The organism is Ruoffia sp. FAM 26254 (genome assembly GCF_045528545.1).
GTDB classification, from domain to species: domain Bacteria; phylum Bacillota; class Bacilli; order Lactobacillales; family Aerococcaceae; genus Ruoffia; species Ruoffia halotolerans.
The window spans coordinates 1-48,670 of the sequence record NZ_JBGQQY010000014.1 but is presented as its reverse complement, the minus strand read 5'-3'; the positions used below and the strand labels follow the sequence as shown (position 1 = coordinate 48,670).

Here is a 48,670-nt window from a genome sequence, read left to right as displayed (position 1 = left end):
TGAATGAGAATTCCAATGGTTTATTACGCAGAGACGGACTGCCAAAAGGAATGGACTTTAATCAAGTAGACCAAAGCTTTGTGTCATCGATTGCACACAAACGGAACACGATTCCACGGAAATCCTTACACTACCGAACACCGTTGGAAGTATTTTTGAGTTACTTAGATGAAGCAGTTTTGTCTAGCTTAATTTGACAAATCAAATGTTTAAAAAACCAACCCAGTTTTCCAAACATATCCATACAATTCACCCCATCCTAAAATTTAAAAAAGAGAGACATGTCATTCCCTTTGCCTCTCAAAATAAAGCTATCAATTTCATCTCAAAAACTTAACTTTTAACTAAAAAAGCCTTGATACAACCGCTATTAGTAGCATAAAACTACCATAGCCAATTTACTGAAGCAAATCTTTTGCACCCGATTTAATGAGAATAGTCTTAGTATTATAACACTTTTAAAATTGTCATGCATGATCAATCAGAAATGGTTATAAAAAATAATTAATTAATTTCAGATATTGCATATTTATTTTCTATGGAATTGACAAAGAATAAAACGAACGTTTGTTCTTATTTTCTATTGAGCTTAACTAATTGTACTGATATAATAGATTAAGAAAAATATTACTGATTATTCTTTTTTTGTTGACAAAATTCTAAAAACAAAATAGAATGGAGCAAGAGATAGTGTTGGTAACTCTACGGGGTCCAATGCGGAAACCTTCATTCTTAGGAATGGAGGTTTTTTTTATTAAACAATTTAAAACATTGGATGAACAACTCATAATTGTCCATAATAGGAATTTAAGAATTACTGATTATAAAAGAGCAAAACAATTTTTACTGACTAACAACTATTATAATATCATTAATGGTTACAGTAAGTACTTTATGGACAATGAAACTAATATTTATAAAAACAATGCTACTTTCGATGAAATAACACATCTTCACAGATTTGATACAGCAATAAAGCATGCTCTGATGAAGTCGTTAGGTCATGCAGAAGATCATATTAAATATATAACTGCTCATCGTTTTGCCGAAAATTATCCTAATATAAAATACGCCTATTTACAATTAAGTAGTTATACAAAAAATAGAAATTCGAAACTAGATTGGTTAATTCCAAATCTTTGTAATTTAATAAAAAAGAAATCCAGACAAAAAAAGGATAATGCTATAAAACATTATGTAAAAAATTATAATGATGTCCCAATATGGGTTATCGTAAACTTTATGGATTTCGGACAAATTAACACATTATTTTATTGCTTGCCTACATCCTTGCAAAATCAAATAGCAACGAATTGCCTATCTTTTGTTCATGAAAATGGAAATGCTATAAATGGTATCTTCACTCCAGAAATTATGGTTTCTTTTCTTGATAATATGAGACAAATTAGAAATGTATGCGCACATAATAATAAACTCATTGATTTTAAGTGTAAGTCAGATATAAAGTATTACAATGATTTACATGATAATTACAATATCTCAAAAAATAGTTTCAGAAATGATGTATATAACGTTTTTATCATATTGCAATGTTTTGTTAGTCGAAATGAATATGCTTACTTACATAATTCATTTCTAAAACAAATTAAGAATTTGGATAAAAAACTAAATTCTATTTCTATTAATGTCATTCTAAAAAGTTTGGGATTTCCAGAGGATTGGCATGAAAATAACAAATAATTTATTCATTAATACTCTTTTAGTATTCTGAATTTTAAATTTTTTTCATAGGAAAAAAGGGTTGATGACACATAAATGTCATCAACCCTTTTTATAATTATTTTTACAAACGTTATATTAACGCTGTTTCATTGAGTTCATAATTTGTTGAACTTTCTTTTTAGATGGTTTTTGACCCATTTGAGCCATCATTTGAGAAATCATTCTCTCGTCGATCGGTGGATTTTCCTTAAAGTAATCCATCATATACTTTCTTGATAGGAAGAAACCAGCGACAAAACCAATAATTAATGCAATAAATACGATAACTAACCATATCCAAGTTGCCATTTAACTACACCTCTCTTCTAAACTTCATGTAATACAATAATACTAAATAATCATTGTGTTGACTAGAGAAAATTATTCGTTGTCTCTATTATGTAAGCCACGTTCTTTTTGAATCTCTTTAACTTTATTAGGAGTTAAGTCTTCCCCTTCAGGATCAACGACTTTAATTCCCTCAATTTGAGCACCAATGCTATCTCTCATACTTTGAATGTATTCTTTGTGCAGGTTTTTTCTTTCAATCGATTCTTCTTCAGTGATTGTCCCTGCTTTGTTCTTTTTAGACAATTCGTTGATGCGTTTGATCTTATCCTTACTTAACATATAATCACTCCTTTACTACGAACATTTGTTTGCTAAGCGTTATTATAAATGCTATACTAAAAACAATAAAAACGAAAGAGTTGAAATTATGAAATCAATATCAGCAAAGCAATTAAATATACTTGATTGTATATATAAAGCAATTGACTCTAATGGATACCCGCCAACTGTCAGAGAAATTGGAGCAGAAGTTGGATTAGCTTCGACATCTACTGTTCATGGTCATCTTTCTCGATTAGAAGGCAAAGGTTACTTAGTCCGTGACGCGAGTAAGACACGTGCGTTAGAACTGACGCCAATTGCGCTTGAAGCTTTGGGTATTTCAAGAAAGGATATCCCTTTACTTGGTCGCGTTGCTGCCGGTGCGCCTATCTTAGCAATTGAAGAGGCCGTTGATTATTATCCAATTCCACCTAATTTAGAACATTTTGATAGCAATGATTTATTCATGCTCCAAATTGACGGTGAAAGTATGATCAATGCCGGTATCTTCAATGGTGATTTAATTACAGTTCGTCGCCAACCTTCTGCTAATAATGGTGATATCGTTGTCGCTTTGACTGATGATGACGAAGCAACTTGTAAGACTTTTTACAAACAGTCTGATCACTATATTTTACGTCCCGAAAATGACGCTATGGATGACATTATTTTAAACTCAGTCCAAATATTAGGTAAAGTTATTAGCTTATACCGTGAATTTTAGATTTCAAATATATTAATTAAAACGAAATCCGAACACTATAGTAGAGTTCGGATTTTTTTGAATTTTAAAATAAAGAGTAGATATTAGTATTGCATTAAAGCTTTATAGTTATAACCTTCAATTTTTTCTCTACCGTTTAATTCTTTCAATTCAATTAAGAATGCAATTCCTACAACTTCTCCACCTAGTTTTTCAACTAAGTCGATTGTAGCTTTAACCGTACCACCTGTTGCTAATAAATCATCGATAATGATAACTTTTTGACCAGGTGTAATAGCATCTTTATGCATTGTTAATACATCAGTACCATATTCAAGTTCGTATTCGACTTCAATAATTTCACGAGGTAATTTCCCTCTTTTACGAACTGGCGCAAAGCCAATTTCCATTGCGTAAGCTACAGGACATCCGACAATAAAGCCACGTGCTTCAGGTCCAACAGCTACTTCAGCTCCTACTTCTCTTACATAGTCCACAATTTCTTGTGTCGCTTGCGCAAAAGCAGGTCCATTTGCCATTAATGGTGTAATATCACGAAACGTTACGCCTTCCTTTGGATAATCTTCGATTGAAGCAATATAATCATTTAAGTTCATTTAGTTATTTAATTCCCTTCAAAATATTCTTTAATAGCGTCTATCGGCTGATAATTTAATAAAGCCTCTGACTTATATTCACTTTCATATTGAATAAAAGTCTTTAAGTGAGGTAGATCAATTTTATTATTTGTTGCTTCTTTATTAAACTCTAACCGACCATTCTTAATTGTAACAAATTCTGCTTCTAAAAACATCAAAAACATTCCTTTTAATTTAACTGGGTGTATATTTAATGCTTTTGTTATGTTTTCAAATTCTGTTTTGTACATAAATTCTTGCTTGGCAAAGATATATTTGTACAAATCAACGAACTCTTCTCGAGAAGGGATACCTGCCATATATTTCGATTCCTGAACAAATGATCCTAGATAGACTTTCGACCAAGCTTGTGTATTCACTATCTCTTTCAATTGTTGTAATTGAATCGGCGGCTCCATTACGATGAGGTTATTATATTGGGCTAAATTAACTTTTGATGCATTCTCATATAATACAACAGCTGCACCGTTCAATTGCTTGGACATATAATCTGCAATCGGCTGATGGGCGAATAAATATAAAGCTTTATCTATACTTAACAAATCTTTGTGAATCTTGCTTGAGCGGTAATCTAACCACTGAGAGCCATTAACTCCCATATCTTTCACCATTAACTGTGGAAGACGGTTCCCGTTCCATTCATTAATATCTAACTCACCAACTACAGATACCACACTGCCGTTCTCTAAGCTTTCAGCTTGCTCTGCTTTGCCAAAGCCAATGGCTTGTAATTCGACTTTGGTATCCGTTTGGCTTAGGGCAAGTTTAACATGGTTTTTATCTACTCCAATAAATCTAATTGTGTTAATATGAGCATCTTTAACCATAAACTGCGGTTTTGGATTATCCGTACCGAAAGGCCCTAATAAGTTCACTTCATTAATAAAATCAATCGTCATTTCATTCACACTTAACGGCATATCAATGACAATTGGCTCAGGTTCGTTTAGTAATTCAGTGTAGTGTACAAAGCTTTTGTGGATGCTTTGTTTAAAGTCTTCCCAATTCTCTTCATCAATCGTTAATCCAGCTGCTTGACTGTGACCACCGAAGTAAGTTAGGTACTCATTTTGTTTAACGAGTTCTTCGAAGATATTTATCTTAGATACACTTCTTGAACTTCCTTTATATTGTTTTTTCTCTTCTATATATTGAAAGACAATCGCAGGTCTTTGGTATTTTTTAACTAAACGACTTGCAGCAATCCCTAAGACTCCGGCAGGCCAATCTTTATCTGCTTCAATAATAATATTTGGAATCGAGTCATACTGAGCCATACGATTTTCGATTTCTATAGTGATGTTTTCGGTGATAGATTTTCTTTCACGATTCTTTTCATTCACTATTTCTAATAACGATTCCGCTTCAGAAATATCTAATGTTTTCAATAACTCTAAGCCCGGCGTCGGATCTCCTAATCGACCAACTGCATTTAAACGTGGACCAATAATAAAGCCAATCGTCTCACTCGTTAAGTTATCTAAATTAACTTTTTCATTTTGTAATAATAATTGTAAACCAACGCGCATCGAGTCTTTAATTAGAGTCAATCCACTTAATACAATCGTTCGATTTTCATCCGTTAAAGACACCATATCTGCAACCGTACCGATTGCTGCCAATTCAACAGCTTCTGTGGGTACTTCACCTAATAAGGCACTGACCACCTTCAAAGCAACTCCCGCCCCACTTAATTCTGGGAAAGGATATTGACCTGAAGGATGTTTTGGATGAATAATTGAGAATGCATTCGGTAATTCACTTTGCAATTCATGGTGATCGGTAATAATACAATCCACACCTATATCATTCATTGCATCCACAGCTTCAAAACCAGCCACACCATTATCAACAGTAATGATTAATCGAATATCAAATTCGTCAACCAACTTACTCCAACGTGCTTTATTCGGTCCATAACCGTCCTTTAAGCGGTTTGGTAAATAATAATGGACATTGGCTCCAATCGTCTCTAATGTCTCATACATTATCAATGTGCTGGTAATGCCGTCTGCATCATAATCTCCATAGATTAATATGGGTTCAAACTCTTCAATCGCTGTTTGAATACGGTCAATTGTTTTGTCCATCTCAAATAATAAAAATGGATCATGATATAGTTGAGGTTTTTGATTTGTTTTTTCGATTAACTCTTCTGCACTTGTTATACCTCTAATTGAACATAGGCGTAAAAAAGTTGAACTAAAAGTTGTTTCATTATTGTCTAAAATACTTTTGGAAGCGTCTCTATTAATCTCCGGTCTGATTTGCCAATCAAACTGTGCCATATTGAACTTCACGAATATTACACTTCCTCTGTTGTATCAGTAACTACTTCTTCTTTTGACTCTGGTTTTTCATCTGATTCTACAGAAATTGTATTACGTGAAACACGCTCTTGTTCTTCAATCTTACTGCGTAACTCAGCAATTGCTGCATCTTTTTCAATCGCTGTATTTGAGTGATTATGTTTCTCTTTTGTTAATTGTTTTTCTAACTCTTTATTTTTCTTTCTGTTTGATTGAATCGCAGACATTGATGCAATCATTCCAATGATAACACCAACCAAAATACTGAATAATACAACTAAGACAAGCGATACTTCAAATTGAGTGAAAAAGAAATCAATTCCAACAACATTTGTATTTTGTAATGCAAAAACGACTACTAAGATAAGTAACATAATAATCGCTATAACTTTCCATTGTTCTTTCATCTAATTATCCTCCTTGAAATTTAACATTTCTCCTGCTAATTTATCTCCAATGTTTGGAAACACTTTATATAGTATATCAATAATATGATAATAACGGGGACGATTTAACTCTCTTTTACGACGTGATGGTTTTAAATGCTTAGTCACATCTTTCGCTAATTTTTGCGGATCTAATGCAAATGCCTTAATTCGGTCATAATACTCTTTAGAATTTGAATTATAATTAAAAAAATCCGTCTTGACTGGTCCAGGATTAATTGTGGTCACATCAATACCAAACCGCTTTAACTCCAATCTTAAACTATTCGCGTAGCCTATCACAGCAAACTTTGATGCAGAATAGACACTTGAGCTTGGTGTTGCTATTTTTCCAGCTATGGAAGAAATGAATAAAATATGTCCTGGTGTATTTTTTATAATCATCTCTCTGGCTACTAATTGGGACAAATAAATCATCGCATAAGTATTAATTTTAAAGAGTTGATCAATTTCTTTTGCCGTGAAATCTACTGCTTTTTTAAATATACCCATACCACTTGAATTAATCAAATAATCTATATGACCAAAAGCATTGATTGTTTCTTCCACCGTTTCTTCAATTCCCTTTACCTCAGACAAATCTTTTGCTAGCACAAGTGTTTGAGTATCGTATTCTCGTTTTAATGTATCTGCCAATTCAGAGAGTACTTCTTCTCTTCGAGATACTAATACAAGTTTTGCACTTTTTTTAGCCATTTCAAAAGCAATCGCTTTACCAATTCCACTTGAAGCACCCGTCAATAAAACAACCTTGTTTTTCAGAAACATAATCTCACCCTTTCAATTATATTTCAAATTCATTTAAGTCATAAGCAACTTTCGTTTGTTTGAATATAGACCGTGCATCTTTTTCTAATTGTTTTACATCTGCCCCTAAATATCTCGAGCTAATGTGATTTAAATATAATTGCTTAACATTTGATGCTTTAGCAACTTGAGCCGCTTGTTCGACCGTAGAATGGAAATAACGATTGGCCATTTTGTTCTCGCCTTTTGCATGTGTCCCTTCATGAACAAGAACATCAGCATCTTCGGCTAATTTCTTGATGTTTGCATTGGGTCTCGTATCTCCTATGATTGCAATCACTTTGCCTGGTTGGACTTCACCAACAAAATCTTTACCATCCAGTTTAGTACCATCTTCTAAAGTGACTGTTTTTCCATTTTTTAACATCCCAAATATCGGTCCGTTAGGAATATTGTATTCTTTAAGTTTATCAACCAATAACACACCATCGGATTTCGGTTCTTCAATTCTATAGCCAAATGACAGAATATTATGTTGTAGAGGTAAGTATTTAACTTTCCAGCCCTTATTTAATTGAATTTCGCCACCCTTTGGATCTAGTTCAACTATATTTACTTTATAAAGTAAATTTGATTTTGAATATTTTAATGATGCATTAATGTATTGTTCAATACCTGTAGGTCCGTAGATGGTAATAGGTTGGTTATCTCCGCCTTGAAACGAACGACTACTTAAAAATCCTGGTAAGCCGAATATATGATCTCCATGCATATGAGTAATAAATATATTTTTGACCTTACCCGGTTTTAATGTTGTTTTTAATATTTGATGTTGAGTTCCTTCTCCACAGTCAAATAGCCAAGTTTCATTCAATTCATTCAATAGCTTTAACGCTAAAGAACTTACATTACGACTTTTTGATGGAACGCCAGCGCCAGTTCCTAAAAATAATATTTCCATAGTCACTACCTTTCCTTAATACATTATATTTTACTACAATTTTTTGAGAATTTCTTTACATTTATCTTATTAAACATAAAAAGAGTGTTAGTGAGTTAATCTCCCCACCAACACTCCTCAATTAACTAATACTTTTATCTTTGACGATATATTTCTTTAGCAATAAAGACTGATAATTCATGTGCTCCTTCTTCAGTTGGATGCGCACCATCATCTCTTTGCCAACCTGTTTGGTCATTTGAGTAACTTGCCCAATCAATAATATGAACATTACCAAATCGTTGAGCCGCTGCTAATAATTGTTGATTAGCGTCAGACACCCAAGAACGCTTTGTATCGGATGTAACAAAGAAAATATCATGTTCTGGTCCAATCGCTTCAATGTAGTCATTAATTTGACCTGCTGTAAAGGTTCCATTTGATCCCATCATTGTAACAACTGTTGGTTTCAAAAGCCCACTTTGATCTAAACTATTAACAACCGACACACTATTATACAGTTGACGTCCGACTTCACCGTTAATGACCGCTTTCGGGAAGACATTTTGAATTTGTTTTGTAGCCGCTAATAAAGTAGAGTCTCCTACAAAGGTAATGTCTAATCCATTAGCATAGAGCATTTTTTGTTGGCCGAGGCCTTCAATATTGTTAACTACTTTCACATTTTCAGTATCTTCTGTCTGTGTATCTTCGGCTATTTGGGAGTTCGTTTCAATAATCGTTTGCAATTCTTCTGCCGTTTGAGCTCTTTCTTCAGGTGCAGCAAAAATTCCAATCGTACCAATGACGAAAATCACAATATAAGCACCTGTAATCACTTTAACGTTTAAAAGAGTCCCTTTATGAGATCTTAAATATTTTAATTGGTGACGTGTTTTCTTAATATTAAAGTCTTGTCCAAGTGGTAAACTAATAGTCACTTGCTCAAATAATCGGTAACTAATTTCAGCAAGTATCGCGATAATTAAAAACTGAATTGTATAGTTTGCCCATGATGGTAAACCTAAATTTTGCATCATATTAGGAATAATTAAATAAACAGGATAAAACCATAAATAATAAGAGTAACTACGTTTACCAATAAAGGTAAGCAGTGGAAAACTTAATATCTTGTTCCAAATCGTACTTGGGTGAATTGAAACAAGAATAAATAATGCACTTAAAAGCGTGAATAAACTCATCCCAAAGCGATAAGCAAAGGGTTGTGTTCCGTACATAAATTTACACATAAAGAACATCAAGACCATAATTAACGTCCCTATACCATTAAAGATCCAATTAATTTTACCTTTAATTGGCTTCGCAGTAAGATTCATCGGTAATATTAAACCGACAACCCCACCTGCTGTATAAGAGAACGCCCGTGTAAATACACTATAATAAATACGTGTAGGGTCTTCACCGTCTTTATATAAATAACCCATTAAAAATGCTGATACAACAGTAACGATGAGTAACATATTCACCGTTGTTGTTTGTTTCTTATGCCAAGAATATAATAGCAATATTATTACGGGTGTAAGTAATATTAACTGACCTAAAATTCCGACATACCATAAGTGCGTGAAGGCACTTGGGTTTGCAGCTTGAACGAAATAAGACTGTTCATTCAAGATTTGATAATAGTTGTTAAAGAAAGCAAGTCCTGATAAAGCCATATTTCTAAGGTTAAATAAAGACCCTCTTGAAAATAACAAGATAAAAGAACTTGCTGTTATAATCATGGCTAACATTGGGAAAAACAATCGACTTAACCTTTTTTTATAAAAGTTTAAGTAATTTATTTTAATTCCTTTTTGGCTAGCACTAACAAAGTGTCTAAAGTTAAAAAAACCAGCGATTAACAAGAACATATTTACCGCTAAAAATCCACCGGGTAAAATATGCTGGAAAAAATAATACACAATAATTGTGATAATTGATAGCCCTTTAAGACCATCAAAGATATCTAATCTTTTTTTGGACTTAGTTTCTTGTGACATGCTATCACCTAATCCATAAACTCAAACTGGAATGTTGATAACTCAACAATATCTCCTGTCTGAGCTCCAATATCACGAAGAGCTTGATCAATTCCCATACCACGCATTTGTCTTTGGAAACGAGCAATACTTTCATCATGTGCCATATTCGTCATCGCAAATAATTTTTCGATTTGAGCACCCGTAATGCGGTAGAAGCCTTCTTCGACTTGTTCGACTTCGAAAGGCGCTTCTTCTTGCTCTAAAGTATAATAAGCTTCTTCGATTTCAACTTCTTCTTCAAGTGGAATAAATTCTTCGTTTTGAACAAGTGAAGCTGTTTTCTTGATTAGCTGATCTACACCTTTATTTTGCCATGAGCTAATCGGGAAAATTTCTGGAACTTCTAATTCACGTTCGCCGTAATAAGCATTTAATTTTTCTTCAAAAATTTCAAGATTTTCCTCAGAGATTGCTTCGTCCATTTTGTTAGCGACAATCAACATCGGTCTCAGTAATAATCTCTCGTTATACGCTTCTAATTCATCCATAATGTCAGTGAAATCAACAAAAGGATCGCGACCATGCACTGCTCCCATATCGATGACATGTAACATAATTTTTGTTCTTTCAATGTGGCGTAAGAATTGAATTCCTAATCCAACACCTTCAGAAGCTCCTTCAATTAAACCTGGCATATCTGCGACAACAAACTCTTGTTGGTTTGCTAGTTGTACAACACCTAAGTTCGGAACTAATGTTGTAAATTGATAGTCAGCTATCTTTGGTTTTGCATTACTAATTAACGAAAGTAATGTTGATTTACCCACACTTGGGTACCCGATTAAGGCAACATCTGCAAGAACTTTTAGTTCAAGTTCTAATTCTAATTCTTCTCCGGGTTCACCATTTTCTGCAATCGAAGGTGCTGGATTTTTATGCGTTGCAAAACGAATGTTACCACGACCCCCACGTCCTCCTTTAGCAACAGTGAATTTTTGACCATTATCAACTAAATCGGCCATGAACTGACCTGTGGCAGCTGCACGAACAATCGTTCCAGGTGGAACTTTAATAATTAAATCTTCTGCTCCGGCACCGTATTTACTTTTACTCATTCCATTTTCACCATTTTTGGCTTTAAAATGACGGTTATAACGGAAATCCATTAAGGTTCTTAATCCTTCATCTACGATGAAGATAACATCTCCACCTTGACCTCCATCTCCGCCGGCTGGTCCACCATCTGGAACGTATTTCTCTCTACGGAAAGCGACCATTCCATCGCCACCCTTGCCTGCTTTGACTTCTACTTTAGCATGATCTAAAAATGTTGACATTTGACATCACTCCTTTCTTTCTATGTATAATTTTCTAAAACTTACTGTTTAACTCTCTTGGATCAATGAATTTCAATACTTTATCCGTAATAAATTTCATTGTTTTCAATCTGTTTTCTCTTATTGCTTCATTATCGTCATTAACCATATTGTTGTTGAAGTAATCGGCAATTGGATCAGACAATTTAACGAACATATCTAATGCTTTTTCTCGATCCGTAGAGAAATCTGATTTTAACATATCGAATAATCTTTGCTCTGATTCTGTTTGAGCTTTCGTTTCTTCGAATAAGCCATCTGAATTTTCTTTAACGCCTAAATTCACCACACGTGTTAAAGATTCAACTAAATTACGATACTCTTCTGGAGAGTCATTCTTAAGTTTTTGAATGCCTCTAGCAAAATTAACCCCTGCATACACATTCGCATGACGTCCATTAAGCTCTGCTTGAATGATATCATAATCAATCGCTTCTTTCTCAAGAAATTGTTGAATACGTAATTTAATAAAATCAATAAATGAGTCAATTAAATCTTCCTCGGTAACATCCATATCTTTAATCACAACTTTAACAAATTCATGCATATCAAAGTTCCAATCAAACTTCTCACTGATTTCTACCATCCCCATCGCTTGACGGCGAAGTGCATATGGATCGTTTGATCCTGTTGGGATTAATCCGATGTTAAAGTAGTTTAATAGTGTATCAAATTTATCAGCAAATGCAAGCATAGCTCCAGCTAAAGTTCCTGGTAATTCTCCCCCACTACTTGTAGGCATATATTGTTGGCTAATCGTATGTGCAATTTCGTCTGATACTCCAAATTCTTTCGCATAAATTTCACCCATTCGACCTTGTAATTCGTCAAATTCATTAACTACCTGAGTCATTAAATCAAATTTATAAATTTTAGCTGCTTCACTTGCTACAGAACCAGCTTTGGGTTCATTAATTGTTTCAGCTAATTTATTAACAATATGTTCAACGCGTTTTTGCTTTTCTGCTAATGTTCCAAGTTTAAAGTGTTCTTTAACCGACCCTAATTTCTCAGTGAAGTATGCTAAATCATGAGTCATATCTTCTTTATAGAAGAATAAAGCATCTTCTAAACGTGCTTTCAACACTTTTTTATTTCCTTTAATAACATTCTCTATATGATTGTCATCACCATTACGAACTGAGATGAAATAAGGTAATAACCTATCAGTTCCTTCTTCTAAAGCGTAGAAATACCTTTGGTGGTCTCTCATCGCAGTGATTAATACAATTTGTGGGATTTCTAAATACTCGTCCTCGAATTGACCAAAGAAGGCTGTCGGCCATTCAACTAATGCAGTCACTTCATCTAATAAATCTTCAGTCATTGGAATATTCCAATGATTGTCTGAAGAAATTTGTTCGATTTGTTTGATAATAACATCTTTTCTTTCAGATGAATCAACAAGCACAAACTCATCTCTTAATTTTTCTACATAAGTATTAGGAGACGTAATTTCTGTCCTCCCACCTAGGAAACGATGACCAGTTGATGTATTTCCTGCTTCTATATTAATAAAGCTAAATGGAACAACTTCATCATCAAGTAATGATACAATCCAATGTACTGGACGGATAAAACTTTTATTGAATGAATTCCAAGTCATGCTAACTGGGAATGTCATCGCGTTTAATACATCAGCCATATTCGCTAATACCTCTTTAACTGATAAGCCCTCTGTATGTTTATTAACGAAGATATAGTCTTCATCTTTAATTTGTTCAACGAAAATGTCATCGACAGTTAATTTTTGTCCGCGAACAAAGCCTTGTGCTGCTTTACTCCATTCACCTTCTTCGTCCTGAGCAATACGTAATGCAGGTCCTTTAACTTTCTCAGATACGTCTTCTTGACGTTCCGCAATACCTTTAACAATCACAGCTAAGCGTCTTGGTGTTGAATAAGCAACTGCATCATCATAAGTTAATCGGTTATCAGTTAAAAACTGCTCAACTTTATCTTTTAATTGGTCACTTAATTCAGTTAAAAAACGAGCAGGTATTTCTTCCATTCCAACTTCTAATAAATAATCTTTTGTCATGTCAATCGCTCCTTTACGCTTTGTCTTTATTTAATAATGGGAAGCCAAGTTCTTCACGCTCATTAACAAATGCTTGTGCAACAGAGCGAGCCATCTTTCTAATTCTACCTAAGTACCCAGCACGGTCTGACTGAGAGATCACTCCACGTGCATCAAGTAAATTGAATGTGTGCGAACATTTTAAGATGTAATCATAGGCTGGATGTGACAGTCCATTATCAATTAAATTCATTGCTTCTTTTTCAAATGCATTAAATTGAGTGAAAAGCATTTCTGTATTACTTAAATCAAATGAGTAAGTCGAGTGTTCACGTTCAGGTTGTTTAAATATTTCACCATATTTCACTCCCGGAGCCCATTCTAAATCATAAACATTATCCACATCTAGAATATACATGGCTAAACGCTCTAGTCCATATGTTAATTCACTTGTTACTGGGTCTACTTTTAAACCACCTACTTGTTGGAAGTAAGTAAATTGTGTAATTTCCATTCCATCAATCCATACTTCCCATCCTAATCCTGCACAGCCTAATGATGGGTTTTCCCAGTTATCTTCAACAAAACGAATGTCATGCGCAAGTGGGTCAATCCCTAAAGCCACTAAGCTATCTAAGTATAATTCTTGAATATTTGTCGGAGATGGTTTCATCACAACTTGAAATTGATGATGTTGATATAAACGGTTTGGGTTTTCACCATAACGCCCATCAGCTGGACGTCTTGATGGTTCAACATACGCTGCATTCCAAGGCTCAGGTCCGATTGCACGTAAGAAAGTATACGGGCTCATTGTCCCTGCTCCTTTTTCAGTGTCATAACTTTGTAAAATTAAACACCCTTGTTCTGCCCAAAATTGTTGTAATGTTAATATCATTTCTTGAATTGTCTTTGCCATTGATAATTCCTCTTTTCTGTAAAATAAAAAAACTGCCCCTATGATTAGATAAAAATCTAAATCATAGGGACGAAGTAAATTCGCGGTTCCACCCTAATTCAAGCGTTAACTTGCACTTATGTCAAACGATTCAATTAAAAAAACACTTTTAAGGCTGCCTTCGATTTGGTCTAGCTTTCACTCTCCTAGACTCGCTTTACTATCTTATTTAATCACCTTAATACATAGAACATCATACTACAATTCACTCAAATTCTCAATCAGATTTGTGTCGTTTTCTGATGACATCTTGCATGGAAGCACTTAATGTATCCAAATTATTTAAATAACTCTTGCTCTTTAAGTTAATACCGACAAATTCTTTATAAATTTCATCCATTAATCGACGCAATTCTTGAATAGTCTCTTGACTAACTTGAATACTATTAATTTGATGCAAACTAGCTAAATCAAGTCGACTTGCAATAAACATTGCCTTAGGCGCGATATGCATTCGAAATGAATCTTCATGAAAGTGCTTCTGACATAACACTCCTTGTAATTTCATACTGAAATCAAAGGGCTGTACCGTTGTCCCACAGATGCGACATCGATCAAAATGTATGTCAAAACCAAAATATCTTAGTAACTTAATCTCCATGCTGATCGTAATCGCTTCGTAAGAGACATCGCTATTCATTAGTTCCAATGCTTTCTTTAGCATATCATATAATGCTTGATCGGGTGTGTTGTCATTAATCGCTGCATCGACTAATTGAGTCACATAACTTGAATATGCTTGTTTCATATAATCAGTTTGAATTTTCCGGTGAATTTCAATCGTATTCGCTTCTTTTAGAAAAGACAAGCCTTCTTCATTTATGTTGCCAATATAGTGGTTCACTGTGAGTGGTATCAGTTGACTAGTTAAGCGATGATTAGGTTTTTGTAAGCCTCTTACAAAGAACATTTTTGTTCCATAATCTTCTGTAAAAATCTTTACGAGCGCATCATGTTCCAGATGCTTTCTTTGAAACAAAACAATCCCTTCGAACCGTTCATTCAACTAATCACCTCTATCGTTTAATAATTATCTGGTTGATAACCAAAGTCATTCAATTGAGTGCGACGATCGCGCCAATTCTTTTGAACTTTCACCCATAAATCGAGATAAACTTTATCTCCTAATAGAATTTCAATATCTCGACGAGCGCGTTGTCCAATTTTTTTAATCATTGATCCTTGGGCTCCGATAATAATACCTTTTTGAGAACTACGTTCGACAATAATAGCAGCTTGAATCTCAATCTTATCATCTTCGTTACGTTTCATACTCTCAACTTGAACCGCTACTGAATGCGGAATCTCTTCGCGTGTTAATTCTAATATTTTCTCACGAATAAATTCAGCGACAATAAAGTATTCTGGATGATCCATCACTTGGTCAGCTGGATAGTATTGAGGTCCTTCTGGAATAATTTCTTTAATTCCTTTGATTAGTGCATCAACGTTATTACCTTCCGTGGCACTGATTGGATAGATTTCATCAAAATCATGTTCTTGACGGTAAGTGTCAATGATTGGTAATAATTCGTCTGGTGTTACTAAGTCAATCTTATTAATAACTAAGAACACAGGAATGTTTGCTTGTTTCACACGTTCAATCACTAAGCGGTCTCCAGGTCCGATTTTTTCAGAGGCATTCACAACTACTAAGATTCCATCTACCCCTTTAAGTGCGCTGTATGCTGCATTCAACATAAAGTCACCTAACGCATGTTTCGGTTTATGAATTCCCGGTGTATCAATGAAGACAATTTGGCTTTCTTCATCGGTCACAACCCCTTGAATTCGATTACGAGTTGTTTGCGCTTTGTCAGACATAATGGCTACTTTTTGTCCGACGAAACGGTTTAATAAAGTTGATTTCCCTACATTTGGTCTACCAATAATGGTAATAAAACCTGATTTAAATTTGTTATTTTTCATAAACACTCCTTAATTAATAAATATTAACTTCCAAATTTTTGGTATAAATATAATCATTCCAATAACAACCGACATGGTTGCAACCACTAATACTGCACCAGCGGATGCATCTTTTGCTTTTTTCGCTAGTTGATGGTACTCCTTTTGACACGCTAAATCAACTGTATGTTCGATGGAAGTGTTCAATAATTCCATACCGATGACTAAGCCGATGCAAATAACGATACTTAACCACTCTACTAAACTAATATTGAATAAAAAGCCCGCAACAATAACTAAAACTGTAATAATCATATGGATTTTAATATTTCTTTCAATTTTTACAGTCTCCATAATCCCTTGAACTGCATGATAAACAGACTTTGTAAATTTGTTATTGCCCTCGTGAAAAGCCATTTTCTTCTAGCACCTCTTCTTGTAACGAGAACATTTCTTTTTCGTCAGCTTCGGTTTGATGGTCATACCCATTCAAATGTAAGAAGCCATGGACAGCTAAGAATGCTAATTCTCTTTCGACTGAATGTCCATAATCTTCAGCCTGCTCAACAGTTTTTTCAAAAGAAATAATAATATCTCCTAAGTGTTTAGACACATCATTGCCACCTTCAATGTCAGAAAATGAATCAAAGTTGAAGTTCGGTGCCTCATCTACGTCTTCCTCTAAAGCAAAACTTAATACATCCGTTGGGCGATCAATACCACGATACTCTTTATTCAATTCATGAATAATATCATTAGATACGATTGAGATATCGACTTCGATACCTTCGCCTAATCCAAGTTTGTGAGCTGTTTGGGTAATAATGTGGTTTAACATCTCTGTATGTTCTTCAGTTAGTAACCCATCTTCATCTATTAAATCTATAATCATTAGTTGTCCTCCGTTTTTTAATCTGGATACTCCACCCGAGTATGAAATGTACTTGCTATAGTGTGTACAATTGATTTTTTAACTTTTTCTAATTCAGCGACTGTCATATGACACTCTTCAAATTGTCCTTCAGCCAATTTCCCATTAATAATATTATCAACTAAATTTTCAAATGCCGTTTGCGTATGTTCCTTAATTGTTCTAGAAGCGGCTTCAACTGAATCAGCAATCATGATAATCATCGCCTCTTTACTTTGAGGCTTAGGTCCAGGATAGCGGAACTTTTCCTCGTCCACATGATTGTTTGTTTGTTTAGCCTGATGATAAAAATACCTTACTAAAGTGGTTCCGTGATGTTGCATACAAATATCTATAACACTTTCTGGCATATCATATTCTCGTAAGATCTTTTCACCTTCAGTGACATGCCCAATAATAATGGCAGCACTCTCTTCAGCCGTCACCATTGAATGTGGAGACTCCATTCCTTCAGATAAATTCTCAACGAAAAACAATGGATGATTTACCTTTCCAATATCATGGTAATACGATGCAATTCTTACTAATAATGAATCTGCTCCGATAGCATCCGCAGCATTCGCTGAAATATTCGCTACCATCATACTATGGTGATATGAGCCTGGTGCTTTCTCTACAATACTTTTCAATAGCGGATGAGTTAAATTCGCTAGTTGGTTTAAAGTTAATGGTGCTTTACTGCTTAAAAGTTTATGCCAGTATGGTTCAATAAAGAAATAAATACCAAAGGCTATCAGTAAATTAAATAATATAAACGATAATATAACAATTGAAATTTCAGATACTAATGAAACGTTCGTCATCAACACAATCGGCATGGCAAATACAGAATGCAAGACCAATGCATATAAAAAGCCGTACCTTAATGAGTTTTTATTCTTAACTAGTAATTGATAACTTAATGAAATTAGAGAACTAAAGAAATAAAAACTTGTAATCATAAAGGTCACAGTCATACTATCGCCGTCATGAGAAATAAATAATGCAAGTAAATTGAAAAAGCCCATAAAGAATAAGGTTAATCTTATATTGGTTCTTGGTCTTAATAACATTGGGATCACATAGATTGGCAGAAATAACATGGCGTAATCAATCCCATTCAATTGCAATATATACAACACTCTCAAGACAAGAAAACTTACTGTAAAGAGTAAGCCATAACCCAGGATTTGTGTACCCAATTCAATGTCCAATAGCGCATTTTCTTTCTCTTTTACAACATAGTAAACAAGTGCGATTGCATGAATGATAATAACTGCTGCAAAAGCAATTAATAAATCATTGTTAGACTCTCGATCTAGATAACCAAGCAAATCTAATTGTCTGTAAGTCGTTTGGTTAATAATGTGCCCTTCTTGAACGATTATTTGCCCTTGTAAGATATAGCTCGGTTGAACAGCATTCTCTGCTTCTGCACGACGCTTTTCTGTCTCGCTTTCACTATAAACTACGGTTGGTACAACCAATTCTTGCATTAATTCGCTGATAATGCCCTTATTTTCAGAGTTTATATCCAATTCGCTAATATATTGATTCACATCTGATAAAATTTGATTTAAATCAGTCGATTCAATTTCACTACTTAAAACACTCGCAAGTAAATCATTGATTTGTTGTTGCATTTGATTTAAATCTTCATTATTTACTGTTAACAGTCTAGTAATAGAATCCACTGATAACGATTCATCTAATTCTTCGACCGAATCACTCTCACTCGCTAAGATTGCTTGATTATAAATAACAAGCTGTTCCGTGGCTTCTAATTGTCCAAAAGGAACAGATTGTGTCTCAGCTCGTTGACTATCTATCGAGGTGATACCCACCAGACCACTTAATACAGAATCTTCAAGCATCTCATTAATGTCAACAGTTGAGTACTCATTCTCTCTAATAGAATAAATTAAATTAAAAAACTCTTCAGTCTGCTCCACTTGTTGATCAAGAATAGCAGGCTGAAAAACATATGCGTCTGGCACGCTTGAGCGTGCACGTTCCATATTAATCTCAGTCTGTTCAGTATCTTCTATCGTCACAGGAGCTTGAACTGTTTTCTCCGCAACTTGGTTGATGCGAAAGTTATATTGTTCAGGTTGCACATCTGTAAAACCTATAAAAAATATCAACACAGACATAAGCAAAATAATTAGAGGGATGAATAATGTCCCTAAAACCGTCTGTAGTTTCCGTAATTGCTGGTTCATTTTACTCCCCCTCTATATAAAATTAATCTTCAGAATAAGCTCTAATAATATCCGCTACAACTGGATGACGTACAACATCAAATTCATCAAAGTAATTAAATTTAATTTTATTTATTTTATTTAATTTTCTCTCAGCATCAATTAAGCCTGATTTAACACCTTTTGGTAAGTCAATTTGAGTTTGGTCTCCGTTAATAATCATCTTAGAACCAAAGCCAAGTCGTGTTAAGAACATCTTCATTTGTGCAATGGTTGTATTTTGAGCTTCATCTAAGATAACAAAAGCGTCATCTAATGTACGACCACGCATATATGCTAAAGGCGCAATTTCAATAATACCTCTTTCCATCAAACGATTTGTATGTTCCATCCCAAAAATAGCATAAAGTGCATCGTAAACAGGTCTCAGATATGGATCTACTTTTTCTTTCAAGTCGCCTGGTAAAAATCCAAGGCTCTCTCCGGCTTCTACGGCAGGACGAGTTAAGATGATTTTCTTAACACGGCCTTCTCTCATAGCTTGAACTGCTAAAACTACCGCTAAGAAAGTTTTCCCTGTACCTGCTGGCCCGATTCCAAACACCACATCGTGAGTTTCAACTGCTTTGACATATTGTAATTGTCCAAAATTTTTCGCACGAATCGCTGTTCCGTCATATGCTCGACCGATGACTTCTTCAAATAGGTTAATGAAATATTCAATGGTTCCATTTTTTGCCATCTTAACAGCAGTAATGATATCCATCGTTCGAGGGGTAATCCCTCTTTCTAAAAGCTCAACTAAATTCAACATGATTGCTCGTGTCATCTCAACATCATCTTCTTTTCCTGATATTGTTATGACTTCGCCACGATTACTCACCTGAATGTTAAAGTTCTCTTCGAGTAATCGAACATACTTATCATGTGTTCCTAGTATCGCTAATAACCAATCTTGGTTTGATACAATAACTTGTTGTGAAAATGCATCTGCTCCGCTCAAATAATACGCTCCTTTTATCATTGTCTTTAATTAAAATAAGATTACCATAAATACATAAAAAAATGAACTTTAGTACCTAATTATAACAAAATCCTTTAAACATTGCATGGTAGAGCAAAGTTACTTCATTTTTTCATCTTTACATCTAATTTACACAATATTTACAGGAAATTTACACTTCTATCGTATAGTTAGTGATGGAAATAACAAAAATATTGTAGAAGGAGAATGTAATTGAAATCTTTGAAAAAAATGGTCTTGTCTGCTTTACTGGCAACCACTATGTTATCAAGCGTTGGATTTAATGTTCACGCACAAGAAACAACCACAGGTTCAATCACTGAAAATACACATATCGCTAATGAGGAACGTGCGAATGACGAGGCATATTCTGAAGAAGCAATTACGGCAGAAGACGGCTTTGAATTCGATGATGAAGGGAATATTACGGCTGTAACGATTGGTGGAGAAACTGCAGATGTTACTCAAGAAAACCCAGCTAATCCGGAAACACCTGAAAATAATTCACCAAACAGAATTACAACAAACTTAACCGATGACCCTTCGACATCTATGCACTTCCAATGGCATACAACCGATGCAGATGAGAATGCAAAATTATACATTTGGGAAGAGGGGCAATCGATGGATGACGCTATTGAAGTAGATCCTGAAATCATTGAGATTGATGATGCCTTCTATAACCAAATGACAGAAGACGGGCATTACGTTTATGCTATTATGTGGGATGAGGAAGAGAATGAGCCCATAACAGACGATGATGACCCATGGATTGCAACTGAAAATCCTGATGAAGTTGTTGGATACTATACTGATGAAGTATTCTCAGATGACAACCTATTATGGTTAGACAAAGGGTTTGATAATTATTCTTTAGGTTTACCTTACCCTAGCTTTACTGAAACAGCATATAAAGCAACAGTGACTGAATTAAATCCAAACACTGTATATCACTATACAGTTGGAAATAAAGACGGTGAATTATCAGACGAAGCGACATTTACAACAGCAAGCGAATCAAGTGATGATTTCTCATTCATTCACTATACTGACACTCAAAACGCTTTCTCATCAGAAAACCAACGTTCAGAAGCAGATTATTCAAATTCAACCATTCAATCAATGTTAGAAAATCCTAATGCAGAAGATGCCCGCTTTGCACTACACACAGGTGATGTAGTTAATGATGACTGGAACGATACAGAATGGAACTTAACTTTAGATGCATTATTACCATTAAATAATGAAATGCCACATATGTTTATCACCGGTAACCATGATAATGATAACTTCTTAGATCATATTAATACCGACAATGCAGTTGAAGGGATGGATTCTGGTGCAGCTTATTCAACACGTTATAACGGTGTACAATTCATTAACTTAAACACTGAACAAGCAAATGAATCAGACGAAGATGAAGCACCAGCAATCTTAGATAACCAAATGAAGTGGTTTGAAGAAGAGTTACAAAAAGCTCAAGAAGCTAAGGACAACGGAGACATTGACTGGGTATTTGTCAGCTATCACCGCCCTCTATTCTCTTCATCTTATCATTCATTAGAAGATGAAAGTGTCCAATTAATTCGTGATGATTTAATGGCTTTACTAGATGAGTATGATGTAGACTTAGTCTTCAATGGGCACGATCATAACTTAACCGTGACTCATGCACTAACTCATAATGCTGAAACCTTCGGTAACGCAGAAGTAGCCACTGCAGGTGAAACGAATGAAGATGTGACAACGTTCAATAATCCTGAAGGAACGGTCTTCTTCATTCCTAGTACAGCGGGAACTAAGACTTATAATACGATTTATAAGCTTGAAAGTTTTGATTGGATCTTAGAAAACGAAGATATTCATGAAACATACGAAGACTTATTCGGTCATGAAATAACCGAAGAAAATATTAATAGCTTCCGCGAGTTGTTATTAACAGAAGAACAACCTTTCATTTCTTCATTCTATGCAGAAGGTCATTCAAATGCACGTGAATCAAACTTCCAACACTACTCTGTTGTAGACGTAACTTCGGATACTGTCACTTATGAATTATATCAAGTGGTTGGTGAAGATTTAGACAACCGTGAAACGACACTTGTTCATTCTTATGAAATTACAAAATAATTTTCTTTACTAGAAAAATAAAGCTGCGAGTAATATTTCTTTTACTCACAGCTTTTTCTATGGAAAATAAAAACACCCTTTCGGGTGTTTAAAAAGATTAACCTAATAGATTCTTTGTAACTTCTTTTACAAGATTACCATCAGCTTTTCCTTTTAGGTTGGCCATAGCTTTCCCCATAACTTTACCAAAGTCAGACTTAGACGTTGCATTCAGTTCGTCCATTACTTTTCGAACTTCAACTTCAATCTCTTCTTCTGATAATTGTTTAGGTAAGTAACGTTCGACTACTACAATTTCATCGGTTACTTCATCTACTAAATCTTGTCGTCCAGCTTTTTCAAATTCAGCTAAAGAATCTTTACGCTGTTTTAATTCGCGAGAAATAATCGTAATTTCTTGCTCCTCATTTAAAGGTTCAGAATGCTCTAATTGCTCCATTTGTAATGCCGACTTCAACATACGTAATACTTTTAAAGTCTCTTTATCTCTAGCCTTCATCGCTTGCTTGACGTCTTGATTAATTCGTTCAGTTAGTGACATTTCGCCTCACCTATCTGTTATTTAGAATTTTCTTTTACGAGCTGCTTCCGATTTTTTCTTACGTTTAACACTTGGTTTTTCGTAAAATTCACGTTTACGTGCTTCTCTTAAAGTACCTGTTTTTGAAACATCTCGCTTAAAGCGACGAAGAGCGTCTTCTAATGATTCGTTATCACGAACTACTGTTTTAGACATTATGAATCCCCTCCTCCCAAGCTTTTCTGACCTTACTATTTTTTATGCAAAATAATAAAGTTCTTGTAATATTATAATCAAACAACCTTGTCTTTGCAAGGTCTTAATGAAACTTTTTTCATAGAAAGTGTCAATTTATTTCCAAAAATTCGATTAAATATAGGTTTTTTATGCTGTTTATCGCAAAATTTATTAGATAAGATTTTTAATTTAAGTTTTATACTTTACACTTTGAACATAAACCAAATATTTCAAATCGATGTGTGTCAATTTGAACATCATTTAAAGCATCCGTCATTTTGGTTAAATCCATCGGGCATGTTTCTAAAGGTATTGCCATCCCACAATTTGTACAAATGAAATGATGGTGATGGTGATTGTGGTCTAAACAATTCATACGAAAATGTTGTTCTTGGTTATATTCTGTTGCTTCCAGAATACCAGCTTCGACAAAGTCATATACATTACGATACGTAGTGTTGTAACTCATTGTGGGATAATTTTCTGTTAGCTTCTCATGAACTGTTTGCGCACTTAAGTAACGATCATTACACGCAAACAGCGTTAATATTTCTTGTCTTTTTTTAGTGTTTTTAAAGCCGAATTCTTTTAATTTTAAAATTGCTTCATTAATTTTATTTTCTTCTTTTTTTGTTATAACTTCATAAGTCATTACTTGACGTCTCCTTATATAAATATGCTATGATGTAAGAACTTATAGGGGGTCATTTTAACATGAATAATAATAAAGTACTACATTATTATATTTTATCAGATTCAATTGGAGAAACTGCTCAAAAGGTGGCAAAAGCCTCTTTCGCACAGTTTCCTAATGTCAATACAGTATCACATAAATATACATTTATTTCAAACCATGAAACACTTCAATCTATTCTTGAAGATGCAAATGAACATGATGGTTTAGTGTTTATGACAATTGCCGATGCAGAACTTGCTAAATTTGCTGAAAAATATTGCATTAAGACTGGTTTAATTTGTTATAACTTAATTCAACCTTTCACTTTAGAAATTGCTCGTCGATTAGAAACTGAACCATCTGCTATCAGTGGTGCCCAATATGAATTATCAGAAGATTATTTCGATCGCATTCGTGCCATGGAATTCTGTCTAGCTTACGATGATGGTAAAGATCCTAAAGGTTTACGCGAAGCTGAGATTGTTATTCTAGGTATTTCTCGAACTGGTAAAACACCATTAAGTATGTATCTAGGTACTTTAGGCTATAAGGTCGCAAACTTACCTTTAATTCCTGAAAAGGAAGTCACACCGATTCTATACGAAATCGATCCAAAGAAAATCATTGGTTTAACGAATAGTTCTGCTGTAATAAATAAACATCGAGAATCGCGTATGAAGGAATACGGCATAGGTACGGGTTCAAAATATGCTTCTAAAACACGTGTCAATGAAGAGTTGGAATACGCTCATAAAATTTATGAAGAGTTAGGTTGTCCAATTATTAATGTTTCTGATCGTAGCATTGAAGAATCAGCGAGTATCGTCATGGAAGTCATGAATTTACCACAAAGAATCTAATATCAAAATAAACACTAACGCATACTTGGCTCTCAAAGAGCGAAATATACGTTAGTGTTTTTTTAACTTAAAATATCTGTCATTAAATTCGGATTATAAGACTTCGCTTTAAACATAGCGATTTCTTCTTTATATGGGGCAACTTTAACCTTTTCTTTCTCAGGAAGTGGCACCCAAGGTGTTTCTAGAATCTTAGGTATATGACTTAATTGTGGATGATGAACAATTACATTCAATGTGTCAAAGCCAATAGATCCTTCACCAATATTAGCATGTCTATCTTTATGGCTCTTAAAAGGATTTTTTGAATCATTGATATGTAAGACTTTTAACCGATCTAAGCCAATCACTTTATCAAATTCGTTCAAAACTCCATCTAAATCATTCACAAGATCATACCCCGCATCATAAACGTGACATGTATCTAGGGTAACTGATAATTTCTCATTGAAAGTAACGCCATCAATAATAGCGGCTAACTCTTCAAAGTTTCTACCAATCTCTGTCCCCTTACCTGCCATGGTCTCTAAAGCAATCTGAGGTGATTGTTCAGATGTTAACACTCCATTCAAGCCGTTGATAATTTGCTTAATCCCAACTTCAGCACCCGCGCCCACATGTGCACCTGGATGCATCGTAATTTGAGTGGCACCAATAGCTTCTACGCGTTCAATTTCTTCTCGTAAAAATTGCATCGCAAATTCATGGTAGCCTTCCTTCGTTGTATTAGCGAGATTAATAATGTATGGAGCATGAACGGTGAAAAATTCAATACCCTTCCCCTTCATAAACGCCTTCGCTTCTTCAATTCTAAACTCAGAGACTTCTTTACGACGCGTGTTTTGAGGCGCACCAGTGTAAATCATAAAGATATTACTTCCGTAAGATGCTGCTTCTTGAGCAGCACCTAAAAGCATCTCTTTGCCTTTCATTGAAACATGTGATCCGATATACATGATATCTCTCCTTGTTTGTTAAACCTTTAAATTACTTTTTACTTTCTTTAACTGAAATATTTAATTCACGCAATTGGTCATTACTTACTCTACTTGGAGCTTGTGACATTAAGTCTAAGCCGCGTCCTGTTTTAGGGAAGGCAATTACTTCACGAATGTTTGGTTCTTGAGCTAGAATCATAACTAAACGATCTAATCCTAATGCAATTCCGCCGTGTGGTGGGAAGCCATAATCTAACGCGTCTAATAAGAAACCAAATTGACCATATGCTTCTTCTTTAGTGAAACCTAATAAACCAAACATTTGTTCTTGCATTTCACGAGTATGGATACGAATACTTCCTCCTCCAATTTCATAACCATTTAAAACAATGTCATACGCATTTGCTAACGCATCTGCAGGATTGTTTGATAATTCAGAGATATCTGAATTTTGTGGTGATGTGAATGGGTGGTGCATGGCAACATAACGCTTGTTGTCTTCATCATACTCAAGTAATGGCCAGTCTACTACCCAAAGGAAAGCTAATTCAGATGGGTCATATAATTCGTGCTTAGATCCTAAGTGAAGTCTAAGTGCGCCTAATGAGTCTGCTACGACTTTTGTAGAGTCAGCCATAAAGAAGATGATATCTCCTACTTTAGCGTCTAACGCATTGGTTAAGTAGTTGTAGTCTTCTTCTGATGAGAAGAATTTTGCAATTGGACCGTTAAAGCCATCTTCTGAAACTTTTGTCCATGCTAGACCTTTCGCTCCATATGGTTTAACTACGTTATATAATTCGTCTGCAGTTTTACGCGTATAATCGTCTGCATGACCTTTTAAGTTGATTGCTTTTACTTGACCACCGTTATCAACTGCACCTTTGAACACTCCAAAGTCAGTTGTTTTAGCGAAGTCTGAAAGATCCACTAATTTCATTTCGAAACGAATGTCAGGTTTATCTGAACCGTATTGATCCATCGCTTCTTGATAAGTCATTACTGGGAAATCTTCAGTGATTTCAATGCCTCTAGCTGCTTTCGCTACTGCTTTTAACATATCTTCAGTAAATTCTTGAATTTCTGCTTGAGTTAAGAAACTTGTTTCAATATCAACTTGTGTAAATTCTGGTTGACGGTCTCCACGTAAATCTTCATCACGGAAACAACGTACGATTTGGTAATAACGGTCCATTCCCGCACCCATTAATAATTGTTTGAATAATTGTGGTGATTGCGGTAATGCAAAGAAATGACCTGCGTTATTTCGTGTTGGAACTAAATAGTCACGTGCCCCTTCAGGTGTTGACTTAGTTAAGTAAGGTGTTTCAACATCGATAAAGTCCAAATTATTTAAGAATTGACGAATTGTTTGAGTCACTTGGTGACGTAAACGAATGTTGTTGAACATCTTCGGACGACGTAAATCGATGAAACGATTACGTAAACGTACTTCTTCATCAGTTTCAATGCTATCTTCAACATAAATTGGCGGTGTTTTACTTTTAGCAAGAACTGTTAATTCAGTGGCTAATAATTCAAATTCACCTGTTGGAATTTTAGGGTTTACTTGCTCATCTGCACGACGTTTTAAAGTCCCTGTGACTTCAACAACGTATTCACTTCTTAAGTGATCTGCTTCATCCATTTGTTCTGGAATATATTGAGCGTTGAAGACTACTTGACAGAAGCCTTCTCTATCACGTAAGTCAATAAAGATAACGCCACCTAAGTCACGGCGCTTTTGTACCCACCCTTTTAATGTTACCTCTTTATCTACAAATGATTCATTAATTAAACCTGCATAAGTCGTTCTCTTTTTCATTAGTATTTACCTCCAAAATATTTGTCAATGGCTGATGTATCAACAGTTAATTTGCGATACTCGCCCATAAAGTCTGTCATTAAATCATCAAAAGCAACTTCGGTTTGTTTCCCAGTTCCTTGATGTTTTACTTGGACTTTTCCTGTTTCAATCTCTTGTTCTCCAATCGTAATCACAAGCGTTGTATTTAATTTATCAGCTGTCTTAAATTGTGATTTCATGCTTCGATTTAAGTAGTCACGATCAGCAACTAAACCATCTTTTCTAGCTGCATGAACAACTTGTAATGCCATCATATTTGCCTCTTCACCTAAGCTCATCACAAAGATATCTAGGCCTTCAGATTCAGGAATGTCAACGTCTTGATTCTCTAATAGAAGCATTAATCTTTCTAAACCAATACCGAAACCAAAGCCAGGTGTCTTTGGTCCGCCTAATTGTTCGACTAAGCCATCATAGCGTCCACCACCACATACAGTGGACTGTGCCCCAATAGAATCGTCAGTAGCCAGGATTTCAAAGATTGTATCTTGATAATAATCTAGGCCACGAACAATAGTTGGTGTCACAGTGAATGGAATATTCAGCGCATTTAGTAATGCTTGAACTTCATCAAAGTGTTTCTGACTTTCTTCGCCTAGAAAATCTAGAATAACTGGCGCAGACTCAGCTAAAGCTTTGTCTCTCTTATCTTTTGAATCGATAATACGCATTGGGTTATCAGCCAGACGTCTTTGCGAATCTTCACTTAATTGATCTTTAAGGGGTGTAAAGTATTCGATTAAAGCATTACGATAATTCTCACGTTCTTCAGGTTTTCCTAAAGAGTTAATGTGTAGTGATAAATTTGATAAACCTAATTCATCAAATAAATCCATCGCTAATGCAATACCTTCCACATCAGTCGCAGGATTTGTACTACCAAACACTTCGATTCCTAATTGATGGAATTGACGCTGTCTTCCAGCTTGTGGTCTTTCATAACGGAACATAGGCTCCATATAATAAACTTTTAACGGCTGTGGATGTTCAGGTCCATGCAATTTATGCTCGATATAAGCACGGGCAATTGGTGCCGTTCCTTCTGGACGTAAAGCCAGGTGACGGTCCCCTTTATCCATAAAATCATACATTTCTTTAGAAACTATATCTGTCGTATTCCCTACAGATCGTTTAAATAAATCAATCGATTCGAATAAAGGTGTTCTAATTTCTTTAAAGTTATATGAATCTAATACTGCACGAGCAGTATCTTCAACATAATGCCATTTATCAATATTAACTGGCAGAATATCTTCTGTTCCTTTTGGTTTTTTTAACATAATTTACCTCCATAAATATAAAAAAGCCCTACAGCAAGTTGCTATAGGACGTCTTCAACGCGGTACCACCTAAATTTGTAACAATATATATTATTACCTTAGAACTGTAACGTAGTTAACGGAACAACTTTGCATTGTTCATCTCCATAGTGTCTTCAATGGCTCATCTTCTACTTTCAGCGGAATGAGAAGTCTCTGTTATTGAGGCATTTACTTGGCTACTTCAACGATTTTATTAAAATACTCCTTTATTATAGAGTCTAATTAAAATTTAATCAACTAATTTATTAAAGGTTTCAAATTAAATCGTTTCCAAGCAATGTTTCTTCTACTATGATAAAATATATGAGGTAATCAGCAAATGATTTAAAACCAAACTAATGACATATTAATCGGCTTGTCTACTCTTTATATTGAAAATCTATGTTGCCTTAACGGATTTATAACAAACATATTACTATTGAGTGACAAAGGTTAATCGTATTTGAATTTATGTTACACAATTTATATAATAAAATTAATATCTTTAAAATTTTTGTAGGAGTGGGGGGATTTTATCAATACCTTCAATATATTCTTAAAACGACTTTATACTAAAAAGTATTTTCCACCTTTTATTACATTCATTTTAATTTTACTTAGTTCCATTGCTATCTTAAGCTTAACAACGAGTGAATTAATGATGATAGAAAAAGAGTCTGTCGTTTTAAGAAGTCAACCAGCAACAAATAGCCAAGCCATTGATACCATCGATATAAACTCTACTGTGAATGTTATATCCGAACGAAATGGTTGGTTACGAGTGCGTTATAAAGGAACATCTGAAGGTTGGATTCCAAAGTGGTTACTTGATAACGATAATTTAGTAACTGATCAAAATCTTGCCGCTCATTTGCTTGTTGTATCACCAATATATTCTGAGCAAACAACTGATTCACAGCAGTTAGCTGACATTGATGCGGGCACTTATTTAATTGTTAATTTCGAAAGTAATGGCTGGGTGCAAGTTGTCTATGAGAACCAATATGGCTATATTCCAACGAGTTCTGTAGAGTTAATCCATCAAGATGCGATTCCTGAATCAGTACCTGACCCTGAATCAACAGAAGAATCTTTACCAGATGAAATGACGCAAGAAGAATTAGAAGAAGCTGAAAGATTAGTAATCGTACGACAAGAAAACCAAGCCTTCTTATCAGCACCGGATTTATATTCGGACATCATCTATACACCATCTATCAATCAACGCTTTAAACTCATTGATATTACTACTGGTACAGATGAAACTGAGTTCTATTTGGTTGAAGATGAAACTGGTATTAGAGGATACATTGAATCTCGTATCGCTGCCCTTGGAAGCGACTCGTTAAATCATGTCGGCACAACCAATCCTGGTTCCTTAGCCGACGCAACCATAATGATTGACGCAGGTCATGGTGGCGAAGATTCTGGAGCGATTAGCTTAGATAATATTACATATGAAAAAGATGTTACTTTACGGACAGCAGAAATCTTACAGGAGAAATTGGAAGCTGCTGGTGCGACTGTTCTTCAAACTCGTTCAACTGATGAATTCGTTGACTTAGATGAGCGAACAATCCTAAGTAACGAAGCCAATGTCGATGCATTCTTATCACTTCACTATGATTCGTCACCTGTGCCTGATTGGCACGGGACCACGACTTATTATTTCCATGAAGATGACTTTGATTTAGCTGATAATATTAATCAACAACTGGCTCAGTTTGAATTGCCAAACAATAACGTTGTCTTTGGTAATTATCATGTTCTAAGAGAGAATAATCGACCAAGTGTTCTATTAGAGCTCGGATATATGAGTAATAGTACTGATATTGATTATATTCGTTCTCAAGAATATCTTGATCGTATTACTGACTTAATTGTCGCTGGTTTAGAAAATTACTATAATCAGTAATATAAATATAAAAATGACGCTATCACATTCAACGTGATAGCGTCATTTTTATTGATTTATAAACTTCTATTTTTTGAATCTAAGAGAATTGTTACCGGACCATCGTTTATAATTGATACTTTCATATCAGCACCAAACTTTCCGACTTCAACTTTGTAGCCGTACTCTCGCAAAGCTTGGTTAAAATCTTCATACAATGTGTTTGCCATATCAGGCTTCGCTGCATTGGTAAAACTTGGCCGGTTCCCTTTTTTTGTATTACCATATAAGGTAAATTGGCTAATCGATAGAATATCTCCACCAACATCTGATAAAGAAAGGTTAACTTTACTGTCCCCATCTTCAAAAAGTCGCATATTGGCTACTTTTCTAGCTAAGTAAGCAACATCTTCTTGAGTATCCTCATGCGTCACGCCAACTAATAACACGTAGCCTCGGTCTATTTGTCCGAAAATTTCGCCGTCGACTTTAACATGACTCTCTAAACTTCTTTGAATTAAAACTCGCATCATAACAACCTTTCTTTTGAACTATCAATAACTATTGAATAAAGAATATTATCCCGTCACACGTTTTACTTCATAGACATCTGGTATATTTTTCAATTTATTAATTAAATCATCTAACTGCATCGTATTCGAAACAGCCACTTTAAGTGATACTGTAGCGGAACTATTTTTATCTCGTTTCCCGTTAACACTTAGTAAACTTTTCACTGTATGGCTGACAACATGCAGAACATCATTAATTAAGCCGGCTCGATCAAAACCAATAATGAATAATTCTGTGATATATTCTTCGGTTGGTTGGAATTCTTGATCCCATTTAACATCAATTAATCGATCGTTTAATTCCGTTTCTGCTAACAAATTAGGGCAATCTTTACGGTGAACTGAAATCCCTCGTCCACGTGTAATATAACCAATAATTTCATCACCAGGAACTGGATTACAACATTTACTTAAGCGAATCATTAAATTATCGGCACCTTCAACCACAACACCACTCTCATGGACGGTTCTTTGGCGTTGACGATTTGAAGCCTCTTTTGAAATAGTTGTGTCATTATCAAGCATTTCTTCTTCAGCTTTTTCTTGTTTTAAATCTAAGAAGTTAATTATCGTTGACACACTAACCTCACCTAATCCAATGGAAGCAAATAAATCCGTTAAAGTATTGAAGTTAAAGCGCTCTAATAAACTAGCTTCGACTTTTTTATTATTTAATACTTTTAGTGAGTGGCCTGTTTCTTTCAGTTCTTTTTCTAAGATACTTTCGCCAAGTTCACTATTCTCTTCAAGGTCTTGGAGTTTAAAGAACCGTTTAATTCGGTTGCGGGCTTTACTCGTATTAGTAAACTTCAACCAATCACGACTGGGTCCGTTCGAATTTGAATTAGTCAATATGTTAACAATGTCACCATTCTTCAGTTTATAATCTAAGGCGACAATTCGTCCGTTAACTTTAGCACCAATTGTTTTGTTCCCTATTTCGGAGTGAATGTGATAAGCAAAGTCAATCGGACCAGAGCCTGTTGGAAGTTCCATCACTTCTCCGTTTGGTGTAAATACATAGACTTGATCTTTAAATAAATCTTCTTTAACAAAATCCATAAATTCACTGGCATCTTTAGCATCATCTTGTAATTCAACTAAATCACGGAACCATGTCATCTGTTTATTGATACTATCTTCTTCATCAACCTTACTTGTCTTACCTTCTTTATAAGCCCAATGAGCTGCCACCCCATATTCAGCAACCATATGCATTTGTTTAGTTCTAATCTGAATTTCAACGGGTTTGCCACTCGCTCCTATAACGGTCGTATGAATCGATTGATACATATTCGCTTTTGGCATGGCAATATAATCTTTAAATCTGCCAGGCATTGGCTTCCACTGCGTATGCACAGCTCCCAATACAGCGTAACAATCTTTAATTGAATCAACAATGACTCGAATAGCTAATAAGTCATAAATATCATCAAATTCTTTTCTTTGGTCCACCATCTTACGATAAATAGAATAAATATGTTTCGGTCTTCCTGAAATATCTGCTTCAATCCCTAACTCTTCAACCGCAACTTTAATCTCATCAATTGTTTCTTGAATAAAGTTCTCGCGTTCCGTACGCTTCGTGTCCATCTGATTCACAATTGAATAGTAGTATTCTGAATTAACATAACGCAATGCAATGTCTTCAAGTTCCCACTTAATGGAGCTAATCCCTAAGCGATCAGCTAACGGTGCATAAATATCAATCGCTTCTTGTGATTTCTCAATCTGCTTTTCTTTACGCTGAAATTTCATCGTTCGCATATTATGTAATCTATCGGCTAATTTTACGATAATTACTCGTAAATCTTTACTCATTGCGAGTAACATTTTTCGATGGTTTTCGGCCAAAGCCTCTTGTTTACTTTGGAATTTCAATTTACCTAGTTTAGTAACTCCGTCAACTAAAAATGCAACGACTTCACTAAATTCATTCCGGATATCATCCAATGTTCGATCCGTATCTTCAACGACATCATGTAACAAACCTGTAGCGATTGTTGAAGGATCTAATTGTAACTCTGCCAAAATACCTGCTACTTGAATGGGGTGAATAATATAAGGTTCACCGGATAAGCGAAATTGGTCTTTATGAGCTTCCGTTGCATAATCAAGCGCACGCTGAATAAACTCCAAACTACTGTCATTCATGTACTTTGCACATAAATCAATTACCTCTTGTGCTGAAAAATCTTGTCCTTGCAAATTTATTCACCTCACTTCTTAAAATATAAGCGCAATTATAACCTAATTATACTCATTTAACAATATTGTGTTTTTTTCTTTGTATTTCATTATAACAAAAGACTGTGCCTTTGTTTAGCACAGCCTTTATTTGTGTTTTAAATTAGCTTAATAGTTATCATTAGATGTCGATAGTGTTCCTGATACAATTGCGATTCCTTTTGAAGCTCCAATACGCGTTGCTCCAGCTTCAATCATAGCGATGGCTTCATCATAATTACTTACGCCACCACTTGCTTTAACACCTAAATCTGGACCTATGGCTTCACGCATTAATTTAACATCAGCTAGCGTCGCTCCTCCAGTAGAGAATCCAGTTGAAGTCTTAACAAAGTCTGCTCCAGATTCTTTAACGACTTCTGATGCTTTACGTTTCTCGTCATCTGTCAATAAAGACGTTTCAATAATTACTTTGGTTGTAATTGACTCATCAACCGCTCCAACAACTGCTTTGATTTCTTCTAGAACATAAGCCCAGTCTCCATCTTTAGCACGAGAAATATTGATGACCATATCAATCTCATCTGCGCCATCTTTGACAGCTTGTTGTGCTTCAAAAACTTTTACTTCCGTCGCATTTGCGCCTAAAGGGAAACCAATGACCGTACAAACTAAGCTATCTGAGTCTTTTAATAATTCTTTGGATTTTGCAACAAATGCTGGGTTAATACAAACTGATTTAAAATTATATTCTGCTGCTTCTTGGCATAATTTTTCAATTTGTTCCTCAGTTGCATCTGCTTTTAATAAGGTGTGGTCAATATATTTTGCTAATTCCATTCTATCTCCTCTTTCTATACTTCTAAATGATAACTCATTGCGCTTAAAGCGTATATAGGTGCCGTTTCGGCTCTTAAAATCCGTGGACCTAAACTACATTCAATATACCCTACTTCTTTCAATTTGGCTACTTCTAACTCTGTTAAACCACCCTCTGAACCAAAGACGATGATTAAATTATCCCCTGCTTGAACTTCTTTCAAGGTTTCTTTAAGTTGGCCGTGTTGTCCTTTCTTAGCAGTCTCTTCATAAGCAATTAATTTATGCTTATAATTATCGGCTTCTTTTTGCAAAGTATCAATGGTAGATAAATGATTAATCTCTGGGATCACATTACGGTGGCATTGTTCTGCTGCTTCTTTACTAATGCGTTCCAGTCGTTCGATTCGGTTACTAATTTTATTACCTTTCCACTTTACAACATCTCTGTCCAATGCCAAAGGGATAAATTCATTCATCCCGCATTCGGTTGCCTTTTGAACAATTAAATCAATCTTGTCATTCTTTGATAAACCACAAGCAATAGTTACTTGAATGGGTAATTCAGTTTGTTGGTCTTCTAAAGCATTTATAATTCGTAAGTTTGCTACGTTATCTTCAATTGTCTCTATCTTTGCTTTATAAGCGATATTTGTTGAATCTACGATTATAACTTCGTCATCAATCTTTCCTCGCATCACTCGAACAATGTGATGATTATCAACTTTTTCTAGTTGAATCTGTTGATTAACTTCTAGGGCTTGATTTGAAAAATAACGTTGCATTAGTCCATATCTCCCTTAACAACAATATAATTTACCCATTCTCTCATCTGAGTTTTTTGATAAATTTCAAAGTTGTGAGTTTCAATTGCTTCTTCAATAAACGACGCTTTCTCATTTAAAATACCGCCTAAAATCAGATACCCATTGTCATTCAGCAATTTATGAGCATCAGAGAATAAATTTACTAGAATATGCGGCAAAATATTCGCAACAATGACATCCGCTGTTTGGTCAATCCCTTTTAGTAAATCATTTTCAATAAAGCGAATTTTTTGCGCGTCGATTAGATGACTAATCATTTCATGATTCTTTTGGGCATTTAAGTTACTAATGGCAGCATTGACTGCTTGAGGATCAAAATCCATCCCTAACACTTCTTTAGCTCCAAAAACAGAAGCAATAAAACTTAAGATTCCTGTCCCAGTGCCTACATCAAGAACGGTTTCTCCCCCTTGCATAACCATCTCAAGTGCCTGAGCACTAAGGCGAGTTGTCGGGTGATTCCCAGTACCAAAAGCAACGCCTGGATCCATAAAAATGACTTGTTCAAACGGTGCAGCTTCATAATTATCTTGCCATTCAGGCACAATGGATAAAAAGCGAGAAATTCGCTCTGGTTTATAATATTGCCTCCAATTTTCATGCCAATTTTCAGTTTCTAAATCAGCCACTTCAATCTTAAAATCACTTGTTCCAACAGTTTTTAATTGTTCTTCAAGTTTTTCTAAATCAATCTCAGATTCATAATAACCAATCACTTCGACGGGATGATTTAAGTAATCTTCAGGTAGTTCTTCTGGAATTTCACCAAATAAATTAGGATGATTTTCTAAATACCCTTGTGCATATTTAATTTCATTGCCTACTGCACCCGCTTCATTTAAATAGTAATTGACTAAATCTATATCCACTGTTTGCAAGGAATCTAACGTTACTTTTATTTCTTTCCATATTTTATCCATATTCAACACTCCTTAATTAATATCTTCATGATGTGGAAAATAAATGGGCGTTTTACTATAGCGATTGCTTTCAATTAAGCGGTTTTGGATTGCTTCAAAGTCACTCCATTTCCATTTCAATGAAAATTCTTCCACATCCGTTTCTGAAAGAAAATCAAGCCACTTGACATCAACAGAAGACGATAATTTTTTTAAGTATTTAACAATTACTAAACATTTTCCGTAATCAATTCCACGCTCACTATTCACTGGTATTGACACAATGTAATCCTTATCACTGAAGCGTTTATAACCGTCCTTGTAAATCATAATTTTTATATTATATACGAGGTCAGTTTGATGGCTGATGTTGTCATAATTATCTATAAAAGAAAGATTATTCGGATTTTCTAAATTCATTTGGAATATTAACTCAATCGCATTCTCTCGCTCTTGCCATTCAATAGCCCATTCACAATGAAAATAAGACTCCTCAATAAGTTGTTCAAACACATTTAATATATTTGCTCTATTCATTCATACACCACCTATTTAATCATTACATATTATGACTGATTTTCTAAGATAATTCAATTTAATTAACAACCACCAAGCTTATAATATGACATTAAAATTATTTGTTTTTTTCTCGCTATGTAGATATATTTTGTGAAAATATCATTTTACCCTTGTTATTCAAGACTTAACGCATTATAATGGATTAGCAATTTGTCTAATTTCATGGCATAATAAATGAAATTTAGTCTTTAAACTTAAACAAAATCGCTACTTTAGAGTTTTGCTTTGATATTTATTCAAAGTCATAGTAAACTTATAATGTGATTAATCTAAAGTGCCATTCTAATAAAAATATATAATATACGAGGTGAATATAATGGCAGAAAAAAACTTAACAGCAAAAGATATTTTGCAAAAAGAGTTTAATAAATCTGTTCGTGGATACAATACTGCTGAAGTTGATGAATATTTAGATAGTATCATCAGAGATTATGATTCTTTCCAAAAAGACGTAGTTTATTTAAAAAATGAAAACGAACGTCTCATCAGTAAAGTGGATGAATTAACTAAACAACTTGCTTTAGCTAAGAAAAGTACACCAAACTCTCCAGGGAGTGGCGTGACAAACTTTGATATCTTAAAACGCTTATCTAATTTAGAGAAGCATGTTTTCGGTTCGAAAATTGACAACACGGACAATACGATCGATTACTCTAAAGCAACAAAATATTAATAAATGACTGAGTAAATTTCGGATAATCGCGGTTATTAAATTAACTGAGGAAAGTCCATGCTCGCACAAGCTGAGATGCTTGTAGTGTTCGTGCTTAACGAAAAAATAAGTTAAGGTACCCTATTAGGTTAACGGCGAAAGAACTATCTAAGGCTTCGGCTATGATTTAGTAATTTGTAAAGTGCCACAGAGACGACGCTTATAGGAAACTATAAGATTGGAACGCGGTAAACCCCTCGAGCGAGCAACCCAAACATTGGTAGGGGCATTTCTTCGAGTAGTAAATGAACAAAAGAAGAGAACGATATTATTATCGTAGATAGATGATTATCCATTATCCCTAGTTCCTATGCTAGAGATAATGACAGGACATGGCTTATAGAAATTTACTTATTCATAGGATTATTTAATTGACTCTGGAATCAGAGTCTTTTTTTATGTAAACTTAAAGCGTAATAAATATTGGAGTGAAAATTATGAAAACTTATTCGTTATTAGCAACTTCAGCGGCTGGAATTGAAGCCCTTGTTGCTCGAGAATTAAAATCATTCGGTTACGAAACTCAAACTGAAAATGGACTGGTTCGTTTTGACGGAACTGCAAAAGATATTGCCTACGCTAACCTTTGGTTACGTACTGCAGATCGCGTAAAGATAATCTTTGGTGAATTTGATACAAAAACATTTGACGATTTATTCAACCAAACGTATGACTTACCTTGGGAAGATATTCTTCCGATGGATGCAGAATTTCCAGTAAGTGGAAAATCAATCAAATCAACATTACACAGTGTTCCTAATGTGCAACGTATTGTTAAAAAAGCCATTAGTAAGCGACTGATGGACTTCTATCACCGCCGTACTGACTTACCAGAAACTGGTGCCCTTTACCCGATTGAAGTAGCCATTAGAAAAGATCACGTCATGTTAACTTTAGATACAAGTGGATCAAGTTTATTTAAACGTGGGTACCGTGAACATAAGGGAACGGCTCCAATGAAGGAAAATATGGCAGCGGCGTTAGTTATGTTAACAACTTGGCATGATGACCGTCCTTTATATGACCCTACTTGTGGTTCAGGTACGATCCTTATTGAAGCAGCTTTAATGGGACATAACATTGCCCCTGGTTTGAAACGTGAATTTGCTGGTGAAAAATGGGATTTAATGAATGAACATTCAGATATCTGGGATAAAACACGTCAAGAAGCTAAAGAAGCAGCGGATTACGATAAAGAATTACAAATCTATGGTACTGATGTTGATGGACGGATGATTGAAATTGCGAAAGACAATGCACGCGAAGCAGGTGTCGGTGACTCCATCGAATTCAAGCAAATGCAATTATCTGATTACCGCCCTACAACTGATTATGGAATCTTAATTTCTAACCCTCCATATGGGGACCGTATGTTATCAGAAGAAGATGTCCAAAACATTTATCGCCAAATGGGTGAATTATATGAAACGATGCCTACTTGGAGTAAATACATCATCACAAGTGATGATAAATTCGAAGAATTTTATGGTAAGAAGGCTACTAAAAAACGTAAATTATATAATGGCCCATTGAAGGTAACCTACTATCAATACTGGGGAACGAAGTAACTCATACCCTTGTAGATTAACAAAAAGCTTGTTGACTGGCGTCTTGCTAAATCAACAAGTTTTTTTATAATTGCTCTAATTCTAATTCGGAATATCTTATATCCTTTGCTATCTTTCCTTCTTTTCTCAATGCTTGCCTAGCTAAGGAATCTGCGCCACGATTTTGAGCTTCAGGAATCCAATTAGCGAAAAATGTAGGCGAATCATTCAATGTTTTTAATATATAATCGAGTAACTTTTTATATTCTTTATTCTTAGCAAATTTTTTGTCTATGGATTGGATGACAATTTTACTATCTGACTGATACATGATAATCTGATTGATATCAAGATGTGTTTTAACAAAGTTTAAAGCACCGATTAATGCTAAAAACTCAGCCACATGGTTATCAACGACTTCAGATATATGTATTTTAATTAATTCTTGTTGTTTACCATGATTGATTTGGATTCCGATACCGGACTCTTGAGTTTTAGGATTAAAAGCAGCATCTGTACTTATTTTTATCATTTTTGACCTCTTATTCTTTTATGAAAGGAACTGACTATGACTGATATCACACCAATGCCTAATAATGCTGAAAATTATTATAGAAAAGCAAGCAACGCTCTAGAAAACAACCAATTCAATAAAGCGATTCAATACTTAGAAAGTAGTTATAATCTTGAATCTAACCCACTCGTTTTCACTGAATTAGTTAGATTATATATTGCTTTTAACAAGCAAGAACAGCTAACTAGATTATGGGAACAGGACCAATTTACATTGGATTTTATCTCACAATCCTCAGAGCTAACAAGTTTGTATGCCCAATCTCTACCGATTATGAGCCCAACGAGCGAAAGTTTAAATAAATTATATCAATTGAGAGATTCAATTCAAAGTTCAACTGCGACGACTGAATTAAATAAAGCCATTACAACCATTTCGGATTTATTAAATGTAAAGCAAGAAATAAATGCTTTAACAACTAAAGAAAGAATTGAGGCATATGCGAAACAGTTACTAGAGAAGTCCCATTTTGAAGTCTTATCTAAATTAAAACTCGTTTATCAAACTGATTTAGACAAGAATTTACCACTTCTGAAAGTACTTCTAAATGATGACAATCTTTTGAATTTTATTAAAAATGACATCTTACATTATATAATTATTAATGGTGAGTTTTTAGATATTGACTATACGTGGCTAAATGTAGAGAAGCATATCCAAACGAAACAGTTAAAGCCTTATACAAGTACGGACTTTTATCAAACAGGTATACGGATCATCGAAGATTATTTCTCACAAACTGATCCTCACTTTGCTAAACAAATTCTAGAATTGTTCAATTTGCATGCGATGGTTTTTTATCCTTTTTATGATGAGGCTATTTCAGATCCACAAAAATGGTTAAACTATACATTATTACAATTCGGCTTAGAAAATGAGATAATTGATATTCTTACAAAACAGGAAAAGGAGTATTACCAACTTGCTCAAGACGAATTAGCACAATTATTCCACGCGTAAATAAAGAGGCCCTCCACAATAAATGGAAGGCCTCTTTACTTATACTCTATCTAAATCTTAAAGAAATAAATTAAAGACATGCCTGACGATATTCAAGGCCTGCCTTTATTAATTTGTTGTCTTTACTTCTTCATATTCGAACATAATATCTTCGTCTTCCACTTGCTCTGGAAGCGATACAAACGATTCAATATCTTTGAAGTTTACAATTGTACGGTCTTCGCAAATATCACGCATCGTAATATCAGATTTACTCCAATATATCTCAACAACGGCACTATTAGTTAATAGTTTGATAATTATTCCGGTCATCTTACTATCTCTGAATTTAAACTCGATCTGATTACCAACTTCAGGACGAATTTTATCCTTTACACTTTCAATCTTGATAAGTCCTTTATCGTAATCAACGTCTAAAATCGCTGCAATACGGGATTTACTCGTACCTCTTCTTAGTTCACGCTCAATAATCTTACGTTCACTTGCTGTTACGTTTTCTGCACTCACGTTAATTCCCTCTTTCCTCGTTGACCTTAACGCTCACTAATACAATTATAACGTATTTTCAAATATATTGCTCACAATATGCTTTTTAGGTTTCACCAGTAATTAAAACGTCAATCGCTTGACCCAAAATCTCAATCTCTAATGGCAATTCTGGTCCATTATCCCCGTCGACGTTAGTAGTAATCGATTCATTATTGATTGACTCAATTTTAAATTTCTGGTCGGATAATCTGAAGATATTATCTGCATCTAAATTAGATAACCCAACCTCGAGTCCTGCTCGAATCGTACTTATTGGCGTATGTCCTTTTATTGCGGATAAGTAACCTTTACCGTCATTGTAATTGGCTCCTGGAACCATAAATTCAACGCCACCAATGCTGTTTGTTAGACCAACAAATAATAAATTTGTTTTAATATCTGTGGCCGTACCATCTGAAGCTGTCACTCGAACTTCATAACCTTTATCGGTAAAGAATGCTTTCATACCGTCTCTTACATAAGCAAGAGCGCCGAAGCGATTCTTATCATCTGAAGCTGTCGTCATTACTTCTTCCGCAATTGGTCCTAATGCAATTACATTAATAAATATACGATCATTTACTTTTCCAACATCTAATTTATCGATCGAAACAGTTTGAAAATCTTCAATCGCTTTTTTTGCGTTCATTTTATATCCCAATGCACGGCCTAAATCATTAACCGTCCCCATTGGAACAAAGCCAAATACCGGCTTATCTTGAGCTTCAATAATTCCATTTACCGTTTCTGACACTGTACCATCGCCACCTAAGCAAATGACTGTGTCAAATCCATCTTTTGTTGCATTTTTACTCCATTTTGTTGCATCGAATTCTTCTTCAGTAATTTTTATCTCAACTTTAGATTGATGATAATCTTCAAGAACATTCTTTAATTTTTGAGCATACTTTTCTCCATACCCTTTTCCTGCAACTGGGTTTGTTATTAACAATACGTTTTTCAGCATAAAATTCACCATCTTTGTGATATATTTATTATTATCTAAATAATATTATACCAATTTAGATAATAATTCACATCTATAATATGATTTTTCTATTACATTTATATGAATTTTAGCTAAAACCTGTTACCATTCTTGATTTAATAGTATAATATATATTCAGAAAACTGTAGTATGCAACTACAAGGAGGACAAATAATGAAGAAAGAATTTAAGGTGTTATTATACTATAAATACGAGACTATTGATGATCCTGAGCAGTTTAGAGAAGAGCATCTAGCCTTTTGTAAAAAAACTGGCCTAAAAGGACGTATTTTAGTTGGAACTGAAGGTATTAATGGAACTGTTTCTGGTACAATCGAACAAACAGAGAAATATAAAGAATTTTTACATTCTCTTCCAGGATTTGAGGACGTATGGTTCAAAGAAGATCCTGCTGATGACTATGCTCATAGTAAAATGTTTGTGCGTGTACGTGAAGAAATCGTTTCGTTAAACTTAGAGGATGACATCGATCCACTAACAACAACAGGTAAACATTTAAAACCAAAAGAATTCCGTGAAGCGCTAGAAGACGAAGATACCATTGTATTAGATACACGTAATGATTATGAATATGACTTAGGTCACTTTAAAGGTGCGCTTCGCCCTGAAATTCGTAACTTCCGTGAATTACCTGAATGGGTAATAAACAATAAAGAGAAATTCATGGACAAAAAAGTCGTTGTTTATTGTACAGGAGGCGTACGTTGTGAGAAGTTCTCTGGTTGGATGCTTCGCGAAGGTATCACAACAGAAATTGGCCAATTAGAAGGTGGAATTGATACATACAGTAAAGACCCAGAAACTCAAGGGGATTTATGGGAAGGTCAAATGTACGTCTTTGATGAGCGTATCTCAGTACCAATTAACCGCGTATCACCGACTATTGTTGGTAAAGATTACTATGACGGAACGCCTTGTGAACGTTATGTAAACTGTGCAAACCCAGATTGTAATAAACAAATATTAAGTTCAGAAGAAAATGAAGCAAAATATGTCCGTGGATGTTCACCAGAATGCCGTCGTCATCCGCGCAATCGTTTTGTAAGCGAGCATCATCTTACAACTTCTGAATGGCAAAATCGCTTAGAAGCCATTGGGGAATCTTTAGAGAATACCGAAACGGCTTAATAATAAATTTTAACAGGAAGATGGTGAATCAATGACTGATAAACATTCAAAAAATAATTCTAATGATAGTAAGTTTTTTGATATTTCATTTGACGAGCCTATTGAAGATAGCCACTCAAATCGTAAAGTTCCGTCTGAAGATACTAATGAATCAAATAACCATCCCTCTTCTAATAAGTGGGATAACTTTTATGATGATTTTCAAGAGGAACAACAAGAACGCTATTCTGATATTCGGAAGGAAAGCTCTTCTAACTCGGACTTTAATAAAGAAAATACATCACCCGATAATAAATTCGATCCGAATAAATCAAGTTTAATGATAAACCGGTCAATTAAACGGGTTCAAAAGTTATTTAGCGAAACAAATGAAGCGCCCTCTTCTACTTATTCAGATATTAAATCAGCGAAAAGCCGAGATTTAAATGAACGAGCCAAAAGAGCCTCTCTTAACACAAGCAACATTCCGTTAAGAGATGATGCAATCAAACGAAATATTGTAAGAGAACGCAGAGAATCAGAACTCAATGATCAGCTTTATTCTGATAAAAGTGCCTATAAGCCAGTCTTTTCATTATCTGATACAGAAGATAATAAAGAGGAGCCGTTGAATAATAACTCAACACACAATGCGGCTTCTGATCTCCCAAGTCCTGATCGATTATTAGCTGAACGAGAACGACGTCGTAAAGAAAGAATCACACAACTTGAAAGTATGAGTTCGGACAAAGAAATTGAAGATTCGTATCAAACAACTAAGTCACCGTCAGCTTCAACAAACGACAATCATGACGATTCTAAGGATACTGATAACAAACCAATTGTTCCAGTAATGCCTATACCTCAAGTGATTGACCCTACTCCACTTGCGGGTGAAGCAAATGTACCTGATTCTGAGTCTCGAATCCGAACAAATGACTTTGATGATGTTGAAAAGCAAGCTAAGATAGATGACGCTGAGCAATTTGAAAGTCAATCAGATGAACACTGGGCTGATTCAATGGATTCAATACATGTGTTCAACCCTAATGATGAAACCGTATCAGCCGCTCCCTTAGGTCAAAGCATTGAAAATCCCGCTGGGACTGCGGCATTAGCCGGAGGGGTTGCTGCAAGTACGGACTTTGATGATGAAACTGATGAAGAGGCAATCGATCCTAAACAACACAAACGTCAAAAGAAAAAAGATAAATACTCATTAAAAAACTTTTCATTAAAAGAAAAAACATTTTTTGGTATTAATGTTACTTTCAATGTTATTAAACGATTAATTATGTATTTAATTATTATCATCGTCTTAACAGGAGCACTCATTGGTGGTACAGGTATCGGATTCTTTGCGAATCTTGTAGCAAATACGCCCCCTCCTAATGAACGAGAGATGGCAGAGCAGATTAATCGTCTAGATCAACAAAGTACATTGTATTATGCTGACGGAAACCCAATTGCCAATGTCCGGACAGATATTGTTCGTTCTGTTGCAAATCTAAACGATATTTCAAATTATATTGTCGATGGTTTTATTGCAACTGAGGATGAATATTTTGCAGAACATCCGGGAATTGTTCCAAAAGCATTGCTTCGTGCTGTTCTCCAAACTTTCTTAACGGGTTCGGGTACAGGTGGTTCAACGCTAACACAGCAATTAGTTAAGCAACAAATGCTAACAAATGATGTCACTTTCTTTAGAAAAGCGAATGAAATTCTTTTAGCTTTAAGATTAGAAAACTATTTTACTAAAGAAGAAATATTAACGGCTTACTTAAATGTGTCTCCTTTTGGTAGAAATAACAACGGAGATAATGTGGCTGGTATTGTAGAAGCAGCCGAGGGTATTTTTGGTGTAGCACCTGAGGATGTTACTTTAAATCAAGCCGCATTCTTAGTCGGTCTTCCTCAAGACCCGTATACTTATACTCCTTACGATCAAAATGGAGAAATCCGTGACGAGGCTTCCCTTCAATTTGGTATCGAACGAATGAATGAAGTTTTATATCGTATGTATCGTGCTGAAAAAATTACTAAAGACGAATATGAAACAGCCATTGCTTATGATATTACTCAAGACTTCTTGCCACCCGAGCCGCGTGAAGAAATTCGTCAATCATACTTATATCAAGCGGTTATGAATGGTGCCATTGAGGAACTTATGTTATTGAACATTCAAGACGATGGATACTCATGGAAGCAAGTCTATAGTGATGACGAATGGTACAATGAATATTACTTTGCGGCTGAAGAACAGTTACGTACTGGGGGTTACCGCGTATATTCTACAATCGATAAAGAAATTTATGACCAACTCCAAGAGTCAGCTAGAGCCTATGAGGATCAGCTTGGTGCGGTTTATGATGGTGTCTACACTGACCCTGAGACTGGTGTGGAAACATACTATGTGGAAGAAGTTCAAACTGGTTTAGTTGCAATTGATAACAATACAGGTGCGGTCCTTGGATTCGTAGCGGGAACTGATTTTGAGAATAACCAAATTGACCACGCTTTCCAAATGCGTCGCTCACCAGGTTCAACCATTAAACCGCTGGCCGTTTACGGACCTGCAGTGGAGAACAATATCATTAACCCTTCTACAGTTATTCCGGATACAGCTTTTGTAGAAACTTATGAAGATGGTTCAACTTGGGCACCAACGAACTATGGTAGTGTTGTGAGTGATACATTAATGACCGCTCGAACTGCCCTATTAAGATCAGATAATATACCTGCGGTTCGTATTTATGACGAATTGCGTTCTCAAGGTATTCCTATCATTGATTATCTTGAGCGCATGGGCTTCAATACTATTGACTCATATACTGAAGAAGATACAAACAACTTAGCCTTTTCTCTAGGTGGTGTGACTACTGGTCCTACTGTTCTAGAAGAAACACGTGCTTTCTCAACGTTTGCTAACGGTGGAGAGTACGTAGACGGTCACTATATTGAACGTATCGAGGATGCTTTTGGTAATGTTGTATTCCAACAAAACGAAACTCCAACACGTGTATTCTCGGAAGATACGAATTATATAATGATTGATATGTTACGAGATACTATGACTGAAGGTACCGGACGTACAGCGAATGAATACATGAATGTGCCAGGTGACTGGATTGCAAAATCAGGTATTAGTGAAAACTCTAAAGATATATGGTTTATTGCTTCCACCCCATCGATTACAATTGGTTCTTGGATTGGTTATGATTCAAGATATGCTGATTATACGATTGATGTGAATGATGGTTTTGACCGTGAAAGTGTTCGTAGTCAAATTTATTGGTCTCGTATTGTAAATGATTTATATGAACTTCGCCCAGAAATTTTCGGTACGGAAGAAACTTTCGTCCAACCTGATTCTGTCCGAGAACAAACTGTTCTAGAACAAACGGGTACACTTCCAGGTAGATTTACTTACAATAGCAATACTTATCAGTTAACTGGACCAACGAAGACAGAGCTATTCAAGGTTTCTAACCCCGCACCTGAGTTAACTTTTGACTTTATGTTAGGAGCTACTGAAGAAGATCTTGCTCGATTCTGGAATAATGTTCGTTCAACTCAAGAGCAACAAAGAAGACAGCAACAGCAACAGCAGCAGCAACAATCATCACAAGAAAGTGTTGAAAGTAATGAAGGCGATGAAAGTAATCAGGATGAATCTACTGAAGATGAAACAACAGAGAATCCAGATGAAAATAATAACCCAAGCAATGAGGAACAACCGGCAGAGTCAACACCGGAAAGTTAATAATCAAGAAAAGACACTGAGTACTACTTTATTAGTAGTTTTCTCAGCGTCTTTTTATTATATTTGAATTATATTACATTCTGTTCTAACGCAATAACGCTCTATTTAAGACATGTTGTTAATTGTTTAACCTTCTATCTATTCAGAAGACAAATAGGCTGTCATAGTCAAATTTCTTTGATTCACCTCATATAACAATCAAACTAATGAAAATAGTCCCACTAAACTGTTAACTAAACAATTTAGTGGGATTTTTTTCATAAACATTTAAATTTAGTCTGTGTGTAATGTTGATCCACGATGTTTGATCTTATATGGTAAGATGACTTGTTTCTCTTCAACTTCTTCATTACTCATAATTTTAGTTAACAGACGCATCGCAACCGCACCAATATCATATAAAGGTTGTTGGATACTTGTTAATTTTGGTCGTACAATTTCGGTAACGATTGAATTATCACTTGTAATCACTTCTAAGTCTTCAGGTACTTTAAAGCCTGCGTCTAAAGCAGCGTTCATTAATGCCGCAGCAAATGTATCTTCTTTAACGATAACACTATCTGCTTTAAGCGTTTGTAGTTCTTCTAACACTTTATCTGCATCTGTATATCTTAGTGCTTGTTGGATAACTAAATCTTCATCAAACTCTACACCTTTTTCTTCATATGCAACTTTAAATCCTTCTAAGCGATGTTGAGACGTTAATAATTCTGGCTCATCAGTCACTAAAACAACGCGACGTCCGTGTTCTAATAATTCTGCTGTGATTTCTTTTGTAGCAACCGTGTGATCAATATTCACACTATAATATTCAGGGTTGTTAACTAAAGTACCAGCAAAAACAACAGGGGTAGAAGTACGTTCGATTTCTTTACGGATAAACTCTGAAACATTTTGTCCCATAAAGATAATTCCATCTACTTGATTCGCAAGTAATGTATTAAATACTTGTACTTCCTTCTCTTGACTCTCATCGGAGTTTGCTAAGATAATGTTATATTTGTACATTGATGCAATATCATCTATTCCTCGAGCTAAAGATGAGAAGAATAAATTTGTTACACTTGGTAAAATAACTCCAACTGTCGTCGTTTTTTTACTTGCTAAACCACGAGCTACAGCATTTGGTCGATAATCTAATCTTTCAATGACTTCTGAAACCTTTTTGCGTGTACTAGGTTTAACATTCGGATTACCATTGACAACACGAGATACCGTTGCCATAGAAACCCCTGCTTCACGAGCGACATCATATATTGTAATTGTTTGTTTTTCCATAGGGCTAACCTTCTTTCAAATAAGTATCTACTTGTTGTAAATTTATCACAATTCATTTTTTATTGCAAGCGTTTTATTTCCAGTGAATTACGATTTAAGCAATGTTTTTATGAAAATGATATAAATATACCCAAGACTATATGTTCCTATATTTTCATGAAAATGTCAATAAAAAATGTGAATAATACATTAAATTGGTTCTACAATAAATAGGGTTGATGACAAAAATTAAAATATCATCAACCCTATCTTTGTGTCTTCTAAAAGACGCAGATATTCGTTATATTAAAAGTACCACCAAATAACATAAGGAGAATATCTACGCATGAACCATTTTATCCAAAAAACCTTTCAATTAAAAGA

43 protein-coding genes, 1 other RNA gene, 1 pseudogene and 1 other annotated feature are annotated in these 48,670 nt (G+C 34.9%); of the genes and pseudogenes, 12 read left to right on the top strand and 33 right to left on the bottom strand.

The features are described from left to right. Together ACEN3Z_RS05355 and ACEN3Z_RS05350 are read left to right on the top strand one after the other, a co-directional pair. Window positions 1–197: pseudogene (locus ACEN3Z_RS05355) on the top strand (IS30 family transposase); the annotation flags it as partial. A 517-nt stretch (window positions 198–714) separates the two neighbouring features. Further along, window positions 715–1,701 (top strand): Abi family protein, encoded by a 987-nt coding sequence (locus tag ACEN3Z_RS05350; RefSeq protein WP_407089948.1) that lies wholly within the window; start codon window positions 715–717, stop codon window positions 1,699–1,701. Between the two features lie 117 nt (window positions 1,702–1,818). Here ACEN3Z_RS05350 and ACEN3Z_RS05345 read toward each other — a convergent pair whose 3' ends face one another. Both ACEN3Z_RS05345 and ACEN3Z_RS05340 read right to left on the bottom strand, forming a co-directional pair. Further along, window positions 1,819–2,031, bottom strand: coding sequence for a YneF family protein (locus tag ACEN3Z_RS05345; RefSeq protein WP_138403917.1), 213 nt, complete (start codon window positions 2,029–2,031; stop codon window positions 1,819–1,821). A 72-nt stretch (window positions 2,032–2,103) separates the two neighbouring features. Then, window positions 2,104–2,352 carry a DUF896 domain-containing protein gene (locus tag ACEN3Z_RS05340; RefSeq protein WP_197104010.1) on the bottom strand — a complete coding sequence of 83 codons (249 nt, stop codon included), beginning with the start codon at window positions 2,350–2,352 and terminating at the stop codon, window positions 2,104–2,106. 88 nt (window positions 2,353–2,440) lie between these two features. Between ACEN3Z_RS05340 and lexA the strand changes: the two genes are divergently transcribed. Next, a complete protein-coding gene (gene lexA, locus ACEN3Z_RS05335) occupies window positions 2,441–3,058 on the top strand; it encodes a transcriptional repressor LexA (protein WP_197104009.1) in 618 nt (205 codons plus the stop codon). A gap of 83 nt (window positions 3,059–3,141) precedes the next feature. Here the strand turns inward: lexA and ACEN3Z_RS05330 are convergent, their stop codons facing one another. The 15 genes from ACEN3Z_RS05330 to ACEN3Z_RS05260 all read right to left on the bottom strand — a co-directional run bounded on the left by ACEN3Z_RS05330 (window position 3,142) and on the right by ACEN3Z_RS05260 (window position 20,499). Then, the gene (locus ACEN3Z_RS05330) at window positions 3,142–3,654 is read right to left on the bottom strand and encodes an adenine phosphoribosyltransferase (protein ID WP_407089947.1); all 513 of its coding nucleotides are present in this window, start codon (window positions 3,652–3,654) and stop codon (window positions 3,142–3,144) included. A gap of 8 nt (window positions 3,655–3,662) precedes the next feature. Next, window positions 3,663–5,996: a single-stranded-DNA-specific exonuclease RecJ gene (recJ, locus tag ACEN3Z_RS05325; RefSeq protein WP_407089945.1), complete on the bottom strand. Its 2,334-nt coding sequence runs from the start codon at window positions 5,994–5,996 to the stop codon at window positions 3,663–3,665. A 5-nt stretch (window positions 5,997–6,001) separates the two neighbouring features. Beyond that, window positions 6,002–6,412, bottom strand: coding sequence for a lipopolysaccharide assembly LapA domain-containing protein (locus ACEN3Z_RS05320; protein WP_407089944.1), 411 nt, complete (start codon window positions 6,410–6,412; stop codon window positions 6,002–6,004). Beyond that, window positions 6,413–7,219 (bottom strand): SDR family NAD(P)-dependent oxidoreductase, encoded by an 807-nt coding sequence (locus ACEN3Z_RS05315; protein WP_407089943.1) that lies wholly within the window; start codon window positions 7,217–7,219, stop codon window positions 6,413–6,415. A gap of 16 nt (window positions 7,220–7,235) precedes the next feature. Further along, window positions 7,236–8,159 carry a ribonuclease Z gene (rnz, locus tag ACEN3Z_RS05310; protein WP_407089942.1) on the bottom strand — a complete coding sequence of 308 codons (924 nt, stop codon included), beginning with the start codon at window positions 8,157–8,159 and terminating at the stop codon, window positions 7,236–7,238. 134 nt (window positions 8,160–8,293) lie between these two features. Beyond that, complete coding sequence (locus tag ACEN3Z_RS05305; protein ID WP_407089941.1) at window positions 8,294–10,141, bottom strand: acyltransferase family protein; 1,848 nt, start codon at window positions 10,139–10,141, stop codon at window positions 8,294–8,296. Between the two features lie 8 nt (window positions 10,142–10,149). Continuing rightward, on the bottom strand, window positions 10,150–11,460 hold the full coding sequence (gene obgE, locus ACEN3Z_RS05300) for a GTPase ObgE (protein ID WP_407089940.1): 1,311 nt from the start codon (window positions 11,458–11,460) through the stop codon (window positions 10,150–10,152). A 34-nt stretch (window positions 11,461–11,494) separates the two neighbouring features. Beyond that, complete coding sequence (glyS, locus tag ACEN3Z_RS05295; RefSeq protein ID WP_407089939.1) at window positions 11,495–13,540, bottom strand: glycine--tRNA ligase subunit beta; 2,046 nt, start codon at window positions 13,538–13,540, stop codon at window positions 11,495–11,497. 13 nt (window positions 13,541–13,553) lie between these two features. Next, window positions 13,554–14,438, bottom strand: coding sequence for a glycine--tRNA ligase subunit alpha (gene glyQ / locus ACEN3Z_RS05290; protein ID WP_138403928.1), 885 nt, complete (start codon window positions 14,436–14,438; stop codon window positions 13,554–13,556). A 256-nt stretch (window positions 14,439–14,694) separates the two neighbouring features. Then, the gene (gene recO, locus ACEN3Z_RS05285; RefSeq protein WP_407089938.1) at window positions 14,695–15,483 is read right to left on the bottom strand and encodes a DNA repair protein RecO; all 789 of its coding nucleotides are present in this window, start codon (window positions 15,481–15,483) and stop codon (window positions 14,695–14,697) included. A gap of 17 nt (window positions 15,484–15,500) precedes the next feature. Continuing rightward, the gene (gene era / locus ACEN3Z_RS05280; protein WP_407089937.1) at window positions 15,501–16,406 is read right to left on the bottom strand and encodes a GTPase Era; all 906 of its coding nucleotides are present in this window, start codon (window positions 16,404–16,406) and stop codon (window positions 15,501–15,503) included. A gap of 9 nt (window positions 16,407–16,415) precedes the next feature. Beyond that, on the bottom strand, window positions 16,416–16,802 hold the full coding sequence (locus tag ACEN3Z_RS05275) for a diacylglycerol kinase family protein (protein ID WP_407089936.1): 387 nt from the start codon (window positions 16,800–16,802) through the stop codon (window positions 16,416–16,418). Beyond that, window positions 16,780–17,277 carry an rRNA maturation RNase YbeY gene (gene ybeY, locus ACEN3Z_RS05270; protein WP_407089935.1) on the bottom strand — a complete coding sequence of 166 codons (498 nt, stop codon included), beginning with the start codon at window positions 17,275–17,277 and terminating at the stop codon, window positions 16,780–16,782. The genes ACEN3Z_RS05275 and ybeY overlap by 23 nt, the downstream gene beginning before the upstream one ends. Before the next feature lie 17 nt (window positions 17,278–17,294). Next, on the bottom strand, window positions 17,295–19,517 hold the full coding sequence (locus ACEN3Z_RS05265) for an HD family phosphohydrolase (protein ID WP_407089934.1): 2,223 nt from the start codon (window positions 19,515–19,517) through the stop codon (window positions 17,295–17,297). Window positions 19,518–19,539: 22 nt separating this feature from the next. Further along, window positions 19,540–20,499 (bottom strand): PhoH family protein, encoded by a 960-nt coding sequence (locus ACEN3Z_RS05260; protein ID WP_407089933.1) that lies wholly within the window; start codon window positions 20,497–20,499, stop codon window positions 19,540–19,542. A 234-nt stretch (window positions 20,500–20,733) separates the two neighbouring features. On the opposite strand from ACEN3Z_RS05260, the gene ACEN3Z_RS05255 reads away from it, so the two are divergent. Further along, window positions 20,734–22,650: a metallophosphoesterase gene (locus ACEN3Z_RS05255; protein WP_407089932.1), complete on the top strand. Its 1,917-nt coding sequence runs from the start codon at window positions 20,734–20,736 to the stop codon at window positions 22,648–22,650. A 97-nt stretch (window positions 22,651–22,747) separates the two neighbouring features. Here ACEN3Z_RS05255 and ACEN3Z_RS05250 read toward each other — a convergent pair whose 3' ends face one another. The 3 genes from ACEN3Z_RS05250 to ACEN3Z_RS05240 all read right to left on the bottom strand — a co-directional run bounded on the left by ACEN3Z_RS05250 (window position 22,748) and on the right by ACEN3Z_RS05240 (window position 24,059). Then, complete coding sequence (locus ACEN3Z_RS05250) at window positions 22,748–23,191, bottom strand: GatB/YqeY domain-containing protein (protein ID WP_407089930.1); 444 nt, start codon at window positions 23,189–23,191, stop codon at window positions 22,748–22,750. Between the two features lie 21 nt (window positions 23,192–23,212). After that, window positions 23,213–23,386, bottom strand: a complete 174-nt coding sequence (rpsU, locus tag ACEN3Z_RS05245; RefSeq protein WP_138403937.1) for a 30S ribosomal protein S21 — start codon at window positions 23,384–23,386, stop codon at window positions 23,213–23,215. Window positions 23,387–23,603: 217 nt separating this feature from the next. After that, window positions 23,604–24,059, bottom strand: coding sequence for a Fur family transcriptional regulator (locus ACEN3Z_RS05240; RefSeq protein WP_138403938.1), 456 nt, complete (start codon window positions 24,057–24,059; stop codon window positions 23,604–23,606). Window positions 24,060–24,121: 62 nt separating this feature from the next. Between ACEN3Z_RS05240 and ACEN3Z_RS05235 the strand changes: the two genes are divergently transcribed. Then, complete coding sequence (locus ACEN3Z_RS05235; protein WP_407089929.1) at window positions 24,122–24,943, top strand: pyruvate, water dikinase regulatory protein; 822 nt, start codon at window positions 24,122–24,124, stop codon at window positions 24,941–24,943. 62 nt (window positions 24,944–25,005) lie between these two features. On the opposite strand, the gene ACEN3Z_RS05230 is transcribed toward ACEN3Z_RS05235, so the two are convergent. The 3 genes from ACEN3Z_RS05230 to hisS are packed head-to-tail and all read right to left on the bottom strand — an operon-like array spanning window position 25,006 to window position 29,028. Continuing rightward, complete coding sequence (locus ACEN3Z_RS05230; RefSeq protein ID WP_407089928.1) at window positions 25,006–25,899, bottom strand: deoxyribonuclease IV; 894 nt, start codon at window positions 25,897–25,899, stop codon at window positions 25,006–25,008. Between the two features lie 31 nt (window positions 25,900–25,930). After that, window positions 25,931–27,706, bottom strand: a complete 1,776-nt coding sequence (gene aspS / locus ACEN3Z_RS05225) for an aspartate--tRNA ligase (protein ID WP_407089927.1) — start codon at window positions 27,704–27,706, stop codon at window positions 25,931–25,933. Beyond that, window positions 27,706–29,028 carry a histidine--tRNA ligase gene (gene hisS / locus ACEN3Z_RS05220; protein ID WP_407089926.1) on the bottom strand — a complete coding sequence of 441 codons (1,323 nt, stop codon included), beginning with the start codon at window positions 29,026–29,028 and terminating at the stop codon, window positions 27,706–27,708. The genes aspS and hisS overlap by 1 nt, the downstream gene beginning before the upstream one ends. A 41-nt stretch (window positions 29,029–29,069) precedes the next feature. After that, window positions 29,070–29,264: a binding site (T-box leader), on the bottom strand. Between the two features lie 443 nt (window positions 29,265–29,707). On the opposite strand from hisS, the gene ACEN3Z_RS05215 reads away from it, so the two are divergent. Next, the gene (locus ACEN3Z_RS05215) at window positions 29,708–30,964 is read left to right on the top strand and encodes an N-acetylmuramoyl-L-alanine amidase (RefSeq protein WP_407089924.1); all 1,257 of its coding nucleotides are present in this window, start codon (window positions 29,708–29,710) and stop codon (window positions 30,962–30,964) included. A 56-nt stretch (window positions 30,965–31,020) separates the two neighbouring features. Here ACEN3Z_RS05215 and dtd read toward each other — a convergent pair whose 3' ends face one another. The 6 genes from dtd to ACEN3Z_RS05185 all read right to left on the bottom strand — a co-directional run bounded on the left by dtd (window position 31,021) and on the right by ACEN3Z_RS05185 (window position 36,784). Further along, window positions 31,021–31,473, bottom strand: a complete 453-nt coding sequence (gene dtd, locus ACEN3Z_RS05210; protein WP_407089950.1) for a D-aminoacyl-tRNA deacylase — start codon at window positions 31,471–31,473, stop codon at window positions 31,021–31,023. Window positions 31,474–31,521: 48 nt separating this feature from the next. Beyond that, the gene (locus ACEN3Z_RS05205; RefSeq protein WP_407089949.1) at window positions 31,522–33,669 is read right to left on the bottom strand and encodes a RelA/SpoT family protein; all 2,148 of its coding nucleotides are present in this window, start codon (window positions 33,667–33,669) and stop codon (window positions 31,522–31,524) included. A gap of 201 nt (window positions 33,670–33,870) precedes the next feature. Next, a complete protein-coding gene (gene deoC, locus ACEN3Z_RS05200) occupies window positions 33,871–34,542 on the bottom strand; it encodes a deoxyribose-phosphate aldolase (protein ID WP_407089923.1) in 672 nt (223 codons plus the stop codon). Window positions 34,543–34,556: 14 nt separating this feature from the next. After that, complete coding sequence (locus ACEN3Z_RS05195) at window positions 34,557–35,306, bottom strand: 16S rRNA (uracil(1498)-N(3))-methyltransferase (protein WP_407089922.1); 750 nt, start codon at window positions 35,304–35,306, stop codon at window positions 34,557–34,559. Beyond that, window positions 35,306–36,268 carry a 50S ribosomal protein L11 methyltransferase gene (gene prmA / locus ACEN3Z_RS05190; RefSeq protein WP_407089921.1) on the bottom strand — a complete coding sequence of 321 codons (963 nt, stop codon included), beginning with the start codon at window positions 36,266–36,268 and terminating at the stop codon, window positions 35,306–35,308. The genes ACEN3Z_RS05195 and prmA overlap by 1 nt, the downstream gene beginning before the upstream one ends. A 12-nt stretch (window positions 36,269–36,280) precedes the next feature. Beyond that, on the bottom strand, window positions 36,281–36,784 hold the full coding sequence (locus ACEN3Z_RS05185; protein ID WP_407089920.1) for a DUF3013 family protein: 504 nt from the start codon (window positions 36,782–36,784) through the stop codon (window positions 36,281–36,283). Between the two features lie 358 nt (window positions 36,785–37,142). On the opposite strand from ACEN3Z_RS05185, the gene gpsB reads away from it, so the two are divergent. The 3 genes from gpsB (at window position 37,143) to ACEN3Z_RS05170 (ending at window position 39,106) form a co-directional block, all read left to right on the top strand. Beyond that, the gene (gpsB, locus tag ACEN3Z_RS05180; RefSeq protein WP_138403948.1) at window positions 37,143–37,499 is read left to right on the top strand and encodes a cell division regulator GpsB; all 357 of its coding nucleotides are present in this window, start codon (window positions 37,143–37,145) and stop codon (window positions 37,497–37,499) included. A gap of 14 nt (window positions 37,500–37,513) precedes the next feature. Continuing rightward, an RNA gene (gene rnpB / locus ACEN3Z_RS05175) (RNase P RNA component class B) lies at window positions 37,514–37,883 on the top strand. A gap of 92 nt (window positions 37,884–37,975) precedes the next feature. Then, window positions 37,976–39,106, top strand: a complete 1,131-nt coding sequence (locus ACEN3Z_RS05170; RefSeq protein WP_407089919.1) for a class I SAM-dependent RNA methyltransferase — start codon at window positions 37,976–37,978, stop codon at window positions 39,104–39,106. Between the two features lie 64 nt (window positions 39,107–39,170). Here ACEN3Z_RS05170 and ACEN3Z_RS05165 read toward each other — a convergent pair whose 3' ends face one another. After that, the gene (locus tag ACEN3Z_RS05165) at window positions 39,171–39,617 is read right to left on the bottom strand and encodes a ribonuclease HI family protein (RefSeq protein WP_407089918.1); all 447 of its coding nucleotides are present in this window, start codon (window positions 39,615–39,617) and stop codon (window positions 39,171–39,173) included. A gap of 36 nt (window positions 39,618–39,653) precedes the next feature. On the opposite strand from ACEN3Z_RS05165, the gene ACEN3Z_RS05160 reads away from it, so the two are divergent. Next, window positions 39,654–40,619, top strand: coding sequence for a hypothetical protein (locus tag ACEN3Z_RS05160; RefSeq protein WP_407089917.1), 966 nt, complete (start codon window positions 39,654–39,656; stop codon window positions 40,617–40,619). Window positions 40,620–40,727: 108 nt separating this feature from the next. On the opposite strand, the gene ACEN3Z_RS05155 is transcribed toward ACEN3Z_RS05160, so the two are convergent. Beyond that, a complete protein-coding gene (locus tag ACEN3Z_RS05155; RefSeq protein WP_138403952.1) occupies window positions 40,728–41,126 on the bottom strand; it encodes a DUF2187 family protein in 399 nt (132 codons plus the stop codon). A gap of 85 nt (window positions 41,127–41,211) precedes the next feature. Continuing rightward, on the bottom strand, window positions 41,212–42,114 hold the full coding sequence (locus ACEN3Z_RS05150) for a diacylglycerol/lipid kinase family protein (RefSeq protein WP_407089916.1): 903 nt from the start codon (window positions 42,112–42,114) through the stop codon (window positions 41,212–41,214). Between the two features lie 195 nt (window positions 42,115–42,309). Between ACEN3Z_RS05150 and ACEN3Z_RS05145 the strand changes: the two genes are divergently transcribed. Both ACEN3Z_RS05145 and ACEN3Z_RS05140 read left to right on the top strand, forming a co-directional pair. Next, window positions 42,310–43,284 carry a rhodanese-related sulfurtransferase gene (locus ACEN3Z_RS05145; protein ID WP_407089915.1) on the top strand — a complete coding sequence of 325 codons (975 nt, stop codon included), beginning with the start codon at window positions 42,310–42,312 and terminating at the stop codon, window positions 43,282–43,284. Window positions 43,285–43,315: 31 nt separating this feature from the next. Next, the gene (locus tag ACEN3Z_RS05140; protein WP_407089914.1) at window positions 43,316–47,029 is read left to right on the top strand and encodes a transglycosylase domain-containing protein; all 3,714 of its coding nucleotides are present in this window, start codon (window positions 43,316–43,318) and stop codon (window positions 47,027–47,029) included. A 273-nt stretch (window positions 47,030–47,302) separates the two neighbouring features. Here ACEN3Z_RS05140 and ccpA read toward each other — a convergent pair whose 3' ends face one another. Further along, window positions 47,303–48,307 carry a catabolite control protein A gene (ccpA, locus tag ACEN3Z_RS05135; protein ID WP_407089913.1) on the bottom strand — a complete coding sequence of 335 codons (1,005 nt, stop codon included), beginning with the start codon at window positions 48,305–48,307 and terminating at the stop codon, window positions 47,303–47,305. Window positions 48,308–48,670 lie beyond the last annotated feature (363 nt).

Bases quoted from the DNA above. Each gene is read 5' to 3' on its own strand.
- ACEN3Z_RS05330 (WP_407089947.1), bottom strand. From the start codon at position 3,654: ATGAACTTAAATGATTATATTGCTTCAATCGAAGATTATCCAAAGGAA.
- ACEN3Z_RS05215 (WP_407089924.1), top strand. From the start codon at position 29,708: ATGATGATAGAAAAAGAGTCTGTCGTTTTAAGAAGTCAACCAGCAACA.
- ACEN3Z_RS05275 (WP_407089936.1), bottom strand. From the start codon at position 16,802: ATGGCTTTTCACGAGGGCAATAACAAATTTACAAAGTCTGTTTATCAT.
- aspS (WP_407089927.1), bottom strand. From the start codon at position 27,706: ATGAAAAAGAGAACGACTTATGCAGGTTTAATTAATGAATCATTTGTA.
- ACEN3Z_RS05165 (WP_407089918.1), bottom strand. From the start codon at position 39,617: ATGATAAAAATAAGTACAGATGCTGCTTTTAATCCTAAAACTCAAGAG.
- ACEN3Z_RS05265 (WP_407089934.1), bottom strand. From the start codon at position 19,517: ATGAACCAGCAATTACGGAAACTACAGACGGTTTTAGGGACATTATTC.
- rpsU (WP_138403937.1), bottom strand. From the start codon at position 23,386: ATGTCTAAAACAGTAGTTCGTGATAACGAATCATTAGAAGACGCTCTT.
- rnz (WP_407089942.1), bottom strand. From the start codon at position 8,159: ATGGAAATATTATTTTTAGGAACTGGCGCTGGCGTTCCATCAAAAAGT.
- hisS (WP_407089926.1), bottom strand. From the start codon at position 29,028: ATGTTAAAAAAACCAAAAGGAACAGAAGATATTCTGCCAGTTAATATT.
- glyQ (WP_138403928.1), bottom strand. From the start codon at position 14,438: ATGGCAAAGACAATTCAAGAAATGATATTAACATTACAACAATTTTGG.
- ACEN3Z_RS05195 (WP_407089922.1), bottom strand. From the start codon at position 35,306: ATGCAACGTTATTTTTCAAATCAAGCCCTAGAAGTTAATCAACAGATT.
- ACEN3Z_RS05235 (WP_407089929.1), top strand. From the start codon at position 24,122: ATGAATAATAATAAAGTACTACATTATTATATTTTATCAGATTCAATT.
- ACEN3Z_RS05250 (WP_407089930.1), bottom strand. From the start codon at position 23,191: ATGTCACTAACTGAACGAATTAATCAAGACGTCAAGCAAGCGATGAAG.
- ybeY (WP_407089935.1), bottom strand. From the start codon at position 17,277: ATGATTATAGATTTAATAGATGAAGATGGGTTACTAACTGAAGAACAT.
- ACEN3Z_RS05150 (WP_407089916.1), bottom strand. From the start codon at position 42,114: ATGCTGAAAAACGTATTGTTAATAACAAACCCAGTTGCAGGAAAAGGG.
- ACEN3Z_RS05170 (WP_407089919.1), top strand. From the start codon at position 37,976: ATGAAAACTTATTCGTTATTAGCAACTTCAGCGGCTGGAATTGAAGCC.
- ACEN3Z_RS05140 (WP_407089914.1), top strand. From the start codon at position 43,316: ATGACTGATAAACATTCAAAAAATAATTCTAATGATAGTAAGTTTTTT.
- ACEN3Z_RS05185 (WP_407089920.1), bottom strand. From the start codon at position 36,784: ATGAATAGAGCAAATATATTAAATGTGTTTGAACAACTTATTGAGGAG.
- obgE (WP_407089940.1), bottom strand. From the start codon at position 11,460: ATGTCAACATTTTTAGATCATGCTAAAGTAGAAGTCAAAGCAGGCAAG.
- ACEN3Z_RS05315 (WP_407089943.1), bottom strand. From the start codon at position 7,219: ATGTTTCTGAAAAACAAGGTTGTTTTATTGACGGGTGCTTCAAGTGGA.
- prmA (WP_407089921.1), bottom strand. From the start codon at position 36,268: ATGGATAAAATATGGAAAGAAATAAAAGTAACGTTAGATTCCTTGCAA.
- ACEN3Z_RS05305 (WP_407089941.1), bottom strand. From the start codon at position 10,141: ATGTCACAAGAAACTAAGTCCAAAAAAAGATTAGATATCTTTGATGGT.
- ACEN3Z_RS05345 (WP_138403917.1), bottom strand. From the start codon at position 2,031: ATGGCAACTTGGATATGGTTAGTTATCGTATTTATTGCATTAATTATT.
- ccpA (WP_407089913.1), bottom strand. From the start codon at position 48,307: ATGGAAAAACAAACAATTACAATATATGATGTCGCTCGTGAAGCAGGG.
- ACEN3Z_RS05160 (WP_407089917.1), top strand. From the start codon at position 39,654: ATGACTGATATCACACCAATGCCTAATAATGCTGAAAATTATTATAGA.
- dtd (WP_407089950.1), bottom strand. From the start codon at position 31,473: ATGCGAGTTTTAATTCAAAGAAGTTTAGAGAGTCATGTTAAAGTCGAC.
- gpsB (WP_138403948.1), top strand. From the start codon at position 37,143: ATGGCAGAAAAAAACTTAACAGCAAAAGATATTTTGCAAAAAGAGTTT.
- ACEN3Z_RS05145 (WP_407089915.1), top strand. From the start codon at position 42,310: ATGAAGAAAGAATTTAAGGTGTTATTATACTATAAATACGAGACTATT.
- ACEN3Z_RS05340 (WP_197104010.1), bottom strand. From the start codon at position 2,352: ATGTTAAGTAAGGATAAGATCAAACGCATCAACGAATTGTCTAAAAAG.
- ACEN3Z_RS05350 (WP_407089948.1), top strand. From the start codon at position 715: ATGCGGAAACCTTCATTCTTAGGAATGGAGGTTTTTTTTATTAAACAA.
- ACEN3Z_RS05230 (WP_407089928.1), bottom strand. From the start codon at position 25,899: ATGTATATCGGATCACATGTTTCAATGAAAGGCAAAGAGATGCTTTTA.
- ACEN3Z_RS05320 (WP_407089944.1), bottom strand. From the start codon at position 6,412: ATGAAAGAACAATGGAAAGTTATAGCGATTATTATGTTACTTATCTTA.
- deoC (WP_407089923.1), bottom strand. From the start codon at position 34,542: ATGGAATTAGCAAAATATATTGACCACACCTTATTAAAAGCAGATGCA.
- lexA (WP_197104009.1), top strand. From the start codon at position 2,441: ATGAAATCAATATCAGCAAAGCAATTAAATATACTTGATTGTATATAT.
- glyS (WP_407089939.1), bottom strand. From the start codon at position 13,540: ATGACAAAAGATTATTTATTAGAAGTTGGAATGGAAGAAATACCTGCT.
- era (WP_407089937.1), bottom strand. From the start codon at position 16,406: ATGAAAAATAACAAATTTAAATCAGGTTTTATTACCATTATTGGTAGA.
- ACEN3Z_RS05205 (WP_407089949.1), bottom strand. From the start codon at position 33,669: ATGAATGACAGTAGTTTGGAGTTTATTCAGCGTGCGCTTGATTATGCA.
- ACEN3Z_RS05240 (WP_138403938.1), bottom strand. From the start codon at position 24,059: ATGACTTATGAAGTTATAACAAAAAAAGAAGAAAATAAAATTAATGAA.